The sequence below is a fragment of the Streptomyces sp. NPDC050508 genome (assembly GCF_040655155.1).
Classification (GTDB): Bacteria; Actinomycetota; Actinomycetes; order Streptomycetales; family Streptomycetaceae; genus Streptomyces.
The window spans coordinates 166,962-222,913 of the sequence record NZ_JBFAJJ010000009.1; the positions used below are offsets into that span (position 1 = coordinate 166,962).

Sequence of the window (55,952 nt, forward strand, 5' to 3'; positions counted from 1 at the left end):
CCGCCCGCGGCGCCGGTCGCGTCCACTGAGAGTGGACCGTGCTCCGACACGAGATCCACCACAGTTGCTACGCCGGGGACGAGCTGCATCACGAAGTGATGTATCGCCTTTCTTCCACCGGCGTTGTGCACGGTCGCGACGTGGGGATGGTCGACTCCGGCGAGAGTGGCGGCCTCACGCCGGAAACGCCGGACGATGCGCTGCCGTTCGTCGTCGGAGTCGAGGAGTTCCGGACGAATGAAATTGAGGACGATCAGACGCCTCAGATGCAGGTCGGTGCATTCCCATACCTCGCGCATCGCTCCATGGCCGATCGGCGTGCGTACCTCGCAACGATCGGCGATGCGCTGTCCCCGAGCCATCCGGGGGCCTCCCCCAAGGTGTGTACGTAGCCGGTCCGTCCCGGACCATCACGGTGCGTGCATGGTCGCTGACGATCCTAGGTCAGCACGAGGGGACCTGGGAGCGGGCGAGTAAACCGAAATAGTCTGAAGCTACCGAATCCTTTGCCGACGCCCCGCTCCACGAGGGTTGCGTGCCATCAGGAGCGGTGTACGACTCACGGTGCTACGCCGTATTCAAGGGGACGGGACAGAGTGCTGGGGACTTTCATCGGGCGCGGGAGCAGCGGCGTCTGACGGCGGGCCGGTTATTTCGAACAGGGCGGCCGGTCAGATGCGGAGATCGGACGGCAGCTCGGTGTGAGTGCGCAGGCCAACGCGAGTGGAGCCTGAGGCGAGTAGCTTTGCCCGCCATGGGAGATCTCCGTGTGCGGGCTCATTGCCGGCAGGCGGCCCTTCGCCGTCGCAGATCCGACTTCCTGGCATGCGACTTCTCGACCTTGGCCGCCTCTATTCTCCCGTGGTTGCCGCGGCTGGGACTGGATGACCTGGCAGTCCTGGGGTCAGCGGTTCAGCAGGTCGCTCGGTTCGTAGCGCAGCAGGTACGACCTGACTCCCTGCTCATTCACCCTGTAGACCGTGACAGCTGCTAGGAACTGCTCCTTGATCATCTGAGCTCGCTGCCGTTCCTTCCCGGCCACGTCGCTGATCCACGTCTCCACGTGGTCGGGCAGCTTGAAGGTCAGTCTGTAGGCGTCCGGGGCGTCCCTGGGCGTCAGCATCCACTCCGCTGCCTCCGCCTGCCCGACGCGCCTGATCCTGACGGGGTGGTCCGGCTGGAGGTCCGCGTAGGCGAGGAACTCCTTCTTGTCCTCCGTGGCGAGCGGGAGGACGAAAGGCGCGGCTGGAAATCCGAGCAGGAGCTCCCGTTCGCTCTGCTGGTGCAGGGCAGTCGCGAAGTCCGCCAGCGTTGCGCTGGCAACTGACCGAAAGAATTGTGCGCTGGTCGTCGCCGAGGGAAGCTCGTCGTCCGCGCCCGTGCCAAGTGCCTGCCTCAGCTCGGTGCGCATCCAAGCGACGGGGAACGATGTCACCTGATACTGCGTCTGCGCGTCGTAGAGATCGCTCGCGGCCCCCCGGATAGCGGCGCGCAGCCACTCGAAGGACTCACCCGAGAGGTCGACCAGCGAGATCTGATGGGCGAGGGCATAGTCCTGAGCTTCAGGCGTGAAGCCGTTCGCGGAGAACAGCGCGTACGAGTACTTGAAGCGCCGCCTCGGACGGGACCCCGGGAGCATGACGAAGTTCTCGTTGACGTCGTGTACCACGCCGTGTGCGTTACGAACCACTTCCAAGCGGCAGGGCGTCCGGTAGAACTTGGCTTCGAGGAAGAGGCGAACCGGCAAGGAGAAGGCTGGGGTGAAGGGGAACTCGCCGAGGACGTCGACCTGGTGGTGGGCTCCACGGCCCTTGACGCGCAGCGTGCCGCCATTGGCCACGAGCTCGACCGGGTCCTGAGCCTCGCTCACGAGCAGTCGGTATCCGCTCTCCCGCAGGAGCCAGGCAAGCGACTCCTCCAGGAGATACCCGCGCAGCATCGCCCGTGTCGCCATGTTGCACCCCCGTCCGCCCGCGCCCCTACGGCCCGATGTCATCGCTCATGGCCTGATCGATCATAGGACTAGCCCGCAGGCAAGCCAGCCAGCTGAACCCTGCTCAGCGCCACCGCTGCGGCTTCGGCAACGCTGAACGGCCATGACGAAGACGAGCCACCGTGCCCCCAGGACTTGGCCGGCACCCTGGGCGCCCGCCGAGACAGTCACGGCCTGAGTCCCAGAGCAGCCGCGAAACGGGCGGGTAGGTTCGGGACGCCGGTGTGCGCGATAGCAGGCGACCTCGCCTGGAGGCGGCCCGATATTGCGCCCGGCCGCAGGCTCGGTCGGTGCGCCCTGTCCGCCGAATGCGTGAGCGATGCGTGAGCGGACGGGGCAGCGCCATCTGGACCGGGCATCACGCCGTCGAGCCCGACGGGTCGCTGACCAGGAAAAACCGGACCGACCGTGATCACGGATCACCATCCATCACGATCATGCAGGCTCTTGTAATGCGTAGGTCGTCGGTTCGAATCCGACAGGGGGCTCCACGAAACCCCAGTTTGGACGGCGTCTGAACTGGGGTTTTCCTGTGTCCGGGCGCTGCGAGGACGGAACTCGATGATCTTCGCGCCCTCGTGTGTGGCCGCGGTGTGGCCATCCTGCTCGGCGGCCGTCTCGTCGGTCCGTCCGGCGAGGCTGTCGCGGCCTCGGCGCAGGCGCTGACCTTCATGGAGGGCATGACCTCCGACCGCACCCGCAAAGCGATCACCTCGCTCCGCTCCACCCTCTCCATCTACCAGCGCCGCAAAGTGCCCGGAGCCACCGAACTCGCCCGCCGCGCACGCGAAGCACGGGCCTAAGCTGCCCGCCAACCGGCCGACGAAGGGACACCAGCCGTGGCTCGGCGGACAACCGACGACCAGCCCAAAGCCCTACCGCCCGCCCTCGAATCCATGACCCTGCTGGTCGCCGCCGTCATCGTCCACGACAAGGCCACCAACCGGGTTGTGCTCCTCCAGCGCAGCGAGAACGCCAAGTTCGCCCAGGGCATGTGGGACCTCCCCGTCGGTAAGAGCGAGCCTGGCGAGCCCGTCACCGAGACCGCGGTGCGCGAGCTCTACGAGGAGACCGGGTTGACGGTGAAACCGGAGTCCCTGAAGGTCGCCCACATCATCCACAGCGCTTTCGGCGTCGAAGCCCCCAACGGCTTCCTCACCGTCGTCTTCGCCGCCCGCGAATGGACCGGAGAACCGGAGAACCGCGAACCGCGTAAGCACGCCCAGGTCTGCTGGGTCGACGCGGACGCCATCCCAGAGGAGTTCGTGGACACCACCGCCAGTGCCCTGCACCGCTACCTCGCCGGAGGTCCGCAAGTCTCCCTCGACGGCTGGCAATAGAAACACCGAAGCTTCGCCCGGGAGCGGTATGGCGCCGCGGGAATGGGCGGGGCTGCTGTCGTGCTATCGGTCCAGCGGACTCGGCTGGCCTGCCTGTCCCTACGTGATCGGTACGGTGGCACCGGGACGACGAGAGGGGCGGCGCTGCCGTGGGTGAGGAAGCTGAGATCAGGACGGCCAAGGAGGCCGCCGACCACGAGCTCATCCTGGCGTTCGGGCGGCTGCAGGGGGCGGCGAACCGGCTGGAGTACATCCTCGGCCGGGCGCTGGAGGTGGAGTGCGGCATCAGCCATCTGGTCTTCGAGGTGCTGCTGATTCTCGGACGTGCGGGCGAGCCGGGGCTTTCCATGCGGGCCATCGCCCAGGAGCAGGTTCTGACCACGGGCGGTGCCACCCGGCTGGTGGATCGCATGCAGGCGGCGGGTTTCGTGACGCGCGCGGACTCTCCCGACGACCGGCGCGGAAAGCTGGTGCGGCTGACGCCATTGGGGGAGGAGACGGTCGTACGCGCGTCCCGGGTCCACCTGGAAAACATCAAGCAGTACCTCGTGGACCCGCTGCCCACGGCGGACTGGAAGCGGTTCGCGGAAGACCTTCGCATCCTCAGCCACACGGCCCGGGACCTGCTGCCCCGACTGCCCTGACCTGCGGACCAGCGGTCACGCTGGTGTAATGGCGTGGTCAGCCACACTCATGTGCCCCACCTCACACGAGCCTTGAAATATCTGACGTGTCAGTTACTGTTCTGTCAGGTGAATCGCTCGCAACCCGCGGGCGCACATCTCTGCCGAGGTCTTCGATGAAGCTCGTCTACGTCTTCGACGCCTACTGCGGCTGGTCGCACGGGTTCTCCGGAACACTGAGCGAGGTCGCCGCCCGCCACCCCGAACTGCCGGTCGAGGTCGTCTCCGGCGGCCTGTTCACCGGATCGCGGCAGGTGCCCATCCGCCAGTTCGGCTACGTCCAGGGCGCGAACGCCAAGATCGCCGAGCTGACCGGCGCCGAGTTCGGCGTGGCCTACGAGCAGCTGATCGCCGACGGCTCGTTCGTTATGGACTCCGAGGCCGCCGCCCGCGGTGTCGCCGCCCTGCGCCAGGCCGCACCCGACCGCGCGGCGGAGCTGGCCGCGGCCCTGCAGACCGCCTTCTACGTCGACGGACGCAGCCTGTCCGAAGCGGCCACCTACCGGAAGGTCGCGGAGGAGGCCGGGCTGGACGCCGACGCCGTGGTCGCCGCCTTCGAAGCGCCCGACGCACAGACCGAGGCCCACGCCGACTTCCGCCGCGCGGTCCAGCTCGGCGTTACCGGGTTCCCCACTCTGCTGGCCGTCGACGGAGACTCCGTCACCCCGCTGGCCTACGGCCAAGCCACCGCCGACGAGGTCGACGCACGCTTCGCCGCCCACTGATCTTCCCCTGCCCCCACCCCATCCCTTGCATGTAGGAGCCTCCGCATGAGCACCCTCTCCTTCAAGGTTCTCGACCTCGACTTCCCGGCCGGCAGCAAGAACAAGACCGCCACCCTCGTCACCGGCGAGAACGAGGCCCTGCTGGTCGACGCCGCCTTCACCCGCGCCGACGGCCACCGCCTCGCCGCCGAGATCCTCGACTCCGGCAAGAAGCTGACCACCGTCTTCGTCAGCCACGCCGACCCCGACTTCTACTTCGGCGCCGAAGCCATCGCCGACGCCTTCCCCGAGGCGACCTTCGTGGCCACCCCGATCGTCATCGAGCACATCCAGCACTCCTACGAGGGCAAGCTCAAGGCGTGGGCCGCGCTCGGCCCGAACCTGCCCACCCGGCTGGTCGACCTCACCCCGCTGACCGGTGACCTCACCCTGGAGGGCCACCGCTTCGAGCTCAAGGGCGGCCCGGCCACGCTGCCCGACCGCCACTACCTGTGGCAGGCCGAGCACCGCGCGCTCCTCGGCGGCGTCCTGCTCTTCCAGCAGGAGCACGTCTGGGTCGCCGACACCCCCACCCCGGGCGACCGTGCCGCGTGGATCGGCCTGCTGGACGAGATGGCCGCGCTGCAGCCGGAGTTGGTCGTGCCGGGCCACCGCCTGCCCGGTACGGCGGCGGATGCGTCCGCCATCACCGCCACCCGCGACTACCTTCTCGCTTTTGAGGAGGAGCTCGGCAAGGCGGCCGACGGCGCCACGCTGACCGAGGCGCTGGTCAAGCGCTACCCCGACAACGGCATGCTGATCGCCGCCCAGATCGGTGCGAAGGTCGCCAAGGGTGAGATGAAGTGGGGCTGACCATGGCCGAGTTCGCTACCTCCACCGCCCCCGCCGACGTCGTACGCCGCCAGTACCTCGCCTCCGCGGCGGGGGACCTGGAGGCACTTCGAGCCACCCTCGCCCCCGACGTCGAGTGGACGGAGATGGCCGGCTTCCCCCTCGCCGGCACCTACCGCACCCCCGACGGCGTCACCGCGGGCGTGATGGAGAAGCTCGGCCAGGACTGGGACGGCTGGACCGCCCACGACGACACCTACGTCGTCGACGGTGAGAACGTCGTCGTCCTCGCCCGCTACACCGCGACCAACAAGGCGACCGGGAAGCCGATCGCCGTCCGCGTCGCCCACCACTTCGTCGTACGCGCAGGACGCATCGTCCGCTTCGAGCAGTTCGTCGACACGGCGCTCGTCCGCGACGCCATGACCGTCTGACGCACGCCCCAGCACCCGGGGAGCGGGGGAAGCTCGTGTCCGCTGCCGACAACAAGGCGTTCGTCATCGCGTTCTACGAGCAGGCGTTCAACGACTACCAGCCGGAGCAGGCCGCCGCCGCGCATCTCGGCGACCGGCGGGGATGCGGTGGACCGTGGCGCCGAGGGGTGCTGACCCTTGCTCACGCCCTGGCGGTCGCCGTGTTCGTTTACGTGGTCGGTCGGCATGCGAGTGATCGGTGCGCCCCGAAGCGGGCCCAAGCAGCCACCCCGGCCCCGCATCCGCGAATACTTGGCTAGCCACATGATTGCTGTTACGTTATTCATGTGGCTAGCCACATTTGTTTCTGGAACCTCCCCCACCGAACTGAGGAGACCCCATGTCCCACGAGAACTCTCAAGTGAAGCCCCCGATCAACCAACGCGTGCTGACCCTCGGCATCACCCCTGATGCGCTTTCGCCGGACGATTTCCCGCCGGGGGTTACGACGCTCGAAGAACTGGTCGCCATGAGGAAGCGCAACTGGGCTGCGCTCCGGGCCACAGGCATCGACGGCGAGGAGGGCTATGTCAGCCTGGACCCCGACGAGGCTGAGGCCGAGCTGCGCCGACTGTTCGACGGGCGCTCGTTCGGCGTGGTGCTCATCGGCGGCGGCATCAAGAACGTCCCGGAGTACACCGTCCTGTTCGAACGGATTATCAACGTGCTCATCGACCTCCAGCCCGACATCCGGTTGAGCTTCAGCTCACATCCGACGAACGTGCCCGAGGCGCTGCAACGCTGGCTCAAGAAGTCCTGACAAAGCCGTCTCGCGGAACTGGGCGTTGGACGTGTCGGTGAGTGATGAGGTGGGCGGCGAGGCCGAGGAAGCCTTCGTGGGTGTCGTCGCGTCGTTCCCGGCGGATCCGCAGTCGGCGCAAGCTGTGCAGCCAGGCGATCGTCCGACCACCCGCACAGTGAGCGGCCTCAGTCGCAAGCTCGCAGAGCCGGCAAGCTCGTCACCACCGTCAGTACCTACCCGCTCGACCGAGCGGCCACAGCCCAACCGGTCGGCGACGCCGAGCACGTGTGGGGCAAGCTCGTCCTGACCGTCGGCTGAGCACGCCCGCCCACGGCCTCCCCAGGCGGCGGAGCGGCCGGCTACACCGACTACCCCACCCACACCGGCTGAGGAAGCGAACCATGCCCACCCCCGAACCCCGCATCCCCACGACGGCCGACGCAGGACCGATGAGCTACGCGATCTTCCAACTCGCCCGCGCCCACCGCGCCTACGCTGCCGCCCTGCTGCGCGAGATGGACCTGCATCTCGGACAGGAACTGGTGCTGATGCACCTCTTCGACCGGGACGGCCAGTCCCAGTCCGAGCTGATCGAATGCCTCGGCGTGGACCACTCCACCATCTCCAAGGCGCTACGCCGCATGCAGGACGCCGGCCTGCTCATCCGCGAGCCGGCCGCACACGACCGGCGCGTCATGGTGGTCCACCTCACCGACAAGGGCAAGGCGATGCGCGAGCCCATCACGGCCCTGTGGCGGGCCCTGGAGGAGACCACCGCCCGGAATCTGTCGGAGCAGCAGGCGGAGTCCTTCGTCGAGACCGCCTACGCCATCACCGAGGCGATCAGCAACCGCGCGCTGCCCGAGGAAGAGTCCACGTGACTCCCCGGTGTGCATCCCATGTCCGCGTACGCCACACCACACGTGAAAAGGGGACACGCGGACTGGGGTGCACACCGTCCCGCATGCGGCGCGACCACCTCCAGGCAGGCCATGTCACCCACCCCGTACCGGCTGTTCCGGACGCGGCACGTGGCGGCGAGGCGCGCTACGGATGCGCCACGACGGCCCGCCTCCCTTAGCCCCGCCCGGCGCGCAGGCACCTATGCCTGCAGCCACCGCCCACCAGCCTGATGGAAAGTGAGACATCCATGCCTGCCACCGACTCAACCGCCCTCCCTGTCCTCGTCGTAGGGGCGACCGGCTCCCTGGGGAGCAAGGTCGTCGACGAACTCCTTGCACGCGGCAAGAACGTCCGCGCTCTGGTGAGGCCGACCACCAACGCCGACCGGCTCGAAAGCCGGGGCGTTCAGATCGCCCGCGGCGACATGCTCGACGTCGGCTCGCTCGTGGCCGCCATGAACGGCGCCGACGCCGTCATCACCACCGCCGCCGGCTATACCCGCGGCGGCAAGAACGCCAACGACATCGACACCATCGGCAACGCCAACCTCGCCGAGGCCGCCCACCGCACCGGCATCCGGCGGTTCGTCCTGACCAGCATCCTCACCAGCGACCAGACCCCGGATGTCCCGCACTTCTGGCACAAGAAGCTCGCCGAGGACAAGCTCGAACAGCTCGGCGTCCCGTTCGTCGCCCTGCGCCCGGGGGCCTTCCTCGACCAGGTCGCGACCATGGCGGGCAACCCGCTCGACAAGGGCCGCCTGATCTGGATGTCCAAGGCCACCGTCCCGCTGACCTTCGTCCGTACCTCCGATCTCGCGGCCTACCTGGCAGCCGCGGTCGACGCCGACGCCAAGGCCGGTGAGCGCATCGACATCGGCTGGGACCGTCCGGTCAGCATGCGCGAGGTGGCCGACCTGATGGGCCAGCGGGCCGGAAGGAAGATCAAGGTGTGGGCCGTCCCCTCCGTCGTCGTCCGCGCCGCGGGAGCCGTCGTCGGCCGCTTCAACCCGGTGGTCAAGGACATGGCCGCGATGTTCGGCTGGTTCGACACCGGACGCTACGTCGCCGATCCCCGCCGCCAGGAGCAGCTGTTCGGCCCCGTCCCCACGGCCGAGGACGCCCTCGCCGAGTACACCGACGAGCTGCGCACCACACAGCACCGGTGACAGGCCCGCGTCCCATCCCTCGCTGCCCGGACGGCCTGACCAGGACGCCTCGGTCCTGTCCCTCCGAGTCCCGAGGCAGGAGACACTCATGAACGGATCGACCCTGCAGACGTTCGCCGCCGAGTGTGCGGAGGGACTTCCCGCAGCCCAGCTGGAGCATCCCTTCGGCCCGGACTGGGAGGTCTTCAAGGTGCGCGGCAAGGTGTTCATGCTGATGACCGAAGTCCCCGGACGCCCCGTCGTGATCCTCAAGGCGGACCCCGACGAGGCCCACGCTCTGCGGGAACACAACAGCCACATCACCCCCGGCTACCACATGAACAAGAGGCACTGGATCACGCTGGAGGGCGGGACAGGCGTCGACGACAAGCTCGTCAGGGAACTCGTCACCGACTCCTATCTGCTAGTCGTCTCCCACCTGCCCAAGGCCGAGCAGCCCGTCGACCCGCACACCTACGGCACCAGCACGCGGGCGGCCCGGTGAGCGCGGCCGGTGACCGCCTCCAGGACACCGCCCGCAAGGCGGCCCTCGCCCTCCCCGACGTCAGCCACGGCCGCCCCTTCACCCCTGGACTCGACGTGTACAAGGTCGCGGACAAGGTGTTCCTGATCGTCACCGACGACCCGGACGAACAGATCATCACGCTCAAGTGCGAGCCCGAGCACGCGCGGGCACTGGAACGCGGCTACGCCTCGATCACCCCGGGCCGCTACCTCGACAAGAGGCACTGGATCTCGTTGGGGCCCGGGCGGGACATCACGAAGCGGCTGATCAACGATGTGGTCGAGCACTCCTATGACCTGGTCGTCGACGGGCTGCCAAAGAGCCGGCGCCCGCCGCGAGCCCCTGGCCCGGACACGGCCGCCAGGTGAACGTTGGCCGCGCCCCCTTGGACACTGGCTGGCCTCAGTTCTTAGAGACTGAAGACGAGTTCGCGCCCGATACCTGACGTCGCTTCGTCGTCCTGCTGATCCAGTCCTTCCAGGCCCCCCGCCAGCGGCCCCCTGCCTGACCCATCCCAGGATGACGCCCTCAACCAGGCCATGCGCCGAGCCGGCCCGGCGGGCCTTCCCATGCAAGATCGGCCCAGAGGCGAATGACAGGCAGGTGACGGTCCCCGGCGCACCCAGCGGGCGGAGGCGGCCCCTCGGGCACCCACCGAATCGTCAAAAAGAGACTTTCGTATCCTGAAGATCGCTCTGCGAGTCCGCTCGGCATCGAGCTCGCCCGCATGCGGATGAACCCCTCTGGCGCCCGGACCGTCGTGCAGCGCTTCCTGGCCAAGCAGCGGTAGGTGCGCGAATGGCCTGTCCGTGCGTGGGCGATGCGTGAGCGGACGGCGCGGCAGAGACCGTCCTGGTGTGGCAGAGCACTGGGCGACATGTGTCCTGACCAGGTGGGTTCGAGTCCCGCAGGGTCCACCGCGTGGGTGACTGGGGCTAACCCCTCTGACCTGCTGTGCGGCGCCTGGGTCGGCTTCGTCCGGCTCGGGTGCTGCTTCTGTTTCGGGGTTTTCTACCTGAGCGTGCGGAGTTTGGGCAGCGGAGCCGCGTACGTTCCGCTCTTGCTGGTGGTGAGGCGGCGGTGGGCCAGTGACTCGACGAGTGCGACCGCGCAGCTGACGCCGTCCACGACGGGGACGCCGAGCCGGTCGGTCATGCGGGTGTCGAGTCCGGTCATGCCGGCGCAGCCGAGGCAGATGACCTCGGCGCCGGCGGCCATCGCCTGGCGGGACGCGTCGATGAACGCCTCCTCCGTGGTGGCCGGGTCGAGTTCGAGGTCGAGTACGCCCAGGCCGGTGGCGAAGACTCCGGCGCAGCGGTCGAGGAGTCCGGCGGTGCGCAGGCTGTCCTCGATCTGGCCCTGGGCCCGGGCGAGTGTGGTGACGACGGCGAAGCGGCGGCCCAGGACCAGGGAGTAGAGGGCGGCGGCTTCCGTGATGTCGACGACGGGGACGTCGAGGAGTTCGCGTGCTCCTTCGCGGCCGTGTTCGCCGAAGCCTGCCATGACGACGCCGTCGACCGGCTGGTCGAGGTTCTGGAGGAGGTCCAGGACCGAGGCGGCGCTGAGGAAGCTGTCGAACCATCCTTCTGCGGAGGCGACACCCCAGGTGGGGGTGAGGGGGAGGATGCGGGTGCCGGGCAGGGCGACCGCGCGGGCGCCGGCGGCGATGGTGTCGGTCATGGTGGTGCTGGTGTTGCAGTTGACCACGGCGATCACGGTCATCGTGCCGCCCCCGCTCCCGCTGTGACGCGTGGGCCCGAAGTGCCGTACTCCGTACGGGTGTTGATGCCGATTCCGGCGGTCCGCGCATGCTCTATAGCGAGTGCCGCGTAGGCGAGGTCCTGGACGGCTATGCCGACCGAGTTGAACAGGGTCACCTCCTGCGGATCGGTGCGGCCGGGGGCCGATCCGGTCAGGACCGCGCCGAGTTCGCGGCTGAAGGTCTCGGTCGTCGTGGCGCCTTCCGCGATGGAGAGGACGGCTTCTCCGGACTTGAGGAGTTGGGTGGGGGTGCTGTCCACGACGACGGTCGCGCGGGCCATGCCCGCCGAGTCGATCTCTCGGTGGTCGGGGCGGGGTGGGGCGCCGACCGCGTTGATGTGCTGGCCGGGGCGGAACCACGCGCCGTGGACGACGGGGAGTCGGGCGGGGGTGAGGGTGCAGACGATGTCCGCGGCCTCGACCACGTGTCGCGGGTCGGGTGCCTCGACGACGTCGACGAGGTCGCCGACCGCGTGGTGGAAGGCGCGCAGGGTGGCGGGGGAACGGGACCAGACATGCACGGTGTCGACGGCGCGTACCTCGCGCAGGGCGTGGACGTGTTCGATCGCGAGCCGTCCCGCGCCGACCAGTCCCAGTACGCGGGCGTCGGGGCGGGCGAGTGCGTCGGTGGCCACCGCGCTGGCCGCCGCCGTACGCGTCCGGGTGCCGACCTCGCCGTCCAGTACGGCGAGGCATTCTCCGGTGTGCGCGTCCAGGAGCAGGACCGTGGAGCGCTGGGTGGGTAGACCGGCCGCGCGGTTGTCGGGGGCGTCGGACATGACCTTGACCGCCGACAGGCCGAGCCGGTGGGAGGTCGCGGCCATCGGCAGGAACTGGGTGGTGCCGGTGCCGGGGAAGGCCACGGGGGCGGGCTGTTCGGCCCGGCCCTCGGCGAGGTCGATGAGGGCGGTGCGTACGGCGGCGATGACCTCGGCGCGGCTGACCAGCCCGGTGAGGTCGGCGGAGCCGAGCAGCAGCGTCATCGGTAGTCCGCCATGAAGCTGTCGTCGGCGAGGGAGGCGTAGGAGGGGGCGGAGCTCACCAGGCCGCCTTCCGCCAGGATGCGCATCCAGCGGTCGCTGGCCGTCTCGTCGATCGCCACGGTGTCCCATACGGCGCTGGCCGCCATCTGGCGCTGTGCCTCGCGCAGGATGCCCTGGTCCTTCTCGGGCCAGCGGCGCTTGAGGATGGCGTCGACGGTGTGCGGGTCGACGGTCGGTACGAGTCGCATCGCGGTGTCGATGCCGGCGACGAACCGGCTTATGCGGTCGCGGAGTTCGGCCACGCGCTCGGTGCGGCAGTAGTAGACGCTGTTGGGCATGATGCCGCCGTCGTCGAGGTGCCGGAAGACGATGCGGGCGGCGCCCGACGCCTCCAGTTCGGTCGCGGTGACCAGGTCGGCGATGATGGCGTCGCCGAGTCCGGCGGTGAACAGCTCCACGAGCATCGCCGTAGAAAGGTCGCGGACGAAGCGGATGCCGGCCGGGTCCACGCCCGCCTCGCGCAGCAGGCCGGCGGTGAACTCGTAGGGGGCGCTGCCGCCTGCGCCGGGGGCCAGGACGACCTTGCCGAGCAGGTCCTCCAGGGCGAAGTCGCCGGATCCGGTGGAGTTGCCGTCCCGGACCGCTATGGCCATGGGGAACTGGTGGTTGAGCTGGCACACGACGCTCAGTTCGCGCTCGCTGCCGGCGTACATGGCCGGCACCCACAGGCCGCCGAGCGCGATGTCGGCGTGGCCGGTTTCGAGGTCGTCGAGGACGCCGGTCCACGGGTCGCGGGCGACGGCGGTGACCTCAAGTCCCGTGTCGTGGAAGAGGCCTTCGTGGTCGGCGAGGTATTCGGGCAGGTAGTTCAGGCCGTTGGCGGTGGCGGAGATCGTGAGCTTGTCCATGTTGTTCGTCCTCTCCAGGGGGATGGGGTACGACGGTGCGGGTGCCGCTGGTGCTGGTCAGGCGTGGGTCGGTGTGGGGGCCGTCGTCTCGTTGACCTCTTCGAGCGTGCGGCTGCGGGTCTCGGGGGCGAACCGGGAGGCGATGACGAGTGCCGCGTACATCACCGCGACCATCCCGAAGACGCCCGCGAAGGAGAACCGGTCCCACAGCGCGACGGCGGCGAAGGGCATGACGGCTCCGGCGATGTTGCCGATGCCGTTGACGATGGAGGTGCCGCTGGCCCGGATCGGGGTCGGGTACAGCTCCGGGGACCAGACGGCGAGGGTGGTGTTGGTGAGCATGGTGAAGAACTGGAAGAGCGCGCCGAGGAGGAGGATCGCCGCGGTCTGGTGGGCGAACACCGCGAAGGCGACGGCGGTGAGACAGCCCAGGCTGCCGGCCACGCCGATGACCGACCGCCTGCCGTAGCGGCCCGCGAGCAGTGCCGAGGCGCAGGCGCCCAGCAGTGAGCCGACGTTCATGATCATCGTGTAGAGCAGGCTGTCGGACAGGGTGTAGCCACGCTCGGTCAGCAGCGTCGGCATCAGGAAGTTGAGGGTGACCTGCGCGCCGAACGCCATCCAGGACGCGGCGCCGATGGTGACCGTACGGGACAGGACCGAGGGGCCGAAGACCGCCGCCGGTGACGCCTTGACCTGCCGGGCGGGGATGTCCGCCTCGGTCAGTACGGGCGGGACGGACGCCGGTACGTGCTTCGGGTCGAGCCGGTCGCCGGTCAGCCGGGCCAGGGAGCGGTTGGCGTCGTCGACGCGGCCCTGGGAGAGGAGGAAGCGGGGGGTCTCCGGCAGGCGCCGTCGGTATACCACCACGATCAGGGCGGGCAGGGCGAGCAGGACGAACGTCCAGCGCCACACCAGGTGGTCGCCGCCGAGCGCGGGGGCGAGCGGTCCCAGGAGCAGGAGGAACAGGCCGTAGGAGAGGAAGTTGCCGACGCCGCCGGAGCCGACGTTGAGGATGGCGACGAGCGTTCCGCGGTGGCGGGTGGCGACCATCTCGCACAGCATCGCGATGCCGATGGTGAACTCGCCGCCCAAGCCGATCCCCACGATGAGTCGACTCGCCAGCAGGGTGGGGTAGTTCATCGCGACGGCGCTGAGCAGTCCACCCAGGGTGTAGACGAGGAGATTGACGCTGAGCGAGGTGCGGCGGCCGTGCCGGTCGGCGATCCAGCCGCCCGCGAACCGGCCGATCAGGCCGCCGATCACGGTGAAGCTGTTGATCGCGGTCAGCTCGTTGTTGCCGATGTGCAGGGACGACTTGATGAGGCTGCCCATCGCCCCCACGGAGTTCTGCTCCAGGGTGTCGAAGAACATCCCGGCCAGGATGATCATGAGCACCCAGAACTGGGCCCGGGTGAAGCCGGCTTCGTCGAGGGTCCGCGCGAGGGTGTTGGTGGCGGGGCGCGCCGCGGACGGCGCGGAGACCTGGGACGCACTCATGCGACACCTGCCGGGGATGCCTCGGGTGCCTGGGGCGCGGTCGTGTTCGTGATCTTCAGGGGACTTGGTGCGGTGCGATCCATGAGTGCCTCCGTCAACCAGTGAGTGCTATTGGTATACCAACTACGGTTCGGCGGCTACAGGGCTGCGATGTTAACTCGACGTAAGTGATGGGTCGCTCAGATTCCATGCCTGTAAAAACACCAGGTGGGAGCGGCTGTTGGGCGAGGCTGCGCGACGTGAAGATCGACCACGGGCCTTGATGGCCCGAGTGGAGCCTCGGCTATCTTGTATGCCATGTCACTCACGGACTCCTCCGGCTCCGACAGCCGCTCACTGGTCCACAAGGTCTACGAGTACCTGCGCGACGGCATCATCGAAGGCGAACTGCCGCCGGGCACACGGCTGTTGGAGCGCGAGCTGTCGGAACGCCTCGACGTCTCCCGGATCCCGATCCGCGAGGCCCTGCCCCAGCTCGAAGCCGAGGGGCTGATCACGACGCTGCCCCGGCGCGGATCGATGGTCACGCAGCTGACCCTGCGCGATATCGACGAGTTGTTCAGCGTGCGTACGAGCCTCGAAGTGCTCGCCGCCCGGCTCGCGAGCGGGCAGGCGGCCGAACGCGCCTCCGCGCTGCTCTCACCCGCCTTCGCCCGCGCCGAACTCGCCACGGACGAAGGCCGGCAGCCCGAGATCGCCGCCGCCAACGCCGCCTTCCACGAAGCGATCGTGCGGCTGTCGGGCAGCCGCCTGCTCAACTCGATGATGGCGCCCATCAGCGCCCGCGTCCGCTGGCTGTTCCGGCTGACCTCCGACCGCGACCCGGGCGTCCTCTGCACCGAACACCGCGAGTTGTACGAGGCGATCTGCGCCGGCGACACCGAACTCGCCGCGTCCCTGGCCTTCGTACACGTGGAGCGCGGCCGGCGCCCGTCCCTGGAGTCGCTGGCCGGGGTGCTGCCGGCCGGCGCCGACCCGGCCGAGGAGGACGGGCTGGGATGACGTGTCCGCGTGAGCGTCTCTTCTGCGTGTGCGTCTCTTCTGCGTGAGCGATGCGTGAGCGGACGGCGTGGCATGAGCCGTGCTGACGTGGATCGGGCCCTATGGCGAACCTGCCCTGACCTGGCGGTTTCGGACACCGAGTCAGCGTCCGGAACCATCCAGCAAGATCCTGCCCGGACTTGTAATGCGTAGGTCGTCGGTTCGCATCCGGCAGGGGGCTCCGTGGAAACCCCGGGTCAGGACTCTGACCTGGGGTTTCTTGTTTCGGGCAGGGGACTATCGCCTCCCCTTGGTCGAAGGCTGAAATGTGACGCCCGGGATCACGGGCGGCGGCTGGCGCGTCGAGTACGAGGCGGGTGCCGAACTGCGTGCCCTGACCGGGTCGCCGCCTGGGTCGGGCAGGAAGTGACCGCGTTCGGCACCTGCGTCGGCATCGGAGTCGACGCCGCCTTCCTGCGCGCCCGCAGGCTCAAGCGCGGCACCTTCAGCCCTCAACTGGAGGAGATCACAAGCGTGTTGCAGAACCGGGAGGCTGTGGTCTGCTGTGACGCGCAGGGGTGCATCACCGTGATCAACAGTGCGGCAGGCCGGTTCCTCGGTCTGTCTGCGGAGGGACTTGAAGGGTGCCTCGCCGAGATCGGGCTCGATCCGGCCGGGAGCGACACGGGGACGCCGGGGCAGGAGGTGCGGGACGAGGCTCTGATGGTCGGCGACCGGCTGCTGGTGGTCAACAGCCGGCCGAGCGTGCGCCGTTCGGCGAGGACGACCTGTCGCTTTCGCGGACAGCGGCCCCCTCTGAGTCCGTCATGTCGACGGACACCCCCTGTGCTACTGGGAGGCACTGCCCTCCTGCCCCGGGACGGCCTTTCAGCCCGCGCGGACGAACTCCATATTGATCGAGTACATGAACTGGTCCACGCCCACGCACTCCCAGCCAACGGTTTCGACGGATCGCACGACAAGATCGATCTCCTTGCGGATCTTCTTCATGGGGTTCCTGACCCGGGCCATGCCCCGGGGGTCGATGTCGATGGACGCTTCGAAGGTGTCGTCCCCTTGCGCGTGTGCGCGCCTGGCATCCGCGACGAGCTTCTGCATCCGGATCGCGTGCAGTATTCCCACGTGTGCCTCCCGCTCTGGGCTGCCGTGGGCCCGTTTGCCTTCCCAACTGCCTTACGGGCCCGTGCAATTGATGGTGTGCGTGCTCCGCAAACGTCACCTGCTCGTGCCGCGCGCTCGATGCATGTCCTGCTCGACGCGGTCACCGACGCGGCCTTGACCTCTACCGCCCCTTTGACGAACTACCGGTAGCGGTAGCCGTGGTCGTGGGGCTCGGTGGGTAGGTAGGTGGGTGAGGTCGGCGGAGGGCGGTTCGGCGACGGTGTCTCGGAGGCGCGGGAGCGGGTGGGGGTCGGGTGCACAGTCGGCGTCGGGTGCGAGCTCCTTCCGCTTCCGTTCGCCGGGGAGCCGAGGAGGTTGCCCGTCACCTCGACCGCGGCGCCACAGGTGAGCAGCGCTGCGGCCAGCGCGGTCAGTCCGACGGAGGCGCGCAGTGTGCGGGATGCCGTGGAACGCGGTTCGATGTCCGTCATCAGTCCACGTACTCCTGGGCGACCTGGACGTACTCGAAGCCCTTGACGTCGGTGGCGATCTGCATCTGACCGGTCTTCGACGAGGCGATCAGGGTGTTGAGCAGACCGGTGATCGCTCCGCTCAGTGCCGACTCCGTGTCCGAACCGTCGGCGATGAACAGCGCCTTGGTCGCCACCTTTTCCAGCACGTCGCGCTTCGCGCCGCCGAAGCCGTAGGCGATCACGTGCGGGTGGCGCGGCCAGTCCCGGTTCACCAGCGTGCGGAAGGAGTTCTGCCAGTGCGCGTCGGTCGGACCGCCGTCGGTCAGGAAGAAGATCGTCGGGCGCAGCACGCTGAAGTTCTGCATCCTCAGATCGCTGACATCCTGTTCGATGCACTCCCGCACCCGGTCGAAGGTCTTGCCGTATTCCGTGCGCCCGCCGCAGATCACCTCGGGCATGGCCGGTACCTGCTCCATGTCCGACATCGGGATCACCACGTGTACATCGGTGGAGAAGGCGATCACGCAGACTCGGGCGAACTCCGAGACGCGGGGATTCGTCGCCAGGTTGTAGTGCAGACGGGAGAGGGTCGCGTTGAGCACTCCCTCGTGCTCCTTCATCGACGAGGACGCGTCGATCACCACGTAGGTGGGCAGGCAGAGTGACATGGTGCACCTCTGAGCTAGTGGTTGGCCGCGATGACGAACAGCAGGATCACGGCTATGACGACTACGAGAATCCAGCCGGCGTGCGGGCCGGGCTCGGGCGGTTTGGGGGGCGTCGGCCCGGGTTTCGGCACGGGCTTGTGGGAGCCGGCGGGGGGCTTCGGGGCTGGGCGCTGCGTGGGCAGGGCGGGCAGCGGGGGCAGTGCTGTGCGTGTCGGAGGTGGCGCGGGCCTGAGATAGGGGCCGCTGTTCAGCGCCTGACTCAGCTGGGCGGCCGAAGGACGTCGCTCGCGGTCGGTCGCGAGCAGCATGTCGAGCAGCACCTCGGAGACGGCGGGCTGGTTCTGCCAGGCGGACCCGGCGACGGTGTGGAAGGCGTGCGCGTCACGCCGGCCCGTCAGGCATTTGGCGACGAGCAGTCCGATCCGGTAGCGGTCGGTGTACTCGTCCGCGTCGGTGCCCGGCGGTGTGAGCGGGTCGGCCCAGTTCGGCTGGTGGAGGTCGGCCATCTTCTTGGGCTGACAGCCGTCGACGTCGATGAGGTAGACGGAGCGCTGATCCGGGCTCCAGAAGGCGTTGGAGAACGACCAGTCCGAGTAGACCAGGCCCAGGCTCTCCAGGATCGCGGCGAGCTCCGTCAGTCGGCGACAGGCGGCCAGCCTGCCTGCGAAGCCGGGGGGCGGCAGTCCGACGCCCCGGATCGACTCGTCGGACTTCGCCAGCCAGTCGATCTCCACGAAGCGGCGCTCGCTGAACTCGCCGCGCCGCAGCTCGGATCGGTACTGCTCGGGCGCCTTCGGGATCACGCAGCCGACGGCCGGGTTGCCGGGCGCGTGGATCCGGGCCGCGGGCCAGCACGTGCCGGTGTACAGGAGCGCACGGTCCGCCTCGGGCAGCGTGCCCGGGGCCGAGATCAGCAGGTCGAGCCGGTCGGCGTCCTCCGGGTGCTGGTCCGGCCGGTAGAGCTTGGCCAGCCAGCCCGGATGGTTCTTCAGTGGTCTTACGGCGATGGCCTGGCCGTTGTGTTCGGAGATCGGATCGTCCAGTGGTCCGAGCTCGCCGACGCTCACGGTCCGTGGCAACGCCCAGCCCCGTGGATCGGCCGCCGGGCGGTTGTCGTCGCCGACACTGTCGTCCGCGCCGTCGACGGTAGGGGATTCGGTCATGCCCGGCCGCCGTTCCACAGCACGACCGCGGTGCGGTCGTCGAGGCACTGCGGTGCGTCGAAGCCGACGTCGGCGGTGAACCGCGTGGCCGGCACCGGCGAGCGCCAGGCGTTGGCGAAGTACTCGTTGACGTTGCCCGCCGGGTCCGCCCACGCGTCGCCGATCCCGTCCGTGACCAGGGCGAGGGCGGCGCCGGGAGCCAGCGTGACGTAGTGGTCCCTGGCCAGTTGGGGTGTGTCCGGCAGCCGCCCGGCGACCTCGTTCGAGACCACCGCGGCCGCGCGGTCCTTCGCCTCGCCGGCGGCGAACCGCCACCCCGCGATGTGCGGGTCGAGTGTCCAGGCCGAACTGTCGCCGAGCCACGCGACCCAGGCCTTCGCGATGCCGTTCGCGTCCGGCTCGGCGAGCACCGCGGTGATCAGCACCGTGGCCATGTGCGAGGTGTCGACGCCGCGGCCGGTCGCGTGTGCGGCGATCGATTCCGCGATCCGCCCGTACAGCTCTTTGACATCGAGCCCGCCGAAGCCCACTGTCCCGATCTGCTCGCGCAGCAGGGTGACGGCCTGGCTGGAGGCCGTGGTGGCCCCGGCGTCGGACCAGGCCGCGCTGGACAGGCCGTCGGCCACGGCCACGATCGCGTACCGGCTGTCCCGGCTGCGCCCGATCCGGTACGAGTCCTGGCGCGGCTCGGCGGGTTCGCCGCAGCGGTGGCCGGGCCCGATGACGGAGGCCGCGCGGATGCTGAAGGCACCGACCGTGGCCTCGTCGGCGGCGATCCCGTTCTGCACCGTGCGCTCCGGCAGCAGCCAGGGGTAGCCCTGGGCACGGGAGCCGTCGCCGAAGCGGGGGACGCTCAGGTCGGTCGGCCGCTCGCGCAGGAACGGCCGGGGCCTCGGGGGCTGGGACTGCGGCACCGCCGGTCCGGTGACGTAACGGCAGACCGGAACCGTCGGGCTGGGCTGGGGTTCCGGTGCGAGCCGGGCCGGCGTCGCGGCGGACTCGGACCCCAGCACGGCCGCCGCGCCTACGACGCCCACCGCCGCGAGGGCGAAGACGTCCACCAGCGGGCCGTAGCGCCGATGTGGCGTGCTGACCTCGATGAAGGCCCCGATGACGACGGCAACGAACAGCACCGCCCGCAACCGTCCGTCCATGAGACCGCCCCGCCGGCTGTCGTGTCGGCTGTCGTGCCGGCTCACGGCTGTTCCCCGGAATCGTGGGATTTCGGCCCGGAGGCAAAGTGCTGAGTGCCGTTCTGCACCGCGAATACCTCGCCTGAATTGGTGGCGGAATTGACCTGGATCACGATGTCCGGCCTTTCTGGTATTCGCAGCGAAGCCAGGGCCATGACGTTCTGGGCGAGATCCGGATTCCGGTCGAGCAGTTGGGACAGGGCGTCGGTCCAGTAGCGCACCGCCCCGGCGTCGACCGCTCCCCTCGCGGCGGTCGACTGCCGGGTCAGCGCGGCGGACAGCTCATTGCGTCGGCTGCCGCGAACCTGGGCGAGGACGCCGCCCATCAGCCTCTTCGCCTCCTGCCAGAGATCGGTGCCCATTGCGGAGACCAGAGCGGTGGCGCCGCTCGCGGCCAGCTCGGCGAGTTCCTCGTTCATCGGCGCGTATCAACCCCGGTCGTTGTGACGGATGTACTGGTCGCCCCGGTGCGCGGCGAAGACCGTGCTGTTTCCGGTGGCCCGGACGAGTTGCTCCGCGGTCCCCGGCTCGGGCCGCACGGGCTGCTCGCTGAAGCCGGACTCCCGGCCGGAACCGACCTGCGGTCCGACGGGGCTGCCCGGATACCAGAGCCAGGCCTTCGCGGCGTACTCCTTGACCCGGACGTCGGCCGGGGTGAAGGCGTCGGCGTCGAGACCCTCGTAGCCGTGGCCGACCGTCTCCTCGTAGAAGTGGTGCGAGAGGATCGCCGCCACCGGGGTGCCGCGGGTACCGGCCCGGGTCGCATGCCGCAGCGGGGCCGAGTCGAGCAGCCGGGCCAGCGCCTCGAAGGGGGCGCCGGAGACGGTGCCGTCCGGATCGAGCCGGATCTCCCCCGCGTGCACCGCCGCCCGCACCCGCAGCCGGGTGTCCGCGGAGGTGTTCCGGTTGTGCTTGCGGATCCGCGCGTTCAGCTCCGGGAGCAGCGGGAACAGCAGTCCGGCCTTGGGCAGCGCGGCCGGCGCGACGAGTTGGCAGCCGTCGCCGGTGTCGACGTACAAGAAGTTCCGCGGGTCCAGGTCCGCGGTGCTCAGGGCGTCGAACAGCGCGGAACGCAGAACTCTGCGGATCTCCTGCAGCCGCTGCTCGCCGCGGCCCGCGGAGCCCGCGATGTCGCACGCCAGCAGGGCTCGGTATTCGTACCTCGGATTCACAATTCCTCCGCGATTACGGCACGCGATGACGACAGGCGCAGGTAATTCGAAGATCGATTTTCTGTCGTCCCAGTCATCCCCGGTTATCCGGTGTCGACAAGATGATTGACGAGACCGTAGAGGAGGGGTCCCCGGGTAGAACGGCTACTAATACGGCTTGTGCGGTTTCGGCCGCGCGAGGAAGAGAGGTGTGGCCGATGAGCAACACACGTGTTCGCGGTGTCGCGGCCTACTGGCCGTCGGCCGGGCTGCTCGGCCGGGTCGACGAGGCCGACCGCGGAATTCTCATGGGGCTCGGCCACCGCGTGGTCTACCCGGCCGGTCAGATCACCATCCGCGAGGCCGACAGCTCGGACTTCGCGCTGCTCCTGCTCGGCGGCACAGTGAAGGTCACCGCGCACGCGCAGGACGGCCGCGAGGCGCTGCTGGCCGTGCGGATGGCAGGGGACCTGGTCGGGGAGTTCGCCGGGATCGACGGTCAGCCGCGCAGTGGCACCGTGACCGCCTGTGGCAGGGTGCTGGCCCGCTACATCCTGCGCTCCGAACTGCTGGAGTGCACGAAACAGCACCCCTCCATAGGACTCGCGCTCAGCGCGAGCGTGGTGGCCAAGCTGCGCACGGCGACCGGCCGGATCGTCGACTTCACCGGTTGCGACGTGCTCGGGCGGCTGGCCAGGATCCTGCACCACCTGGCCGTCATCTACGGGCCTCCCGGCCGGAACGCAGCCCAACTCCCGCTGTCACAGCCGGAGATGGCCACCCTGGTCGGCGCGGCGGAGTCGTCGATCCACAAGGCGCTGCGGGCGTTGCGGGAGTCCGGCGCGGTCGTGACCGGCTACCGCAGGATCACGATCCTCGACCTGGAACACCTCGCCCGGATCGCCGTCGCGGCCGGGCCCACCGGATTGCCGGCGATCTCGCCGAACACGTAATAACGCCGGGTTCGCACGACGGGTCGGCACCAGCCTGACCGAGTGCCGGGACCCGGGCGTTGGAGAGGACGGGGGAAACAGATGCCAGAGAACAACGGTGCCGCGGACGATTCGGGATGGATCCGGATCGGCAACGTGTCCGGAACCGCGGTCATAGGCGACAACAACACCGTGTACGGGGGACCGCCGCCGGTTCCGGTCAAGCGCTCGCCGATCTCTCACCTGCCGTCGCCCGCCGCCGAGCCGCTGATCGGACGTGCGCGGGACGTGCGCGTACTGCAAGAGGCGATCGAGACACGGCAGTTGGTGCAGGTCTGGGGCGCGTCCGGGGTCGGCAAGAGCGCGCTGCTGCGCCACCTCGCGTGCGAGCTGCCGCACGGGCCCGAAGGCGTGGCCTATGTCGAAGCCGGCGGACGTACGGCCGACGACATCGCGCAGGCGATATTCGACATCAGCTTCGACGCGCCCCACTACAAGCCCTCGTTGGAGGTGTTGAAGGAGCATCTGAAGACCCTGCGGCTGCGGATCTACCTGGACGACGCGGGACTCGGCGAGAAGGACCTGCGCCGACTCCTCGACATGGCCGGGCAGTCCACGTTCGTCTTCACCTCGCAGCAGCGGTCCGCGGTCGCCGGCGTGCACGCGATCCGGCTCGAAGGGCTGTCGGCCCCGGCGGCGGCGGAACTGGTGGAGGCGCTGCTGCCCCGCGAGCTGCGGCCCGACGAGGCGCCGGTCGTGGCCGCGCTGTGCGACGCGGTGGACGGCAACCCGCTCCGGCTGCGGCGCATCGCCCTGTCGGCCGCGACCGGCAAGGGACTGCCGGGCATCGCCGATCTCCCCGAACTGCTTCCCGCGCTGCTGAACAAGCTCCAGCCGCACGAGCGCGACCTGCTGCACCTGCTCGGCTCGCTGTCCGGCGCCGAGTTGGCCGCCCGGCATCTCCACGACCTGCTCGACCGGCCGGACATCGACACGGTCGCCGGTGGTCTGGTGCGACACGGCCTGCTGCTCGCCTCCGAGACCGGCTACAGCTGTCCGCCGGATGTCGCCGAGTGCGTGCTGAACATGCGGAAGACGGAGTTTCCCGCCGATCAGCTCTGCCGGGCGCTCACCGCGTGGGTCGAGGCGAGGGACACCACCCCGGACGACGTCGCGGCGCACTTCCAGGCCCTGGACGTCGTGGTGCTGCGAGCGGAGCGGAGCGGACACGCGCGGCTCGGCGCGGCGTTGGCCCGTGCCGCCTCGCCGAAGCTGGCGCTGTCCCGGCAGTTCGACGCGTGGGGCAGCCTGCTCGGAGTCGGCTGGGCAGCGGCGAAGAGCGCGGGGGACAAGGAGAGTGAGGAGTTCTTCCTGGGCGAGGCCCGCACCCGACGGAGGGCGCTCGGCCGGGGTGCGATGACGGCGGCCCTGGTGCTGGAGGCGGACGTGCTGTGGCGGGAACTCACCGCCCTGCACGCGCATTCGGCGGTCCATCAGGTCGCCACGGCGGCGTCGGTCTCCGCCCCGCCGGCTGCCACATCGCCGGTGCACGCGTTCACCCCGACGACGCACGGTGCGGTCCACACGCAGGCCGTCACCCACTCGACCGCCGTCACGTCCGCCACGTCCGCCACGTCGGCTCCCGTGCACACAGCCCTGCCCGTCCACGCGGCGAGGCCGGTGGTCGACATGTCCCAGGTGACTGGCGCACACTCAGCGGCACCGGTACCCCAGCAGATCGACCTCTCGGGGGCGCATTCTTCCGTCGCCTCGCCTACGCACGCCGCGAGCACCACGACGACTACGGCGAGCACGGGCCACACGGGAGGTGCCGCCGCCGTCGCGACAGGTGCCAAGAGCGGAATAACGGGACTGGCGCTCGCCTGCACGCTGGGCCTCGCGGCCGTGCTGGGCGTGGGTGCCATGGTCTCCGCGAACGACCAGCCGACCTCGTCTCCAGTCGTCGTGCCGAGCCCCGTCATCACGCCGGACCTGAGCTACGACACCTCGCCCACCGACGACACCTCGCCCACGGTCGATCCCGTGTGCGCGACCGTGATCTCGGCCCTGTCGCCACAGATCACGCAGTTCAATACCGACGTCTCCGCCGCGTCCGACGCGATCGACTCATACAACAGTGAGATGAGCTCCTACAACGCGGGCGAGACGTCCACCCTTCCCGACAACAGTGCGGTGGTCGCCGCCGACAACACGGTCATCAGCGACCTGAACTCCACCGAGTCCACGTTGCAGCAGGCCATATCGGAAGTTCAGGACAGCTCCGTGGAAACAGACCTCAACGCCATGCTGACCGCCGCTCAGCAGACAGCGAGCCAGTATCAGTCGTTCAACTCCGGTGGCGGAGGCAGCGTGCTCGACACATCGAGTCAGGTCGCGGCGATGAACTCGGCCGCAGACAGTCTGCAGATCGACTGCGGCGCCTGACCTTCCCGAAACCGACCAAGAAAGGCCCGCCATGCCCGCGGAACCCACACACGGAGACATCCACACCGGTGACGTCTCCGGCACCTTCGTCGTAGGAGACAACAACCGCGTGACGACCACGACGCCTCTCCCCGAGCAGCCGAAGCCGCAACCACACCAGCAGAGTTCCGCGGAGGACCAGGCGGCCTCCTTCACAGTCCAGGACGGCCCCATGTACGTCACGTACAACGCCGCAGTCGAGCGTGACGCGGAAGACGCGGAAGGCTGAGAACGCCGCGTGCCCCGGCCGACGATCGGCCGGGGCACGTACTCCGCGATCCGCTCAGTCCTTGTCGGCCAGCAACTCCAGGTCCTGAGCACTCAGCGTCGCCGTCTTCAGCAGTTCCCTGATCAGGTTGACGCTGAGTGTCGACCCGACCGGCTCGCCGACCTCGTCGCGCAGCAGTCCGCGCACGCCCCGGCGGTGCAGCCGTTCGCGTACGTCCTCGACCGTGTTCGCGACCGACTTGTGGGTCCAGGACTTGGTCGCGTAAGGGGAGGCGTTGACCAGACGGGCCGTGTCCTCCCAGGCCAGCGGGAGCGGGAAGGCGTCGTGGCCCTCCAGGTAGCGCCGGGCGAGCCCGGTCAGCACCAGCCGCTCCTGCGGGGAGAGTTCGTAGACCGTCTCGGGATCCACGGTCTCCGCACCGCTCGTGGAGCGGGGATGCCGGTCGTCCTCGTCCACGACGCGGACCTCCACCAGGTGGGAACGCCGCTTGGACGAGTTGATCACCAACGGGGTGTACCCGGACGCGATGAGCCGCTTGTGGCCGTTGAGCATCAGCACGCCGTCGGGCAGTTCGATCGGCAGATTGCCGGTGTTTATAAGCCACCATTCGCCGTCCGTGGCCGTGCAGGTGAACACGCCGTGCCGGCGGCTGACGGTCGGGTCGTCGACACCGACCGGCACATGCACGTCCTCGCGGTCGCGCCCGAACAGCAGCGTGTACCGGCGCGGCGGCACGGCGTACCCGCCCTCCGGGCCCAGTACGAAGATCGTCCCCGGCGGCGCCGAGGGCACCCTGTCGGAGGGACTGCCCGGTGGCAGCATCTGGGGTGGGAAGTTTCCGTATGCCATATCACATACCTCCGGCTCGGCTCGCGTCAGTGTATGAGCGCACCGCGAGGACCGGTCCTCCCGCTGATACGTACGCTGGGCAAAGGCGTGTTCGCCGCCAACTCGTGTTGCCTTGCCCCGACTTGCTCGATAGCCTGCCCGCCCGTGAACGCGAGCGGTCGGGGAACTTCTGATGATGGACAGCACGATCGCCGAACCGCTCGGCGCGGACGATCCGCAGGAGATCGGCAGCTTCCACATCATCGGTCTGCTCGGCGTCGGCGGCATGGGCGAGGTCTACCTCGGGGCGTCCGACAAGGGCTACGCAGCCGTCAAGCGCGTCCGGTCACGGCTGGTCTCCAGCGAGCGCTTCGAACGCGAGGTCGGCATCCTCTACCGGGTGCCGGCCGGGGTCGCGCCGCGGGTTTTGGCGAGCGACGGCACCGCGGAACGTCCCTGGTTCGCCACCGAGTACGTGCCCGGACTCACCGTGGACGAGGCGGTCCGGCTGCGCGGCCCGCTGCCCGCCGAGGCGCTGTGGCTGCTGCTGGCGGAGGCGGCCACCCACCTGTCGGCCGTGCACGCGCTGGAGATCGTGCACCGTGACGTCAAGCCCGGCAACGTCATGCTGGTCCGCGACGGCGTGAAACTGATCGACTTCGGCATCGCGCGCGCCGCGGACCAGGCGAGGCTCACCAAGAGCGGTGGCAGCTACGGCACGCAGGGATTCTCGGCACCGGAACAGCAGGCCGGGGACGAGGACGTGGACGCGCCCGCCGACGTCTACGCGCTCGGGGCGCTCGTCCTCTACGCGGCCTCGGGCCGCACGCCCGGTGTCGTCCCCGACGTCGAGCCGCTGCGTGCCGTGGACGCCGACCTCGCCGCCGTCATCGGGTCCTGTCTCGCGACCGGCCCCGGAGCCCGCCCCACCGTAGACGAGGTGGCGGAGGCGGCTCGCGCACACCTGCCTGATCCTTCTCCCACCTGGCCTTCCGAGGTCATGTCACGCATCGCCTCGCGACGTGCCTTCGCCGCGACGCCCGTCGGCAAGCTGGAGACCGTTCCGCCGCCGGACCTGGACGCGGATCCGACGCCCGAGACCGTGCCCCCGTCCGCCGCGTTACCGCGCCGCCCACGCAAACGCCTGCTCCTGCTCGCGACCGCCGCAGTGATCGCACTCGGCGCCGTCGCGGCGTTCGAACTCGGCCCGTCCGGTTCCCGGCACAACGGCGCCGCGCATCCGTCCGGCAGCGCGTCGGTCAGCGTCGAGCCCATGGGCGGGGCGACACGGACGTCCTCCGCGAACCCGAGCCGTTCGGCCTCGCCCACCGCGAAGTCCGGGGGCCCGACCCCGGTGGTCACGGCCGGCACGGACACGACCGTCACGCCGAGCGCGTCCAGCACACGTTCGCCCTCCGGCGCCGTCAAGACCACCACGTCCTCGGCAGCCACCCCCCACGTCACCTCGTCGTCGATCAGCGGTGTCAACGGCGGCGACGACCCGGCACAGGTCAAGGGCTCAGAGGCGGACACCTCCTGGGTCGGCAACGACGCCGCCTGCTCCGCCTGGCTGGACGACAACGGCTCCGGCGAGCTGGCAGGCGTCCTCAACACCTCCCTCGGCCAGAGCTGCGGCGCCGAGCTGTACCGCAACGACGGCATCGCCTACGTGTTCCACGCCTCCGTGGGCGCCGCGAAAACAAGTTTCGTCCCGGATGTCGGTCACACGATGTGGATCTGCGTCTGGAACGCGGACGACCGATCCGACGAGCAGTGCTCCGCCCGCTTCGCGATGAACGGCAACACCCCGGTCAAGCAGTGAAACAAACGGCACGACCCGTGGGCCTCACAGACCATGCAGGGGTTGTGGAACCGCGCGCGACGAGGACTTGACGGTCCAGGTCCCGGTCTTCGCGGCACTGGTCACCGTCGGCCCGTATGTCCTGGCGAGGGGCGCGGTGAGCTTCGCCTCCTTCAGGGAGACGTTGCCGGTCGCCTTCCAGCGGAGGGTCAGCGGGACCGCCGTGGTGTTCACCGTGGCGGTGGCGGCTGTCTTGCCGTCGACCAGGATTCCGTACGACGAGACGAGTGCCGGCGGGGTCGTGGTGGATCAGGTCACCGTGAGCGGGCCGTTGGTGTAGGAGGCCGTATTGACCACGCTCGTGCCGGTGGCGTCGTCGATGGTGAGGCCGGCGGCCAGCGTACGGACGGTGCCGAGGGCGGCGTAGAACGCGTCACCCGGGCACAGGGTGTTGTAGCCGTCGCGGTGGCCGTGGATCGCGGGGAACGTCATCTGTTCGCCCGGGCCCCAGCTCCTGCCGGCGAGGTTCTGGCCGCTGACGGCGGTGGTGAGGGTGACCTTCGAGTCCGGTTCGACGCCGTACTGGCCCAGCTTCCAGGCGGAGAGGCGGGCGACCGAGGTCATCGCCTCCGTCGAGGGTGCGGCATCCGTGTAGGTGCCGAGGACGGAGATGCCGGTGGTCAGCGAGTTGAAGCCGTACGCGTGCGCGCCGACGACCGGGAGACCGACACCGCCCTTGCGGCCCTCGTAGATCGTCCCGCACTTGTCGACGAGGAAGTTGTAGCCGATGTCCTTCCAGCCCAGCGTCGTCACGTCGTACGTGTAGATCGCGTTGATGATCGAGGGCGCCTGGGCGCAGGTGTAGTCGTTGGTCGAGGCCGTGTGGTGGACGACCACCGCCTTGATCTTCCCCGCGATGTACGTCGGCTCCTCCGGGCTCAGTGATTCGTCCGCGCCCCACCCCGAACGGGCGGTGACGGGGGGCTGGGAAGCCGTGGAAGGCGAGGGCGAGGTGGTCGCCGACTCGCTGGGAGCGGTGCTCTCGGAGGCCAGGGCCGAGGGAGACTCGGACGGCGACTCCGACGTGGACTCGGAGTCCGTGGGGGAGGGCTCGGTGGCGACCGGATCCGGCGTCGCGGACTCGGGGGTGGGAGTGACGTCGGTCGGGTCGGATGTCGGGGATTCGGAAACGGTGGGCGTCTCGGTTCCATCGGTCCCGTCCGCGTCCGCGATGAAGGCGGCGGCCTCGATGTCGCTTCCCGTACTGGTAGCCGCACCCGGGCTCGTACTCGTGCCGCCGGACGTGATCATGTGGAGGCGAAGCCCCTGGGGCAGTTTCGAGGCGACCTTCCCCTTGATCCGTGCCTCGACGCCGTCGGAAAGACCGACCCACGCCGGCTCGGTGCCACCCCGGGAGGCGCTCTGCTCTGCCGCACCGCTGTCACTGTCGAGGGTCAGCCAGCCGGACCATTTCCCGGACCCGGCGGCCCGTGTCCGCACCTCGACCGTGCCGGCCAGATCGGCGGAAGGCTTCCGCCAAGTGATCCCCAGCATGCTGAACGGCTCGACGTCTTGCCGGGCGAGCGACGCGGACCCCCCATCGCCGCCCACCGTCAACGCGGCCGACCGCACCTGATCGCGTACCGGTGCGGACTTGCCGGCAGCCTGCGCACTGTCGCCGGATGCCCCGTTGGCTTCCTGCACGACCAACGTCCCGCACACGGCCGCCGCGACGACCGCGCCCGTTCTCCACCAACGACGCATTCTCATACCGGCTTTGATGCCTTCCGCTCTACATCTCTACATCGACCCCAGCCAACTCCTCGCGCAGGTGACCGGCACGTCCGGCCGCACCGCGCGTTCCCGCTCGGTGCGGCCGGACGTGCCGACGCTTGTGCCTACTTCAGGTAGCCGCCCTTGAAACCGCTCTGGTCGGCCCAGATGCGCTCGCGGGCGTCCCAGCTGAAGCCGTTCCACTTGCCCTGCCAGATCGTCTCGGCGTGGGCGTTGTTCGCCGGGTCGGCGGAGATCCACTCCTTGACCGGGCCGTTGGAGAACTCGGCGAAAGGCACGAAGTTCCGGTGCGAGGCCCAGCCGTTGTAGACCTTGACGACCCGGGTGGCGGTCGTGCGGTAGTTGACGCCGATCTTCACCGTCGTGACCTTCACACGCATGATCGTGTCGGAGACGCTGTACCAGGCGCTCCGGTCGTAGTACCGGGCGGACGGGTCGGAGAGCTCCTCGTCGGTGGTCGGGGCCGTCTCGGTCTCCTCCACGTTGAGCGTCGCCTCAAGAACGACGTCCCCGTCCTCGGTCTCCTTCCTCAGCTCGGTCTCGTAGGCCTCTTCATCGATGGTGTCGATGTCGGAGACGTCCGAGATGAAGTCGCCGATCTCCGCACCGCGCTGAGGGTCGTTCAGGAGGGTGACGAACTTTTCCTGGTCGCTGTCGGACAGCTCCGAGTACTGGTCCAGCGTCTCCTGGGCGTCCGTGTCACCCAGCTCCACCTGCTCCACGAGGTAGGCCTCGTAGGCCTCGGGAGTGGTGCCGCTCTCTTCCGCGGACGCCGTCGCGGGCATTGCCGCCATGGTGAGGGCGGCCGCCGTGACGGCAGCCAGTCCGACGAGTCTCTTGCGGGTCATCTTCACGGTATTACGCATATCTACTGCCTCCATTACGTGGATGGGAAACACGAATCGAATTGAGCAGTAGGGAATGCATGCAGCATGCAAGTGGAGGCATTGCCTCAGGCGAGCGAACGCCTCCTCCCCCCTACGCGCGGTTTCCGCCTTTCCCCTTCGGCGTTTGCCGCGCAGATGTGATCTTGCCGTAAAGGCCGACTACATGGAACCCTTACATGCTTTATTTGAGCTTTACCTGAGGTTGCCCTGGGTTTGCTTGGATTTGGTCTGTACTTTGCTCTGCGATATATCCCAAAAACTGCGTTTTGACCGTATCCCGGGAATGGTCCAACTGTCGGATCGTGGAGGCCGGCCCTTCTCGGTGTGGGTCCGAGATGGTCATATGGGGGCCTTGCGGACTCGATCTCCGCCGCCTTACTCTTCGATGCGATCAAGCGGACCCGTCTTCCTCTCGCCGCTGCCGTCGGCACAGCCGACTGCTTCCCCTACGGCCTTCTGACGGATCACGCCCGTGCGTCACGCCCTATGCGTGAGAAGCGCACGTGGACAACGTTTCGTCACATTTCTCTTCGTCGCGTTTCTCTTCGGCACCCGGCCTTTGGCGTGCCGAAATTCTCCACTCACCTTCCTCGCATGCTGAGTCATGCCTGCCTGATTCCGAGGGCGATATGTATAGACGGATATGGATGGCGGCCATCACCACGGTGATGGCCGTGAGCCTCGGCGCGATCCCCGCCCACGCGGCTGGTACCTCGTCGCCGGCCACCGTCGCGGCGGCCACCACCGCAGACGACGTACCGGCCGGGACCGCGGACGACCCGATCGACGCACCGTTGTACGACGCCACCGCCGATGGCAGCACGGTCCGCGTCATCGTCGTCACCGAGAACCGCGACGACCTGTCCGGCGCGGCAAGCGTCGGCGAGACGCTCCAGACCTTCGAGACCCTGCCGATGGTCACCCTTCGGGTCGACAAGGACGGGCTGGACGAACTGGCCGCCCAGGACGGTGTCGTGAGCGTCACCGAGGACGAGTTGTCCGAGCCGAGCCTGGACGAGAGCATCCCGATCATCGGCGCCGACGACGCCCACAAGGCCGGCAGGACCGGCGAGGGCAGCGCCATCGCCGTCATCGACACCGGCGTCGCCACCAACCACCCGTTCCTCAAGGACCGGGTCGTCGCCGAGGCGTGTTTCTCCCCCATCGACACCAGTTACGGCGCCACCAGCCTCTGCGGCAACGCCACCGCCACCCAGGAGGGCACCGGCGCCGCCAACTCCGCGAGTGGAGCCTGCGCCACCCTCGAAGGCTGCGACCACGGCACGCATGTCGCCGGCATCGCCGCCGGTGACGGCACCGGCGTCTCCGGCGCACCCGTCACGGGTGTCGCCCCGGGCGCCGACATCGTCGCGATGCAGGTCTTCTCCAAGTTCGACACCGCGAAGTACTGCGGTTCGGCCGCCGCCACCCCCTGTGTCCGCAGCTTCACCAGCGCCCAGGTCGCCGCCCTGGAGAAGGTGTGGCTGCTCCAGCAGGCCGGCACCCCGATCATCGCCGCCAACCTGAGCCTGGGTTCGGCGAGTTACACCTCCGCCTGCACCAAGGACGCCCGCAAGACAGCGATCGACAAGCTCTACGAGGCCGGCATCGCCACCGTCGTGGCCGCCGGCAACAACGCTCTGACCACCGCCGTCAACGCCCCTGCCTGTGTGCCCAACGCCGTCTCCGTCGGCGCCACCACCGACGACGACGAGATCGCCTCCTTCTCCAACCACGGCCCGCTGCTCGACCTGTTCGCTCCCGGCAACGGCATCATCTCCTCCGTCCCCAGCGGCGGTTACGACTCCAAGAGCGGCACTTCGATGGCGGCCCCGCATGTCGCCGGCGCACTCGCCGTCCTCCGCCAGGCGTACCCCAACGAGGGCATCGCCAGCCTGATATCGCTGCTCGCCACCACCGGTACGGCCATCGCCGACGAGGCAGGCGTCAGCATCCCGCGCATCAACGTCGCCAAGGCCGCCGCGGCGGTCGACGAGAAGCCCGAGGGGGACAAGAAGCCCCGCGCCTTCCAGGCCGACAACGACAAGGACATCGCGATCCCCGACGCCCCGACCGGGTCGACGGGCACCCCTGCCACCTCGCCGATCACCGTTGCCGAGTACCAGGGCAACGCGCCCAAGAACCTCAAGGCGTACGTCAACATCACCCACACCTACCGGGGCGACGTCAAGCTGGAGCTCGTCTCGCCCACCGGCTCGACGTACCTGCTCAAGAGCGCGAGCAGCTCCGACGGCGTGGACGACATCGTCGGAGAGTTCACGGTCGACGCCTCCGCCTCGCCCGCCAACGGCGAGTGGAATCTGCGGATGACCGACACCGACGACGGCGACACCGGCACGCTGACCACCTGGTCGCTGATCTTCCCGACCCCGTTCGAGTCGACGGCCAGCCAGACCATCCCGGACAGCGGCACCCTCAGCACCACCATCGCCGTCTCCGACATCGACGGCAACGCCGCCGGCCCGCTCCAGGTGTACACGAACCTCACCCACACCAAGATCGGTGACCTGCGACTCGTCCTCGCCAGTCCGGACGGCAAGTCCTACACGCTCAAGGCCTACGGCTCCGAGGCGGGCGGCACGCTCCAGACCACCTACGGCGTGGATGCCACCGACGCGGTCGCCAACGGCACCTGGACGCTGAAGGTCACCGACTCCGCCACCGGTTCCACCGGTACCCTCGCGGGCTGGTCGCTCGGGTTCCCCTCGTACGAGAACCAGACTCTGAAGGCCATCCCGGACAAGAACTACACGGAGATCTGGACGAAGACCGCCGGCCTGTCCGGCGTCGGCTCCGCCAAGCTCCAGGTGTACGTGCACGTCGAGCACGAGTACCTGGGCGACCTCAAGATCGACCTGATCGCACCCGACGGCTCCATGCACGCCCTCAAGGCCAACGCCGAGGAACCCGGCGGCACCCTCAAGAAGATCTACACGGTCGACGCGAGCGACCTGCCGGTCAACGGCTGGTGGAAGCTCCGCGTCGACGACGTGGGCACCGGCGACACCGGCACGGTCAACAACTTCGTCGTGAGGTTCTGAACTTCCGCGACGCCGAACGGGCTTGTGTCACCCACCCGCCTCACCTATCGTTTATCGATAACATCGAAAATCGATAACATCGAGAAACGACAGGTGAGGCGGCGCGGCGTGTCCGAAGACCGGAAGATGCTCGAACCCATGGCCACGGTCGTGTCCATCGTCCTGCGCACCCTGTTGGCCCTGCTGACGGCGGGGCTGGTCTTCACCGTCGTCCGAGGCGGTTGGGGTGACGCCGCCGTCTGTGCCACCGACGACTCGGCCTACAGCTCGACCGTCCCCGGCGGCTTCTCCCCCGAGAGCGGTGCGCAGGTCGGCTCAGTCCCCCGCTACTGCGCCGGGAACCCCGACGCACACCTGCGCCTCCTGGACGTACTCGGAACGCTGCCGTCGACGCTGCTGGTGATCAGCGGCCTCTTCCTGCTGCACAGGCTGTTGCAGGGTGCGGCGCGGGACGGCGTCCACACCGTGCGGACGGCATCCCGGTTCCGCCGGCTCGGTTGGTGGGTGCTGCTCGGGAGCCTGGTCGTCGAGATCATCGAGGCCAACGCCAGAGCAGCCCTGCTCGCGGAACTCGCCAAGACCGTGGACTTCACGGCCGGCGCCTGGCTGACCATGTGGTCAACCCCTTACCTGGCCGTACTGACCGGCCTCGGCCTGCTCACCTTCGCCCGGATCACGCTCGCGGGCGCGTCCATGCGCGAGGACCTCGAAGGGGTCGTCTGATGGCCGCCGACGACGACCACGAGGGCCACGAGGGCCACGACATCGAGGTGCACCTCGACAAACTCCTCACCGAGCACGGCATGACCCTCACCGAACTCGCCCACCGCGTCGGCGTGACCAACGTCAACCTGTCCGTCCTCAAGAACGGACGCGCCAAGGCGATCCGGTTCACCACCCTCACCCGCATCTGCGAAGTCCTCCAGTGCCAGCCGGGGGACCTGCTCAGCCACCGCCCCGCACCACCCCCAGCACATCCCCGGAATTCCTGACCCAATGCCTGACCCAATCCCCGACCCACTGCACCTCTCAAGAAGGAGACCCGGATGTTCGGCGTCATGGACACAGACATGAAGATCGCGCTCGTGATCACCGCGGCTGCCCTGATCGCCCTGGCGATCGTGGTGGGGCGGTGGCTGACGCGCCGCTGAGACCACGGGGAAGTAGGGGCCAGAGCTTCCGTCTTGCGAACCGCGCGCACAGGGCCCGCGTCTTCCCTCGCAACTGCCGCCACACGCACAGGGGAACAGGCCGTGACCGACAAGGACGTTGAGCAGACCTACGAGCGCGGTGACGACTCGGGGCCCTGGTGGGCGGACCTCGGGGCGTGGGGCGCCGTCGCGCTGATCGTCTTCGGGGGGCTCGCGGCAGTGTGGGTCTTTTTCCGGCTGCCTGGCTCCCCGGAGGAGCTGGCGACCAGCTACTACCAGGCCGCCAAGGTCGTCTGCATCGGCCTGGTGATCGCGGGAAGCGCCTTGCTGGGCCGCCGTCGCGCCCCGGCCGCGGCCACCGAGGGGACGAACGAGACGAACGAGCCGGAACGCGCTTGATGCCACCGGCCGGTGAGCAACGTCAGGTTGATACGCCGTGGCGGTCCTGCTCGACGGCTTGCCGGAGTTGGGGCCGCTGTACGCGCCGAACGTCAACTCCTACCCGGCCACGGGCGCAGGCTGGAACCTTGAGGTTCGGGTGCCGGGCGCAGATGACGTCTTCCCGTTCCGCCGGTTGCAGAAGTGCCGGTGCGCGGCGATTCGGCCACGGCCGGTACCCCTGTCCGCCCCGTGATTCAGGGGTGAGCGACGTACGTGTCCCGTAACCGTGGGGCGGGGACACGACTCAAACACGCGTGTTCGAAGACGGCTGCGGGCTCGTTGGCCCGGTCATCATCAGTCATCCCCAACCCGGCTTCCAGGCCGCGTTGTTGGCGTTGCGTAACGGTGGCCGTCGTCCGCGCCGGACACCGGTACGCCCTGGTCCCCGTCCCCCTCACCCGATCGAGCACAGGAGATCCCATGAACCCCACCCCCGTCTGCGCCCCTCCCCTCCCCGGACGACCTGAGGCTCTCCATGCAGCCCCGGTGGGCATCGTGGTGGACGCGGATATGTCACGCCCGACACCGAGGTGGGGGGCATGACCGACCCGAACCTCCCATCGGCGCCGCTGTGCGCCTGGGCCGAGAACACCCTGGGCCCGCTCGCCGCCGTACACAACGTCTCGTCCGCACCCTCGACCGCGGCGGCCGTGTGGTACCTGATCCGCAGGTCCGACAACGCCCGCTTCCATCTCAAGTCGGCAGCGTCGCCAGGGGACTTCACCCGGGAGACGTTCGCCTACCGGCATGCCGTGTCCGCCCTCGGTCCGGGTCGCGCGCCGCGGCTGGTGGCCACCTCCGCGCGGCACCTGGCTCTGATCCTGACCACCCTGCCCGGCACGCTCCTGCCGCAACTGCGGCTGACGGAGGCCGAGTTCAAGACGGTCCACTGGCGGGCCGGTGCGCTCGTCTCCCAACTGCACCAGGCCGGACGGCCGACCGCGACCGCGCGCCGTGAGGCGTCCTCGCTGCTGTCCCGTCTCGCCGACGCGTCGGCCCGTCACGTCGATGCGGCCGGTGACCTGCTGTCGGCGGAGGACCAGAAGTTCGTCATGACGCTCGCCGACCGCCTGCATCTCCTCGATCGTCTGCCCCTCGGCTTCGTACACGGAGGCGTCCTCGAATCGAGCCTCCTCTGGTCCGACACGTCATGGCCGGCCCTGCAGGACTTCGAGCGGTCGCGCTTCGCCCCGGCCGTCCTGGACTTCGTCCACCTCGCCTACGGCCTGTGGGCCACCCGGCCGCGCGTACGCACCGCGTTCTTCCACGGCTACGGCCGCCCCCTGGGCCATGACGAACGGCAGGCTCTGCGCTGTCTGACCGGCCTGCGGGCCGTACGGTCACTGGCCGAAGGACGCGCCCGCGGGGACCAGGCAGCCGTCGGCACGGCCCGGTCGGTACTGGACCGGCTGAAGAACGAGGTGGGTGCGTGAGGCCCGAAGGGGCCGTGGTGGGTGCCGGGCGGGTGCCGCCCCCGCCGCCCTGCCGAGCTGCGCTACGGCGGCAAGTACGGCAAGAACCCGTTGGAGGCGGCCTGTTCGCCGACCTCCTCACCCTGTCCGCCGACCGATGACGCACCCGTCGCCCGAACGGCACGAAGGAGCAACCCGGTTGGGACACACACCGCAGGACGCATGGGACGCGCACTACACGGAGGGGGCGGCGCTTCCGCCCCCACGCGCCGGCTCCCGGCGAGGGCGGCAGGGCCCTGGATGTCGGTTGCGGCCTGGGGGAGTTGGCCGTCCACCTGGCATCGACCTCGGGGCCCTCGGGCTGTAACCACGGATGAGTGGTGGGCTCACGCCACCCTGCGTGAGCCCGCGTTCGCTACCCGGGCACCAGGCAGTGCGGTCATGAGCCGACCGGGAGCAGGCCGGCGGCCCGGACCCCCGGGTCAGACTTCGTCCCGCTCGGCACGTCGTATGTCGTCGGGCAGTTCTCTCAACGTCGGGTCCGTGATGCGGGCGGTCAGGGCTCTGGTGAAGCGTTCGGCGTGCAGTACCCGGAACGGTCTGGAGTGGTATGGGCGGGTGGTCGGGTCGACTCTGTCCGTCAGGTTGAGTTGGTTGTGGATGCCGGCGACCGCTTCGTAGGCGTAGGCGAGGTGTTTCTCGCGGGTGTGCCAGTCCGTGGCCGCGAGGGCGGCGGTGAGGGTCGGGACGAGGCGGTGGCCGGCGGTGGTGCGGGCGAAGGCGCTGCCGAGCCATTTGTTGTACGGCGGGTAGCGGCGGTCCATGAGGAGGCAGAGGCGCATCAGGTGGCGGGTGAGGCGGCCGGCGACCATCGCGGAGCCGAGTTCGTCGCCCACTTCGCCGCAGCGGCCCACGAAGGCCTCCTCCTGGGAGATGCGGTTCCACTGGCGGGCCAGGACGTGGAGCCAGACGTCGGGCGGATACCAGCGCAGGGTGTGGCGTGCGGGGCCGAGTTCGTGCAGGCCGTCGTGGAAGACCGCGCCCGCTGTGACCTCGGCGAGGAGTTGGGTGGGGGTGGAGAGCCAGTCGGCGGGGGTTGTGTCGTGTGTGGGGTCGAAGCCCAGGGTCGCGGTGAACCAGGCTGCGGTGTGGGTGACTTCGACTCGGTGGTGGACCGGGCCGGCCGTGCCGCTCATGACGCGGATGTCTCCGTCACCCGTCGGGGCGAAGTTCGTCGGGTAGCCGTGGAAGGTTTTCGGGAGGTGCTCGGCGAGGTGGTGTCTGATGCGGCCGCCGTGGCGGGGGACGTCCCGGGGGCGGAGGAAGAGCTGGAGGCGTGGGCCCCATTCGTGGTCCGCCGAGCGCGGGGTGTCGTAGCCGAGGACCTCGGAGCCGCTGCCGATGCGGGCGGCGGAGTGGGGGAGGTCGGGGGCGGTCTCTTCGAGGAGGGGGCGGACGGCCTCTGTGTAGAAACGGCGGGAGAGTTCGAGGCCCGGTAAGAAATTTGGCATATTCGTGAAGCTCATGCGGGGACCCTGCCCAGTCCGGACATGATCGTGCACGCGAATTTCCGCCGACGCCCCTCAACTCGCCGCTCAACTCGCTCCTCAACTCCCGTTCGGTGCGCCCAACTTGCTCAACGCCCCGTCCGTCAGCCGATACGCCGTCCACTCCTCCTGGGGCCGCGCGCCCAGGGCCTCGTAGAAGTCGATCGCGGGGTGGTTCCAGTTGAGGACGGACCACTCCAGGCGTTCGTAGCCGCGTTCGACGCAGATGCGGGCCAGTTCGGTGAGGAGGGCCTTGCCGTGGCCGGTGCCGCGGGCGGTGGGGCGGACGTACAGGTCTTCCAGGTAGATGCCGTGGACTCCGCGCCAGGTGGAGAAGTTGAGGAACCACAGGGCGAAGCCGACGGGTTCGCCGGTGGTGTCGTCGGTCGCGATGTGGGCGTAGGCGCCGGGGTGTTCGCCGAAGAGGGCCTCGTGGAGTTGCTCCGGGGTCGCCCTCGCCTCCTGGGGTTCCTTCTCGTAGGCGGCGAGTTCGCGGATCAGGGCGTGGATGACGGGGATGTCGGTGGGGATCGCTGTGCGGATCATGCAGGGAGGCTAAGGGAAGGGAAGGCCAGGGGTTGTGCGGGGGATCGCCGTGGACGCGGAGACCGGCACGCCCGCGTGCGAAGTTGTCGTCGGTCGTCGGGTCACCCGCGCTCGAACGGCCTCGGCCGGAGCGGTAGCCGCCGATGTCCACGTCTCCTCTGCTCCTCTGCTCCTCCGCCGGACAGGGCTCTGCGGGAGGTGGAGGTGGAGGTGGAGGTGCGCGGGGTGTCCCCTTCAGGCGCCCTCCACCGCTTCCTGGGCCTCGGCGGCACCCGCGCGCTCGTCCCGCCGCCCGTTCTCCCCGCGCGGCAGCAGCAGTGGGCTCGCCAGGAGCAGGACCCCCGCGAGTGCGATCGCCGTGCGCGGGCCGGTGAGCGCCGCCAGCAGTCCCCACGCGGCCGTCATCGCCGCGATGGCCGCGCTGGTGCTGATCGACCAGGCGGTCAGGGTGCGGGCGACCCGGTCGGGGGCGGTGTGCTGGAGCCGGCCGGTGGCCAGCAGGGGGTTGAAGACGCCGATGCAGGTCACCAGGCCGAGTTGGACGGCGGTGACGAGGAGCATCCCGGGGATTCCGGGGCGGACGAACGCCAGGCCGACCGGCCAGCACGCGCGCAGGACCCCGGAGGTCAGCATCACCCTGTGCTGTCCGAACCGGGCCGCGAGCGGGCGCGCGAGGCGGGATCCGACGAAGCCCCCGGCGCCGGAGGAGGCCGCGAGCGCGAGTGCGTACTGCCAGGGCGCGAATCCGAGGCGGCCCAGCATGAGTACGGCGAGCAACGGCTCGGCGGCCATGATCAGGCCGTTGACCACCATCGCGTTGAAGAGCAGCGGGCGCAGGGTGGGGTGGGCGAGGATGTAGCGCCAGCCGTCGAGCAGGTCGCCCGCTCGCAGCCGCGGCGCACCGCTCCGCTCGGGGCGCGGTTCCGTCCCGCCGATGGCACGGATGCCGAGGGCCGAGAGCAGGTAGCTGACCGCGTCGGCCACGACCGTCGTCACCGGACCGAACAGCCCGATCGCCGCCCCGCCGAGCGGAGGGCCGAGCATGGTCGACGTCCAAGTCGTGGACTCGAAGCGTGCGTTGGCGATCAGCAGGTCCTCGGACGGCACCAGCGACTTCAGGTACGAGCCGCCGGCCGCGTTGAAGGCGATGTTCGCCGCGGCGACGACGACGGAGACGACGAGGAGCTGCGCGAAGGTGAGCAGCCCGAACGCGAACGCGACGGGCACGGTCAGCAGCGCCGCGAACCGGGTCAGGTCCATCGCGATCATCACCGGCCGCTTGCGACGGAACTCCACCCACGGACCCAGCGGTACGGCGACCAGGGCCCCCACCGCCCGCCCCGACGCGGCCAGCACCGCGACCTGGGTCGGACCGGAGTGCAGCACGAGGATCGCCATGAAGGAGAACGCGCCGAACCCGAGCCCGGTGCCGTACGAGCTGACCGCGAACGCCGCCCACAACCACCCGAACCGGCGCCCCAGCGCTCGCCGCCGCCCTGCCATACCCGCCCCACCCTCTCGCCGGAAAAGTGTGACACTTTCCGCGAAACTGACACACTTTTCCGGGACACCCACCCGCCGGCCACCATCATGGACACGACCGCGACCACGATTTCGGCCACCGGCATCAAAGCGAGTGCCGGACGTCGAGATCAAACAACCGACTCGCCGCGAAGTCACAACCCGTGGTTGTGTCTGCTGGTGAACGGCGATTGTCAGTGATGGCCAGTATCGTCGCCGACGTGGATCTCGACGCTGTGCGCACCTTCGTGGCCATCGCGGACGCGGGCCGTTTCCAGGACGCGGCCACGGAGTTGTCGATCACCCAGCAGGCCGTCTCCAAGCGCATCGCCACGCTGGAGCGGTCCGTCGGCGTACGGCTCTTCGCGCGGACCCCGCGCGGGGCGGAACTGACCGTCGACGGGCGGGCGTTCCTGCCCCACGCGCGCGATCTGCTGCGCGCCGAGGCGCGGGCGTTCGCCTCCGTCCGGCCCGGTCATCGCGCGCTGCGCGTCGACGTGATCGGCCGCGGGCTCGCCCCGGCTGCCCTGCTGCGCGACTTCCATCGCGCGCACCCCGAGATCGAACTCGACGTCGTGACCCTCTTCGACGCCGACGCGGCTGTGGAGGCCATCCGCTCCGGCACGGCCGACGCGTCCTTCCGCGCCGTCACCATGACCGGCCGGCCGCTCCCCGACGACACGGGCCCGGCGCGGTCCGTCTCCCTCACCGAGACCGGTCGGCGGCTCCGCGACGACACGATCCCCGCGCGGTCCGTCTCCGCCGCCGAGACCGGACGCCGGCTCCCCGACGACATCGAGGTCAGCCGGGCCTTCGACGAGCCCGTGCAGCTCCTCACCGGCCCGGCCCACGCACTCGCCGCCGCCCGCACGCTCACCCCGGCCGACCTCGTCGGGCACCGGATCTGGATGCCCGGCCTCGTCCCCGGCACCGAGTGGGCCGCCTACTACGACGCGCTCGCCGCCGCGTTCGGGCTCACCATCGAGAGCACCGGCCCCGACTTCGGCGTGGAGCCGCTGCTGGACACCATCGCCGGTTCGCGTTCACTCGCGACCCTCGTGGGCGAGCAGACCCGCCTGGTCTGGCCCGCCGGCCACGACCTGCGCCGCATCGCCCTACGGAATCCGACCCCGGTCTACCCGCACTCCCTGGTCCACCACCGCGACAACCGGCACCCCGCCCTCGCGGCCCTCCGCGACCACCTCCGCACCACCGCGAGACCCGACCACGCCGACGCGGGGACCTGGACACCGGCCTGGGCGTAAAAAACACAGCTAGCCGCGCAGCCGCCGGCCGATCTCCAGCTGATCCGGCACCGGTGGACGCCCGTCCTCCACCGCCCACAGCGCGTTCTGCAGCACCCGGCCCAGCGTCCAGGCGCGTGCCCGGTCCCGGTCCAGCCCGAGTACCTCCGTCATGGCGTCGAACCGCCACCCGACCTCGTCCGCGTCGAAGCGGTTCCACAGGGCCGGGAGGAGCTCGAAGCCGGGGTCGCCCGCGAGCGGCTTGGGGTCGATGGCGAGCCAGGGGGCGCGGTCCGCGGCCAGGACGTTCTCGAAGTGCAGGTCCCAGTGGAGCAGCCGGTCGCCGGGTTCGCCGGCGACCTCGCGCACCGCCGCCGCCCAGTCGGCGAGCAGCCGCCGCTCGGCCGGGTCGCCGACGCGGGGCAGTGCTGCCGGGGTCCGGTGCAGCGCCTGTGCCGCGATGTCACCGAGCCGCCGCAGCCCCGCCGGTGCCTCTACGGCCGTCAGGCGGGCCAGCAGCCGGGCGACGACCAGCGTGGCCTCGCGGGAGTCCGGCAGATCCGCCAACACCCGCCCCGAGTCCAGCCGTTCGAGCAGCAGCGTGCCCGTGTCGGCGTCGGCCTCCAGCAGTCGTACGGCCCCGTCGCCGTCCCAGACCCGCAGCGCGACCGGCTCCCCGGCCGTCTCCTCGTCCACGTCCTGGAGCTTGAGCGCGGCCCGCGTGCCTCCCCCACTCTCGACTCCGCTCGACCGGGAGGTGCCCCCATCCCGCAGCACGGGCAGGACCAGCGCGCACCGGCCGTTCATCGACGGTCCGTCGAGGCGCAGCTCCCACTGATCGAGGAACCGTGCGGCCCGCTCCCGGAGGGCGGTGGCGAAGTCCTCTCCCGCCTCCCCGCCGAAACTCTCGTAACTGGCGATGAGGTCGGCCGGAATGTCGATCACGCCTCCGACGATACTTGCGTGCGTGAATCGGCTCATGCGAATTACCCGGGGCCTCCACAGGGTGTGGACGTACGTCCGCAGCGCCCCCGGCACCTACGTCTGGCTCGGCGTCCTCTTCGTCACCACGGTCGCCATGCATCACATGTCGCCGGAGTTCGAGCAGGAGTTCCTGCGGCAGCGGTCCACCAACATCCACGAGCTGTCGAACAACCCGGTGCGGGTGCTGTTCGCGAGCGCGATGTGGATAGACGGGGGCCGCTGGCTGCCGTACGCCGCGTTGTACACGGTGTTCCACGCGCAGGCCGAGCGCTGGCTCGGTACGGCGCGGTGGCTGATGGTCTGTGTGGCCGCGCATGTGCTGGCGACGCTGATCAGCGAGGGGTCGCTGCTGTGGGCGATCAAGAACGGCATGGCGCCGCATTCGGCGGTCGACACCCTTGATATCGGGGTGAGTTACGCGCTGGCGGGGGTGGTCGGGGTACTTGTGTACCGGATCGCTGCGCCGTGGCGGTACCCGTATCTGCTGGTCGTGCTGGCGGTCTACGGGGTGCCGTTGGCGACCGACCGTACCTTCACCGATCTAGGGCACTTCACGGCCGTGCTGATCGGTCTGGCGTGTTATCCGCTGGTCAGAGGCTGCGGAAAAGCATGGAATCCGAAGGAGACAGTGGCCGCCCTCAGGGGTTAGCGTCCGGTCATGAGCAGCTCGGTGAACGATGTCGTGAACGGCGGCATCTCCTTCTGGTACGCGGACGACGGCCTCCCGGCACGACGGGAGCCCCTCGCCGGTGACGCGTCGGCCGACGTCGTGATCGTCGGCGGCGGCTACACGGGACTGTGGACCGCGTACTACCTGAAGAAGGCGGCCCCCTTCCTCCGGGTCACCGTCCTGGAGCAGAAGTTCTGCGGCTACGGCGCCTCGGGGCGGAACGGTGGCTGGCTCTACAACGGCATCGCGGGCCGCGACCGGTACGCGAAACTCCACGGCCGGGAAGCCGCCGTACGCCTCCAGAAGGCCATGAACGACACCGTCGCCGAGGTCGTCAAGGTCGCGGAGGACGAACGGATCGAGGCCGACATCCATCGCGGTGGCGTCCTCGAAGTCGCTTGTACACCCGCCCAGTTGGCGCGCCTGAAGGACTTCCACGAGCACGAGCTGTCGTACGGCGAGACCGACCGCGAGCTCTACGGCGCCCGTGAGACCGCCGAGCGGATCCGGGTCGCGGACGCGGTCGGTTCGACGTGGACGCCGCACGGAGCCCGCCTGCACCCGGTGAAGCTGGTGAAGGGGCTCGCGGCGGCGGCCGAGGCCCTGGGCGTCGTCATCCACGAGTCGACGCCGGTGACGGAGATCCGTCCCCAGCACGCCGTCACGCCGTACGGCACCGTCCGCGCGCCCTACGTCCTGCGCTGTACCGAGGGCTTCACCGCGAGCCTCAAGGGGCAGCGGCGGACCTGGCTGCCCATGAACTCCTCGATGATCGCGACCGAACCGCTCACCAACGCGCAGTGGGAGTCGGTGGGTTGGGGTGGTCTGGAGACCCTCGGCGACATGGCGCACGCGTACATGTACGCGCAGCGCACCGCCGACGGGCGGATCGCGCTGGGCGGACGCGGGGTGCCGTACCGCTTCGGGTCGAGGACCGACAACGACGGGCGCACGCAGGCGGCGACGATCGAGGCGCTGCGCGAGATCCTCGTCCGCTTCTTCCCCTCGCTCGCCGGACTGCGCGTCGAGCACGCCTGGTCGGGGGTTCTCGGGGTGCCGCGCGACTGGTGCGCGACGGTGACGTTGGACCGGTCGACCGGGCTGGGGTGGGCGGGTGGTTACGTCGGCTCGGGGGTGGCTACGACCAACCTCGCCGCGCGGACCTTGCGCGACCTGGTCCAGCTGGACTCGGGACAGGCGGGCCCCACCGACCTCACCACCCTCCCGTGGGTCGACCACAAGGTGCGCAAGTGGGAGCCGGAGCCGTTCCGTTGGCTGGGTGTGCAGGGCATGTACGCCACCTACCGTGCGGCCGACCGGCGTGAACTGACCGGGCACAGCGCCGAATCGTCGCGGTTGGCACGGTTCGCCGACCGGGTTGCCGGACGCCACTGAGGCACCGGCGGGCGACAACCACCCCCTGAATACTCACGGGTCCTGTGTCACCCCTGTGTGCGAGCATCGCCTCAACAGCCCATGATTCAGGGGGGATTCATGCCCGATATCGATTCCTGTCCACGAGCGAGACACAGACGGCCGACCGCGCTCGCCGTCCTCGTCGCCCTGCTCGCCGCACTCCTCTCACTGACCGGAGCGGGCGCCGCCCAGGCCGACGACGACCCCACCTGCGCGCCGCTCGCGCTCGCGCCCTTCGGCGACCCGGGGGACGCCGTCGGCAAGGCGACCGTCGTGCCCGGCGCGAGCACCTGCTACACCGTCACCGCCGACACGGCGGGCCTGTACCTGCTGTCGCTGAACGACACCAGCAACTCGGCGTACACCCAGCTCCTGGCCGAGGACGGCAGCCAGGTCGACTGCCAGGGCGACGACTACACCACGCACGGCATGTGCACCCTGCCCGCCGCCGGCACCTACACCGTGAAGGTCGTCAACAACGGCTGGAACGACGCCGACACGGCCGTCACCCTGGTCCCGCTCGGCTCGACGCGCGGCTGCGCGGACACCACCGGCACCTCCTGGGACCAGCCGGACGCCGTCCGCACCTCCGTGAGCCCGGTCGAGGTCGACTGCCAGCCGTTCACGGCCACCACCGGCGACCGCATCCGCCTCACCTACGGCTCGAAGGTCTACGGCTCCTCGCTCGCCTGGATCACCGACGCGACCGGCGCCCGGATCTGCCCGCACTTCCCGGAGGACGGCGAGGACAGCTGCGTCCTGCCCGCCGACGGCACGGGCCCCTACCGGGTCGTCTCCCGGGTGTCGTACGGCGAGAACGGCTTCCCCGCCGACTTCGCGGTGAAGACGCGCCGGCTGAACGACCCCCAGGGCTGCACCACCGCTCCCGTCCGGTCCTACGGCCCGCTGGCCGACCAGGACCTGACGACGAACCCCTGCTACACGTTCACGGTCGGCGCGGCGGCCCCGTACACCGTCCACTACGTGAGCGAGACGGGCGACAGCGGCCCCGCGCGCGTGTACGACGCGGCCGGCAAGACCGTGTGCCAGTCCTCCACCGACCCGTGCAAGGTGCCCGGCGCGGGCACGTACACCGCGGTCCTCGACGGCACGTACCCCTTCAACGACACGAAGGACGGCCTGATCGTCCTCGACCGCACCTCCTCCACCGGGTGCGCACCGGTCCAAATGGGCCTGCACAAGGGTGAGTTGAGCACGGCCGGGCAGTACGACTGCCTCACGCTGGACGCCCCGCAGGGCGCCTCGGTCGCCGCGCTCACCCCGCTCATCGCGTCCGGCGTCGACGCCGACGTCGAGGTCCTCGACCGCAACGGCACCGCGCAGTGCGGCGCGTCCGCCCTGTCCGCGGGCACCTGCGCCCTGACCGGTACGGCGCCCTACCGCGCGCTGGTCCACGCCTCCGACGGCGGGACCGGCCCGTACGGGGTCGCCTTCTACCGCACGGACGCGGAGAGCGGCTGCCCGGTGCTGCCCGCCGGCAGCTTCTCCGCCGACGGCGCGAAGGCCACGCTCACCACCGGCGGCGGCGTCTTCTCGCAGTGCCTGAGCATCCCGGCGAACGCCCACACGAACGCGGAGGTCCTCCAACTGGTCGCCACCTCGGGCGCGATCCCCGCGAAGTTCACCGTGCTGGACTCCGACGGCAAGCAGGTCTGCGACCGCCTCCCCACCACCAACGGCTGGACGCTCTGCGCCCTGACCCCGGGCAAGGCCCACACCGTCCTGGTCACCGGCCGCGACCTCGCCGCCTCCTACACCCTGACCCGGCGGGACGTCACCGCGACCGCCGCCTCGGCGGGCTGCACGCCGACACCGGAACAGAAGGTCGGCGGCCCGTCCGTGAAGGGCACGTACGACGCCCCCGGCACCCTGCGCTGCCACCAGATCACCACCGACGCGGCCACGGACGTCGTCCACGTGGACGTGCGGGACGCGCTGGGCACCGCGAACATCGCCGTCATGCGCGGTGACGGCACCGCCGAGTGCTCCTTCCGCAACCGCTCCTGCGCGGTCACCGGATCCACCACCCACCAGGTCCTCGTCCAGACCCCGGCCACCCTGGAGGCCGCCCCCGAGTACCACCTGGACGCCCTGCGCATCGCCACCGCCGCCGGTCCCGCGCCCGAGTGCACGAAGATCCCGTCGGTGGCCTTCGGGTTCGGCCCGCTCACCGGCACCCTCGACGAGTCGCACACCGCTGTGTGCGCGGTGCTGCCCACGGCCGGGCTCGACCGCTTCGACACGGCGATCACGGACACCACCGGCGCGACCGCCACGGCGGTGCCCGCGCTCTACAACAGCGCCTGGAACAACGGCTGTTCGCTGTACATCCCGGGCGGCTACCAGTGCGCGGCCGGCGGTACGTCCTCGGCGTCCAGCCCGTCCCTGCTGGTGCTCGGCCTGCCGGACAAGACGTCGAGCACCTCCTACCGTGCCGCGTTCAGCTGCCGGTCCCCGCTGTGCGGCCCGGACAAGGTGAGCGTCACCGGCGTCAGCCCCACCACCGGGGTCGCGGGCGGCAAGGTCGCGCTGACCGTCACGGGCACCGCGCTCGGCGGCGACGCCACGGTTCAACTCGCGCTCGCCGGCAAGACCTTGACGGCGACGACGGACTCGGTCTCGGCGGACAACCGGACCCTGAAGGCGACCGTCGACCTGACCGGCGCGGCCACCGGCACCTGGACCGTGAGCGTGATCGAGCGCGGCGTCCAGTACCAGTTCGGCACCTTCACCGTCACCCAGCCCGCCCTGACCAACACGGCCGCCCCGAAGATCACCGGCACGGCCAAGGTCGGCGCCAAGGTCACGGCGGGGAACGGGAGTTGGTCCGCGGCCCCGTCCTCGTACAGCTACCAGTGGAAGGCCGACGGCAAGGCGATCTCCGGGGCGACCGCGTCGACGTACACGATCGCCGCGGCACAGCTCGGCAAGAAGCTCACCGTGACCGTCACCGCCGCCAAGAGCGGCTGGACCGGCGGGGCGTCGACCTCGCCGGCGGTGACGGTCGCCAAGGGGGTCGCGCCCAAGGCCACGAAGTCGCCGGTGATCAGCGGGACTTCGAAGGTCGGCAAGACGTTGAAGGCCTCCACCGGTACCTGGAGCCCGACGGCCACGTCGTACGGCTACCAGTGGTACGCCAACGGCAGGGTGATCAGCGGTGCCACCAAGTCCTCGCTGGTCCTGAAGTCGGCGCAGAAGGGCAAGAAGATCACCGTCAAGGTCGTCGCGCACCGCACGGGGCACGGGGACGGATCGGCGGTGAGCAAGGCGACCAAGTCGGTCACCTGACCGGGCACTTGAGCCTGTCGACCGAGTGACGCCCCGGCCGCTTCGGCACCGGGGCGTCGCTCATGTCACCGACTTCGACGTGGAGTCCGGCACCGGCGCCTGCGCCGTCGCCGCGTGCTTCGGCGCCCGCGCCGTCACCATCAGGCCCGCGACCAGTCCCGCCAGCAGCATCACGGCGACGGCCCACCAGATGGCGACCGTGTAGCCGTGCACGATGCCCTTGCTCGTGATCAGGGCCTTCTGCGCCGGGTTGTGGAGATGGGCGGCGATGTACGCCGTACTGCTGGTCGTGGCGATCGTGTTGAGCAGCGCCGTACCGATCGAACCACCCACCTGCTGCGAGGTGTTGACGGTCGCGGACGTCACGCCCGAGTCCTGCGGGGCGACCCCGGCCGTGGCGGTGGCGAAGACCGGCATGAAGATCAGGCCCATGCCGAGGCCCATCAGCAGCAGCCCGGGCAGGAGTTCGGTCGCGTAGTCCGACTCGACGGTCAGCCGGGTGAAGAAGGACATGCCGCCCGCCGCGAGGACCGCGCCCGGCACCATCAGGGTGCGCGGCGGCACGTGGTGCATCAGCCGGGCCGAGATCTGCGTCGAGCCGACGATGATCGCGACCGTGAGGGGCAGGAAGGCCATGCCGGTCTTCACGGGCGAGTAGCCGAGGATGACCTGGAGGTAGTAGGTCAGGAACAGGAACATGCCGAACATGCCGATGACGGCGAGGCCCATGGTGAGGAAGCAGCCGGCCCGGTTGCGCTCCTTGACGATGTGCAGGGGGAGCAGGGGGCTGGGTGCCCGCGTCTGCCACCACACGAAGGACACGAGCAGCACGACACCGGCCGCGAACAGCCCCAGCACCAGCGAGTCCGCCCAGCCGCGCGACTCCGCCTCGCTGAACCCGTAGACGATCGCGACGAGTCCGCCGCAGCCGAGCAGCACACCGGGCACGTCGAGGCGGGCGCCCGCGTGGCCGGGCCGGTCGTGCAGCAGAGCGAACGCGCCGAAGACGGCGATGATCGCGATGGGGATGTTGACGTACAGGCACCAGCGCCAGTTCAGGTACTCGGTGAGCAGCCCGCCCGCGATGAAGCCGATCGCCGAGCCGCTGCCCGCGAGCGCGCCGTAGATCCCGAAGGCCTTTCCGCGTTCCTTGGGGTCGGTGAACGTCGTCGTCAGCAGGGAGAGCGCGGACGGGGCGAGTACGGCGGCGAAGACGCCCTGGAGGGCGCGGGCGCCGAAGAGCATGCCCGAGCCGGTGGCCGCGCCGCCGAGCGCGGAGGCACCGGCGAACCCGATCAGCCCGATGACGAACGTCCGCTTGCGGCCCACCAGGTCGGCGATCCGCCCGCCCAGCAGGAGCAGCCCGCCGAAGGCGAGGGTGTACGCGGTGATGACCCACTGCCGGTTGCCGTCGGTCATGCCCAGGTCGCGCTGCGCGGAGGGAAGCGCGATGTTCACGATCGTCGCGTCGAGGACGACCATCAGCTGCGCGAGAGCGATGATCACCAGGCCCCACCAGCGGCGGGGGTCGGGACTCTCGGCCGTCGTTCCGGTCTCACCTGTTCGGGTGACACTCATCTGGTCAGAAGACCACGAATCGTGATGTATCGCATCCTCGGACCCGCTGTGCCGGGTCATGGTTCCAGCACCACCTTCCCGGTCGTCCGCCGCGTCTCCAGCGCCCGATGCGCCTCTGCCGCCCCGGCCAGCGGAAACCGCTGCACGGCCGGTACGAGTCGCCCCTCGGCCGCCTCCGCGAGCGCGCGCAACTCCAGCGTCCGGACGGGACTCGGCCCGCCGGCCTTCCGCATCATCACGGGCCCGAGCACCTGCTCGGACACCCCTTCGACGGCATACGGCTCCCCGCTCGACCACCCGAAGACGACATGCCGACCAGTCGGCCCGAGCAGCCCGACGGCGTCCCGGGCCACGCCTCCGCCGACCCCGTCGAACACGACGGTCGCGTGCCGCCCGCCGAGCCGGGCCCGCACCTTCCCCGGCCACTCCGGGTCCGTGTAGTCGACGGCGAGATCCGCGCCGTTCGCCCGCACCAGGCCGACCTTCTCCGGGCCGCCCGCGAGACCGATCACCGTGGCACCGGCGTGCTTGGCGTACTGCACGAGCAGCGTGCCGAGACCTCCGGCGGCGGCCGGAACGACGACCACGGAGTCGCTGCCCAACTCGCTGATGAACTGCACGATCCCCATCGCCGTACGCCCCGTCCCGATCATCGCGACGGCCTGCGCGAAGTCCAGGTTCTCGGGGATCTCGTGCACCCGGTCGACATCGACCACGGCCAGCTCCGCGTACCCGCCCGGCGCGAACCCGAGATGCGCGACCGCCCGCTTCCCGAGCCACAGCCCGGCGACCCCCTCCCCGAGCGACTCGACGACACCGGCGACCTCGCGGCCGGGGATGGTGGGGAGGGCCGGGAGTTCGGGCAGCGGACCCCGCTCTCCCTTCCGCAGGGCGGTGTCCAGGAGATGCACTCCGGCCGCGGCGACGGCGACACGGATCTGGCCCGGGCCGGGGGAGGGGTCGTCGACGGGTTCGTAGGTGAGGTTCTCGGCGGGACCGAAGGCGTGGAGTCGTATGGCGCGCATGGCTTCACTCTTCGACCTCAAGTGCGCTTGAGGTCAAGGTGCATGGGGTTTGCGCAGGTCAGGGGGATTGTCAGTGGCGGGGTGCAGGATGGGGGCATGGCGAGGAGAGCGACGGGTGGGACGGGTGGACCGGGCAGGACCGGTGGCCCGGGGGGAGTGAAGGGGGCACGGCGGCCGGAGATGCGGCTGCCGGCTCTGGAGGCGTACGACGGCGGGGAGTTGGAGCCGGACGGGGACTACGACGGGCTGGAGTTCCGGGACGAGGACTTCGTAGGGCAGGACGGCGGGGGCGCCCGCTTCATGGACTGCGCGCTGACGAACTGCGCGCTGGACGAGACGCGACTGCACCACGCCCGCGTACTGGACTCGGTCCTCACCGGTATACGGGGTGTCGGCACCGACCTCGCGGAGTCGACCCTGCGTGACGTCGAGGTGATCGACGCCAGGATGGGCGGGGTGCAGCTGCACGGCGCGGTTCTGGAACGGGTGGTGATTCGGGGCGGCAAGATCGACTACCTGAACCTGCGCAAGGCGAGACTCCGGGACGTCGTCTTCGAGAGCTGCGTCCTGGTCGAACCGGACTTCCTGGACGCCCGCCTGGAGCGCGTCGAGTTCGTGGACTGCGCGCTGAAGGGGGCGGACTTCACGGGGGTGACGTTCACGGACGTGGATCTGCGCGGGGCGGCGGAGCTGGAGATCACACGGGGGATCGACCGGCTGTCGGGGGCGGTGATCAGCATGGGGCAACTGCTGGATCTGGCACCGGTGTTGGCGGTGCAGATGGGGATTCGGGTGGAGGGGTGAGGGGGGGGGACTTCTTGACGCAGGCTGGCAAAAACAGCCCGTCCGGCGTTTGAGGACGAGGCCCCTTCAGGGCCGATGGGGGTCTGGGGGCGTAGCCCCCAGGTACGGCGCCACCAGATTCAGGGCAACCAAGAAGCTCAGCGCACCCTCGGGAACCTCGCCTGCAACGTCCAGATCGCCGGGTTCTCGCCCAGGGCATCGTGCATATCGACCAGGTCGGCGATCAGATCGTGCAGGAAGTCCCGCGCCTCACGCCGCAGTTCGGCGTGCGAGAAGGTCAACGGTTCCTCCTCCCGCCGCATCCAGTCCGCCTCGACGTCCACCCACCCGAAGCGCCGCTCGAACAGCATCCGGTCGGTGGACTCGGTGAAGTCCAGTTCCGCCCGCTGCGGCCGGGACGCCCGCGACCCCGCCGGGTCCTGGTCGATCCGCTCCACGATGTCGCACAGCGCCCACGCGAAGTCGAGCACCGGCACCCAGCCCCAGGCCGTGGACACCTCCCGGTCCGCCTTGGTGTCGGCGAGATACACGTCACCGCAGAACAGGTCGTGCCGCAGCGCGTGGACGTCGGCGCGCCGGTAGTCGGTCTGCGGGGGGTCCGGGAAACGGTTGGAGAGGGCGTAGCCGATGTCGAGCACGTAGGAGATGGTGTCACGGTTCGAGAGGGCTGACGGCAGCCGGAGCCGCTCCCTCACGGGGCCCCGCCTGCCCGCTGCCGCCCTGGTCCCGCCCGTCGCCGCCGGCGTCCCGCGCGGCGGCGGCTGCCTCCAGCAGGGCCCAGCCGTCGACCTCCACGGCCCGAGTTTCTCCCGGCCGCGGCAGCCACCCGCGGGCCGACGCCGCGTCGAGCAGGGCACGGACGGCGCCGGGTTCGTGCAGGTTGAGGGAGGCGCCCCGGACGTACCCGACGTCACCGGAGCCGAAGGGGGCGCCGCCCGGGACGAACCGCCCCGGTGCCGCGACGAAGACGATCCGCAGCGGTCCGCCGGTGCCGGCCGGCTGCGGATTCAGCGTGAGGGTCTGGACACAGCCCACGGACCGGCCACCGTTGCCGCCGTCGCCGTCCGGCACGGAGTCGCGGTGACTGTGGCGCAGGCTCCACATGTATGTGCGCCCGTCGGCGACGAGTCGGCGGGACTTCTTCGAGGAGCGGGGCATGGAACCGAGCGTACGAGGGTCCCCGTATTCAGAGGCGAGGAGTCCCGGACTCGTAGAATCGCGCACGTGTCCCGATCCGCGCGGCTCGTCGCGACTGCCAGGCCCTTCCTGCTCGCCCTCGCCCTCACCCTCGTCGTGACGGCGTGCAGCGGACCGGGCGGGGCACACGCCACCCCCGGCGGCGAAGGCGTGGGCGACCCGTACTTCCCCGAGGCGGGCAACGGCGGCTACGACGTAACGCACTACGCCCTCACCCTCACGTACACCCCCGACACCCACGCCCTGACAGGCACGGCGCAGATCACGGCCCGAGCCACCCGCGACCTCTCCGCCTTCGACCTGGACTTCAAGGGCCTGGAGGTCAAGTCGCTGACTGTCGACGGCAGAAAGACCTCCTGGACCCGTAAGGGCCAGGAACTGAAAGTCCACCCACCCTCCGCCCTCCCCAAGGGCAAGGCGTTCCGCACGACGGTCCGCTACTCCGGCACCCCCGAGACGATCACCGATCCCGACGGCTCGGAGGAGGGCTGGCTGCGCACGGCGGACGGCGCGCTGGCACTGGGCGAACCGACCGGCTCGATGGCCTGGTTCCCCGGCAACGACCACCCCTCCGACAAGGCGACGTACGACATCACGATCACCGTCCCGAAGGGCCTCCAGGCGGTCTCCAACGGTGAGTTGAGAACGGAGACGACGGCAGGGGACGGCCGTACGACATACAGCTGGCGCATGACCCACCCCATGGCGACGTACCTCGCCACGGTCGCGATCGGCCACTACGACATCACGCGCACCACCACGAAGAACGGCCTCCCCGTGTACGTGGCGGTGGACCCGGAGGAAGCGGCAGCGAGCCGCAAGGTACTGGCCCGGCTCCCGGAGATCATGGAGTGGGAGGAGTACAACTTCGGCCCCTACCCCTTCTCCTCCACCGGCGCGATCGTCGACCGGCGGGGCGACGCGGGTTACGCGCTGGAGACGCAGGCCCGTCCGTTCTTCCCCGGCGCCCCCGACACCGCCACCCTCGTCCACGAACTCGCCCACCAGTGGTACGGCGACTCCGTCACCCCGAAGACCTGGCGCGACATGTGGCTCAACGAGGGCTTCGCGACGTACGCGGAGTGGCTCTGGGCCGAGGACCACGACGGCGACACCGCGCAACAGACCTTCGACGCGCTCTACAAGGGCGACTACTACGACGACAAGGCCGACAACGAGGCGATCTGGGCCTTCCCACCGGCCGACCCCACGAGCGCCGCCCACATCTCCGACAGCCCCGTCTACGAACGCGGCGCGATGGTCCTCCAGAAGATCCGCCGGACGGTCGGCGACGCGAGGTTCTACGACATCATCCAGGGCTGGGCAGCCGCACACCGCCACGGCAACGCGACCACGGCGGACTTCACGGCGTACGTGGAGAAGATGGCGCCGGGAAAGAACTTCGACGGAATCTGGAAGAACTGGCTGTACGGGCACGGAAAGCCGCCCCGTCCCTGACTGATCCGTCTCGTGGTGACCTCTACGACAACGAGAGGGAGCTTACGGTGGCGTCCGCGAGTTGCCTGAAGGTGTCGTCCTGGCTGAAGAACCGGTCGGTGGAGCAGGGCCCGCAGCTGGGGGCTCGGCTGCGGGCGGTCTTCGGTGTCGGCCACGCGGTCATCCATTCCCCGCGCTCGTGTCCGGCCCTTCCTCCAACTCGTCGAGCAGCCGGGCGAGTTCAGGCGGCCACAGGGTCTCCGTCGTCCCGCGCAGCTCCTCCCGTGTCCACCATCGCCAGGTGAGGATGCCGTCCTCGGCGTGGGCGGCGGCGAGGTGGGGGCCGGTGGGTTCACGGTGGGGGCCGTGGGTCACGTAGATGGTGTCGTGCTGGCGGACGGGGGTGTCGCCGTGGGTGAAGTCGTGTTCCCAGCTGTGCAGCAGCGGGCCGGGCTCCAGGTCGGTCCAGCCGGTCTCCTCCGTCAACTCCCGCAAGGCGGCCTCGCGCGGGGTCTCGTCCCCCTCGATACCTCCGCCGGGCAGGGACCAGTGGATGCCGATCTCGACGTTGTCGTAGCGGAAGAGGAAGACGGATCCGGCCGGGTCGAGTACGGCGACGCGGGCCGCGCGGCGGGGCTTGCGCAGCTGCTTGCGCAATACGGCGCAGGGGCGGCCGAGTTGGCGGTCTTGCCGGTGGTCGATGACGTCGTAGCCGAGGGTGGTCCAGAAGGCGAGGCCGTCGGGATTGTTGTCAAGGACGGCCAGGCGTACGGCGGTTCGGCCGGCCTCGCGGAAGCGGTCCTCGACGAGAGTCGCCAACTGCCGTCCGTGCCCCTGCTGTTGCTGCGTGACGTCGATCATCAGCAGGCCGATCCAGGGGTCCTCGTCATCCGGGTCGGGATGCGTGCCGAGGGTGATGGCGATCCCGACGAGTCGTCCGGCGCTGCGCGCGAGCAGTACTTCGACGTCCGGGTCGGCGAGTTCGTCGGCCAGCGCGGTCGCCACCTGCTCGGGCCGGATGCCCTCCGGGTCGGGGAAGTCACCGCTCAGGGCGTGGAACGCGTGGTTCGAGGCGTAGAGGGCGGTCAGCTCGGTGAGCAGCTCGCCGGGGAGCGCGCCGGCCTCGGTCGGCGTGAGCGGTTCGAGGAACATGGGGGCACGCTAGCGGCCGGGGGCTCCGCCGAGCTCGAACCAGATCTGTTTGGCGGGAGTGCCGTGCGGGTTGGCGCCGCGTTGTACGGGCTGAGGCACAGCTGAACAGGTACCGGATGCTGATCGACTTCGCGGAGCGCTCGTCATTGAGCGAAGCGGAGTCCCGACAGCTCATCCATCACCTCGCCCGAGAACTCTGAAAGGTCCCGGCATTGTCCGTGCAGTGGCAGAAGTCGTCCTTCTCCGGCATCGAGGGCGGCAACTGCCTCGAACTCGCCCACCACAAAGGCCGAATACTCCTCCGCGAGAGCGAAACCCCCGGTGACGTACTTGATCGAGGCCCTGCACCACATCGCAGGCCCTGCCCCGGTCCCTGGTCCGCTGAGCGGAACGGAGAGCGACAAGCGGCTCCCGGCGCGCCACGCTGCCTGCTGAGCATTCGATGCATTCGCCGCGATGTATTCACGGCGATGCATTCACAGAACGAATGAACAGGAGACCATCAGCATGAAAAGGAATTCCCTCCGGAAAGCGGCTACCGGACTCGCCGCGATCTCTGCGTCGCTCGTCTCCGTCCTGGCCTTCACCTCTCCGGCGAGCGCGGGTGTCCAGAGCCTCAAGCCCCAGTCCGTGACCTACTACCAGTTCAAGAACTTCTACACGGGTAAGTGCCTGGACACCGGAGGTCAGACCAACGGCTCCATAGTCCAGCAGTACACCTGCAACGGAACCGTCAACCAGCAGTGGACACTTCGGGCGACCGACAGCGGTTACTTCCAGATGGTCATCGCCAGCAGCGGTAGATGCATGGAGGTCGTGAATTCGGGCCAGAACAACAACGACATCGTCCAGATAAACGACTGCAACAGCGGATACAACCAGCAGTGGACCGTGCAGACGAGTACCCACACCGGCTGGCCACGGCTCGTTGCCCGGCACAGCGGCAAGTGCCTGCAACCCCTCAATGAGAGCAGCGTCGACCGTACCCAGGAGGTGCAGTACCTCTGCTACACCGCTTGGTCCCAGGAGTGGAACCAGTCCTGATGTGGTGAACCGCTTCGGTTGAACGCGAGTGCGGGGCCCGGCCCATTGGACCTGGCCCTGTACAGGCGTAGCCCGCAACGGCGTCGGATCCCGGCCCCACGCGCCCTACCGAAAAGGAATGTTCAGCCACGGGCTCCCCGCCTCCGACATCAGGATCCGGTGCGCGGCGACCATGTCCTGGTACCAGTCGC

General features: G+C 69.6%; 56 protein-coding genes and 1 pseudogene (2 of these 57 cut by a window edge). 31 read left to right on the forward strand and 26 right to left on the reverse strand.

From position 1 onward, the window contains the following. Positions 1–362, reverse strand: partial view of a hypothetical protein gene (locus tag AB0I69_RS26000; RefSeq protein ID WP_363098078.1) — the 5' end (the start) only. It extends 613 nt beyond the left edge of the window; only the first 362 of its 975 coding nucleotides appear in the window; its start codon is at positions 360–362; its stop codon lies beyond the left edge, outside the window. A 542-nt stretch (positions 363–904) separates the two neighbouring features. Beyond that, positions 905–1,954 (reverse strand): hypothetical protein, encoded by a 1,050-nt coding sequence (locus tag AB0I69_RS26005; RefSeq protein WP_363098079.1) that lies wholly within the window; start codon positions 1,952–1,954, stop codon positions 905–907. A 632-nt stretch (positions 1,955–2,586) separates the two neighbouring features. Between AB0I69_RS26005 and AB0I69_RS26010 the strand changes: the two genes are divergently transcribed. The 12 genes from AB0I69_RS26010 (at position 2,587) to AB0I69_RS26065 (ending at position 9,731) form a co-directional block, all read left to right on the forward strand. After that, entirely contained in the window at positions 2,587–2,796 is a 210-nt protein-coding gene (locus AB0I69_RS26010; protein WP_363098317.1) for a hypothetical protein, read from the forward strand. A 36-nt stretch (positions 2,797–2,832) separates the two neighbouring features. Continuing rightward, the gene (locus tag AB0I69_RS26015) at positions 2,833–3,333 is read left to right on the forward strand and encodes an NUDIX domain-containing protein (protein WP_363098080.1); all 501 of its coding nucleotides are present in this window, start codon (positions 2,833–2,835) and stop codon (positions 3,331–3,333) included. 149 nt (positions 3,334–3,482) lie between these two features. Further along, a complete protein-coding gene (locus tag AB0I69_RS26020) occupies positions 3,483–3,977 on the forward strand; it encodes a MarR family transcriptional regulator (protein ID WP_329347800.1) in 495 nt (164 codons plus the stop codon). Between the two features lie 155 nt (positions 3,978–4,132). Further along, positions 4,133–4,741, forward strand: a complete 609-nt coding sequence (locus AB0I69_RS26025) for a DsbA family protein (RefSeq protein ID WP_363098081.1) — start codon at positions 4,133–4,135, stop codon at positions 4,739–4,741. Between the two features lie 45 nt (positions 4,742–4,786). Beyond that, positions 4,787–5,593 (forward strand): MBL fold metallo-hydrolase, encoded by an 807-nt coding sequence (locus tag AB0I69_RS26030; RefSeq protein ID WP_363098082.1) that lies wholly within the window; start codon positions 4,787–4,789, stop codon positions 5,591–5,593. Positions 5,594–5,595: 2 nt separating this feature from the next. After that, complete coding sequence (locus AB0I69_RS26035) at positions 5,596–6,006, forward strand: nuclear transport factor 2 family protein (RefSeq protein WP_363098083.1); 411 nt, start codon at positions 5,596–5,598, stop codon at positions 6,004–6,006. Positions 6,007–6,041: 35 nt separating this feature from the next. Next, positions 6,042–6,305 (forward strand): hypothetical protein, encoded by a 264-nt coding sequence (locus tag AB0I69_RS26040; RefSeq protein WP_363098084.1) that lies wholly within the window; start codon positions 6,042–6,044, stop codon positions 6,303–6,305. Between the two features lie 80 nt (positions 6,306–6,385). Continuing rightward, positions 6,386–6,805, forward strand: coding sequence for a hypothetical protein (locus AB0I69_RS26045; protein WP_363098085.1), 420 nt, complete (start codon positions 6,386–6,388; stop codon positions 6,803–6,805). Between the two features lie 383 nt (positions 6,806–7,188). Beyond that, a complete protein-coding gene (locus tag AB0I69_RS26050) occupies positions 7,189–7,668 on the forward strand; it encodes a MarR family winged helix-turn-helix transcriptional regulator (RefSeq protein ID WP_363098086.1) in 480 nt (159 codons plus the stop codon). Between the two features lie 269 nt (positions 7,669–7,937). Continuing rightward, complete coding sequence (locus AB0I69_RS26055) at positions 7,938–8,858, forward strand: SDR family oxidoreductase (RefSeq protein WP_363098087.1); 921 nt, start codon at positions 7,938–7,940, stop codon at positions 8,856–8,858. Positions 8,859–8,946: 88 nt separating this feature from the next. Further along, positions 8,947–9,342 carry an MmcQ/YjbR family DNA-binding protein gene (locus AB0I69_RS26060; RefSeq protein WP_363098088.1) on the forward strand — a complete coding sequence of 132 codons (396 nt, stop codon included), beginning with the start codon at positions 8,947–8,949 and terminating at the stop codon, positions 9,340–9,342. After that, on the forward strand, positions 9,339–9,731 hold the full coding sequence (locus tag AB0I69_RS26065) for an MmcQ/YjbR family DNA-binding protein (RefSeq protein ID WP_363098089.1): 393 nt from the start codon (positions 9,339–9,341) through the stop codon (positions 9,729–9,731). The genes AB0I69_RS26060 and AB0I69_RS26065 overlap by 4 nt, the downstream gene beginning before the upstream one ends. Positions 9,732–10,374: 643 nt before the next feature. Here AB0I69_RS26065 and AB0I69_RS26070 read toward each other — a convergent pair. Genes AB0I69_RS26070 through AB0I69_RS26085 form a run of 4 tightly spaced genes read right to left on the reverse strand, consistent with a single transcriptional unit; the run spans position 10,375 to position 14,515 of the window. Further along, on the reverse strand, positions 10,375–11,085 hold the full coding sequence (locus tag AB0I69_RS26070) for an aspartate/glutamate racemase family protein (RefSeq protein ID WP_363098090.1): 711 nt from the start codon (positions 11,083–11,085) through the stop codon (positions 10,375–10,377). After that, positions 11,082–12,107: an ornithine cyclodeaminase family protein gene (locus AB0I69_RS26075; RefSeq protein WP_363098091.1), complete on the reverse strand. Its 1,026-nt coding sequence runs from the start codon at positions 12,105–12,107 to the stop codon at positions 11,082–11,084. Before AB0I69_RS26075 ends, AB0I69_RS26070 begins: the two co-directional genes overlap by 4 nt. Next, positions 12,104–13,015, reverse strand: a complete 912-nt coding sequence (locus AB0I69_RS26080) for an ABC transporter substrate-binding protein (protein WP_363098092.1) — start codon at positions 13,013–13,015, stop codon at positions 12,104–12,106. Before AB0I69_RS26080 ends, AB0I69_RS26075 begins: the two co-directional genes overlap by 4 nt. A 57-nt stretch (positions 13,016–13,072) precedes the next feature. Beyond that, complete coding sequence (locus AB0I69_RS26085) at positions 13,073–14,515, reverse strand: MFS transporter (protein ID WP_363098093.1); 1,443 nt, start codon at positions 14,513–14,515, stop codon at positions 13,073–13,075. Positions 14,516–14,812: 297 nt separating this feature from the next. On the opposite strand from AB0I69_RS26085, the gene AB0I69_RS26090 reads away from it, so the two are divergent. Beyond that, positions 14,813–15,517 carry a GntR family transcriptional regulator gene (locus AB0I69_RS26090; RefSeq protein WP_363098094.1) on the forward strand — a complete coding sequence of 235 codons (705 nt, stop codon included), beginning with the start codon at positions 14,813–14,815 and terminating at the stop codon, positions 15,515–15,517. 867 nt (positions 15,518–16,384) lie between these two features. Here the strand turns inward: AB0I69_RS26090 and AB0I69_RS26095 are convergent. From AB0I69_RS26095 to AB0I69_RS26125, 7 genes are all read right to left on the reverse strand, one after another. Further along, positions 16,385–16,639, reverse strand: a complete 255-nt coding sequence (locus tag AB0I69_RS26095; protein WP_363098095.1) for a hypothetical protein — start codon at positions 16,637–16,639, stop codon at positions 16,385–16,387. Between the two features lie 179 nt (positions 16,640–16,818). Beyond that, the gene (locus AB0I69_RS26100) at positions 16,819–17,109 is read right to left on the reverse strand and encodes a hypothetical protein (protein WP_363098096.1); all 291 of its coding nucleotides are present in this window, start codon (positions 17,107–17,109) and stop codon (positions 16,819–16,821) included. Then, positions 17,109–17,759 carry a VWA domain-containing protein gene (locus AB0I69_RS26105; RefSeq protein ID WP_363098097.1) on the reverse strand — a complete coding sequence of 217 codons (651 nt, stop codon included), beginning with the start codon at positions 17,757–17,759 and terminating at the stop codon, positions 17,109–17,111. Before AB0I69_RS26105 ends, AB0I69_RS26100 begins: the two co-directional genes overlap by 1 nt. A gap of 14 nt (positions 17,760–17,773) precedes the next feature. After that, positions 17,774–18,922 (reverse strand): hypothetical protein, encoded by a 1,149-nt coding sequence (locus AB0I69_RS26110; RefSeq protein ID WP_363098098.1) that lies wholly within the window; start codon positions 18,920–18,922, stop codon positions 17,774–17,776. Next, positions 18,919–20,121 carry a protein phosphatase 2C domain-containing protein gene (locus AB0I69_RS26115; RefSeq protein WP_363098099.1) on the reverse strand — a complete coding sequence of 401 codons (1,203 nt, stop codon included), beginning with the start codon at positions 20,119–20,121 and terminating at the stop codon, positions 18,919–18,921. Before AB0I69_RS26115 ends, AB0I69_RS26110 begins: the two co-directional genes overlap by 4 nt. After that, a complete protein-coding gene (locus tag AB0I69_RS26120) occupies positions 20,118–20,534 on the reverse strand; it encodes a hypothetical protein (protein WP_363098100.1) in 417 nt (138 codons plus the stop codon). Before AB0I69_RS26120 ends, AB0I69_RS26115 begins: the two co-directional genes overlap by 4 nt. 9 nt (positions 20,535–20,543) lie before the next feature. Further along, positions 20,544–21,287, reverse strand: coding sequence for a hypothetical protein (locus AB0I69_RS26125; protein ID WP_363098101.1), 744 nt, complete (start codon positions 21,285–21,287; stop codon positions 20,544–20,546). Between the two features lie 197 nt (positions 21,288–21,484). Here AB0I69_RS26125 and AB0I69_RS26130 point away from each other — a divergent pair, with 197 nt between their 5' ends. The 3 genes from AB0I69_RS26130 to AB0I69_RS26140 all read left to right on the forward strand — a co-directional run bounded on the left by AB0I69_RS26130 (position 21,485) and on the right by AB0I69_RS26140 (position 24,911). Then, positions 21,485–22,219, forward strand: coding sequence for a Crp/Fnr family transcriptional regulator (locus AB0I69_RS26130; RefSeq protein WP_363098102.1), 735 nt, complete (start codon positions 21,485–21,487; stop codon positions 22,217–22,219). A gap of 81 nt (positions 22,220–22,300) precedes the next feature. Further along, entirely contained in the window at positions 22,301–24,643 is a 2,343-nt protein-coding gene (locus tag AB0I69_RS26135; protein WP_363098103.1) for a hypothetical protein, read from the forward strand. A gap of 31 nt (positions 24,644–24,674) precedes the next feature. Beyond that, the gene (locus AB0I69_RS26140) at positions 24,675–24,911 is read left to right on the forward strand and encodes a hypothetical protein (RefSeq protein ID WP_363098104.1); all 237 of its coding nucleotides are present in this window, start codon (positions 24,675–24,677) and stop codon (positions 24,909–24,911) included. A 54-nt stretch (positions 24,912–24,965) separates the two neighbouring features. On the opposite strand, the gene AB0I69_RS26145 is transcribed toward AB0I69_RS26140, so the two are convergent. Continuing rightward, a complete protein-coding gene (locus AB0I69_RS26145; RefSeq protein WP_363098105.1) occupies positions 24,966–25,760 on the reverse strand; it encodes an FHA domain-containing protein in 795 nt (264 codons plus the stop codon). A 172-nt stretch (positions 25,761–25,932) separates the two neighbouring features. On the opposite strand from AB0I69_RS26145, the gene AB0I69_RS26150 reads away from it, so the two are divergent. Then, entirely contained in the window at positions 25,933–27,561 is a 1,629-nt protein-coding gene (locus AB0I69_RS26150) for a protein kinase (RefSeq protein WP_363098106.1), read from the forward strand. 67 nt (positions 27,562–27,628) lie between these two features. Beyond that, a complete protein-coding gene (locus tag AB0I69_RS26155; RefSeq protein WP_363098107.1) occupies positions 27,629–27,880 on the forward strand; it encodes a hypothetical protein in 252 nt (83 codons plus the stop codon). Here AB0I69_RS26155 and AB0I69_RS26160 read toward each other — a convergent pair. After that, positions 27,850–29,310: an N-acetylmuramoyl-L-alanine amidase gene (locus AB0I69_RS26160; protein ID WP_363098108.1), complete on the reverse strand. Its 1,461-nt coding sequence runs from the start codon at positions 29,308–29,310 to the stop codon at positions 27,850–27,852. The two genes, AB0I69_RS26155 and AB0I69_RS26160, sit on opposite strands and share 31 nt — an antisense overlap. Before the next feature lie 128 nt (positions 29,311–29,438). Next, complete coding sequence (locus AB0I69_RS26165) at positions 29,439–30,182, reverse strand: hypothetical protein (protein ID WP_363098109.1); 744 nt, start codon at positions 30,180–30,182, stop codon at positions 29,439–29,441. Between the two features lie 686 nt (positions 30,183–30,868). On the opposite strand from AB0I69_RS26165, the gene AB0I69_RS26170 reads away from it, so the two are divergent. The 5 genes from AB0I69_RS26170 (at position 30,869) to AB0I69_RS26190 (ending at position 36,308) form a co-directional block, all read left to right on the forward strand. Then, the gene (locus tag AB0I69_RS26170) at positions 30,869–33,283 is read left to right on the forward strand and encodes a proprotein convertase P-domain-containing protein (protein WP_363098110.1); all 2,415 of its coding nucleotides are present in this window, start codon (positions 30,869–30,871) and stop codon (positions 33,281–33,283) included. A 108-nt stretch (positions 33,284–33,391) separates the two neighbouring features. Next, entirely contained in the window at positions 33,392–34,006 is a 615-nt protein-coding gene (locus AB0I69_RS26175; RefSeq protein WP_363098111.1) for a hypothetical protein, read from the forward strand. Further along, positions 34,006–34,275 (forward strand): helix-turn-helix transcriptional regulator, encoded by a 270-nt coding sequence (locus tag AB0I69_RS26180; RefSeq protein ID WP_363098112.1) that lies wholly within the window; start codon positions 34,006–34,008, stop codon positions 34,273–34,275. Before AB0I69_RS26175 ends, AB0I69_RS26180 begins: the two co-directional genes overlap by 1 nt. A 261-nt stretch (positions 34,276–34,536) precedes the next feature. Continuing rightward, positions 34,537–34,833, forward strand: a complete 297-nt coding sequence (locus AB0I69_RS26185) for a hypothetical protein (protein ID WP_363098113.1) — start codon at positions 34,537–34,539, stop codon at positions 34,831–34,833. Between the two features lie 581 nt (positions 34,834–35,414). Continuing rightward, on the forward strand, positions 35,415–36,308 hold the full coding sequence (locus tag AB0I69_RS26190; protein ID WP_363098114.1) for a phosphotransferase: 894 nt from the start codon (positions 35,415–35,417) through the stop codon (positions 36,306–36,308). Positions 36,309–36,769: 461 nt separating this feature from the next. Here the strand turns inward: AB0I69_RS26190 and AB0I69_RS26195 are convergent, their stop codons facing one another. From AB0I69_RS26195 to AB0I69_RS26205, 3 genes are all read right to left on the reverse strand, one after another. Continuing rightward, positions 36,770–37,813: a DUF4037 domain-containing protein gene (locus tag AB0I69_RS26195; protein WP_363098115.1), complete on the reverse strand. Its 1,044-nt coding sequence runs from the start codon at positions 37,811–37,813 to the stop codon at positions 36,770–36,772. 81 nt (positions 37,814–37,894) lie between these two features. Further along, a complete protein-coding gene (locus AB0I69_RS26200) occupies positions 37,895–38,380 on the reverse strand; it encodes a GNAT family N-acetyltransferase (protein ID WP_363098116.1) in 486 nt (161 codons plus the stop codon). A gap of 234 nt (positions 38,381–38,614) precedes the next feature. Then, a complete protein-coding gene (locus AB0I69_RS26205) occupies positions 38,615–39,883 on the reverse strand; it encodes an MFS transporter (protein ID WP_363098117.1) in 1,269 nt (422 codons plus the stop codon). A 239-nt stretch (positions 39,884–40,122) separates the two neighbouring features. Between AB0I69_RS26205 and AB0I69_RS26210 the strand changes: the two genes are divergently transcribed. Then, entirely contained in the window at positions 40,123–41,166 is a 1,044-nt protein-coding gene (locus tag AB0I69_RS26210) for a LysR family transcriptional regulator (RefSeq protein ID WP_363098118.1), read from the forward strand. Positions 41,167–41,175: 9 nt separating this feature from the next. Here AB0I69_RS26210 and AB0I69_RS26215 read toward each other — a convergent pair whose 3' ends face one another. Next, positions 41,176–42,090 (reverse strand): aminoglycoside phosphotransferase family protein, encoded by a 915-nt coding sequence (locus tag AB0I69_RS26215; protein WP_363098119.1) that lies wholly within the window; start codon positions 42,088–42,090, stop codon positions 41,176–41,178. Between the two features lie 34 nt (positions 42,091–42,124). On the opposite strand from AB0I69_RS26215, the gene AB0I69_RS26220 reads away from it, so the two are divergent. From AB0I69_RS26220 to AB0I69_RS26230, 3 genes are all read left to right on the forward strand, one after another. Next, positions 42,125–42,778: a rhomboid-like protein gene (locus AB0I69_RS26220; protein WP_363098120.1), complete on the forward strand. Its 654-nt coding sequence runs from the start codon at positions 42,125–42,127 to the stop codon at positions 42,776–42,778. A gap of 9 nt (positions 42,779–42,787) precedes the next feature. Next, positions 42,788–44,194, forward strand: coding sequence for an FAD-binding oxidoreductase (locus AB0I69_RS26225; RefSeq protein ID WP_363098121.1), 1,407 nt, complete (start codon positions 42,788–42,790; stop codon positions 44,192–44,194). A 99-nt stretch (positions 44,195–44,293) separates the two neighbouring features. Next, positions 44,294–47,524, forward strand: coding sequence for a Tat pathway signal protein (locus AB0I69_RS26230; RefSeq protein ID WP_363098122.1), 3,231 nt, complete (start codon positions 44,294–44,296; stop codon positions 47,522–47,524). Between the two features lie 60 nt (positions 47,525–47,584). Here AB0I69_RS26230 and AB0I69_RS26235 read toward each other — a convergent pair whose 3' ends face one another. Then, complete coding sequence (locus tag AB0I69_RS26235) at positions 47,585–49,102, reverse strand: MFS transporter (RefSeq protein WP_363098123.1); 1,518 nt, start codon at positions 49,100–49,102, stop codon at positions 47,585–47,587. A 56-nt stretch (positions 49,103–49,158) separates the two neighbouring features. After that, on the reverse strand, positions 49,159–50,127 hold the full coding sequence (locus tag AB0I69_RS26240) for a zinc-binding dehydrogenase (RefSeq protein WP_363098124.1): 969 nt from the start codon (positions 50,125–50,127) through the stop codon (positions 49,159–49,161). 96 nt (positions 50,128–50,223) lie between these two features. On the opposite strand from AB0I69_RS26240, the gene AB0I69_RS26245 reads away from it, so the two are divergent. Further along, the gene (locus AB0I69_RS26245) at positions 50,224–50,931 is read left to right on the forward strand and encodes a pentapeptide repeat-containing protein (RefSeq protein ID WP_363098125.1); all 708 of its coding nucleotides are present in this window, start codon (positions 50,224–50,226) and stop codon (positions 50,929–50,931) included. Between the two features lie 137 nt (positions 50,932–51,068). Here AB0I69_RS26245 and AB0I69_RS26250 read toward each other — a convergent pair whose 3' ends face one another. Both AB0I69_RS26250 and AB0I69_RS26255 read right to left on the reverse strand, forming a co-directional pair. After that, positions 51,069–51,569, reverse strand: a complete 501-nt coding sequence (locus AB0I69_RS26250; protein ID WP_363098306.1) for a hypothetical protein — start codon at positions 51,567–51,569, stop codon at positions 51,069–51,071. A 106-nt stretch (positions 51,570–51,675) separates the two neighbouring features. After that, positions 51,676–52,089 (reverse strand): annotated as a pseudogene (locus AB0I69_RS26255) (hypothetical protein); the annotation flags it as partial. 66 nt (positions 52,090–52,155) lie between these two features. Here AB0I69_RS26255 and AB0I69_RS26260 point away from each other — a divergent pair. Beyond that, positions 52,156–53,586 (forward strand): M1 family metallopeptidase, encoded by a 1,431-nt coding sequence (locus AB0I69_RS26260; RefSeq protein WP_363098126.1) that lies wholly within the window; start codon positions 52,156–52,158, stop codon positions 53,584–53,586. A gap of 159 nt (positions 53,587–53,745) precedes the next feature. On the opposite strand, the gene AB0I69_RS26265 is transcribed toward AB0I69_RS26260, so the two are convergent. After that, a complete protein-coding gene (locus tag AB0I69_RS26265; protein ID WP_363098127.1) occupies positions 53,746–54,717 on the reverse strand; it encodes a bifunctional GNAT family N-acetyltransferase/NUDIX hydrolase in 972 nt (323 codons plus the stop codon). Between the two features lie 218 nt (positions 54,718–54,935). Between AB0I69_RS26265 and AB0I69_RS26270 the strand changes: the two genes are divergently transcribed. Together AB0I69_RS26270 and AB0I69_RS26275 are read left to right on the forward strand one after the other, a co-directional pair. After that, entirely contained in the window at positions 54,936–55,208 is a 273-nt protein-coding gene (locus AB0I69_RS26270) for a DUF397 domain-containing protein (RefSeq protein WP_363098128.1), read from the forward strand. Between the two features lie 16 nt (positions 55,209–55,224). Further along, the gene (locus tag AB0I69_RS26275) at positions 55,225–55,761 is read left to right on the forward strand and encodes an RICIN domain-containing protein (RefSeq protein WP_363098129.1); all 537 of its coding nucleotides are present in this window, start codon (positions 55,225–55,227) and stop codon (positions 55,759–55,761) included. 105 nt (positions 55,762–55,866) lie between these two features. Here the strand turns inward: AB0I69_RS26275 and AB0I69_RS26280 are convergent, their stop codons facing one another. Beyond that, positions 55,867–55,952: the final stretch of a DUF1266 domain-containing protein gene (locus AB0I69_RS26280; protein WP_363098130.1), read on the reverse strand. 1,165 nt of this gene lie beyond the right edge of the window; the window shows 86 of its 1,251 coding nt (coding positions 1,166–1,251); its start codon lies beyond the right edge, outside the window; its stop codon occupies positions 55,867–55,869.

Excerpts from the sequence above, each read along its gene's own strand:
- AB0I69_RS26070 (WP_363098090.1), bottom strand. The coding sequence starts at position 11,085 with ATGACCGTGATCGCCGTGGTCAACTGCAACACCAGCACCACCATGACC.
- AB0I69_RS26205 (WP_363098117.1), bottom strand. The coding sequence starts at position 39,883 with ATGGCAGGGCGGCGGCGAGCGCTGGGGCGCCGGTTCGGGTGGTTGTGG.
- AB0I69_RS26080 (WP_363098092.1), bottom strand. The coding sequence starts at position 13,015 with ATGGACAAGCTCACGATCTCCGCCACCGCCAACGGCCTGAACTACCTG.
- AB0I69_RS26055 (WP_363098087.1), top strand. The coding sequence starts at position 7,938 with ATGCCTGCCACCGACTCAACCGCCCTCCCTGTCCTCGTCGTAGGGGCG.
- AB0I69_RS26050 (WP_363098086.1), top strand. The coding sequence starts at position 7,189 with ATGCCCACCCCCGAACCCCGCATCCCCACGACGGCCGACGCAGGACCG.
- AB0I69_RS26135 (WP_363098103.1), top strand. The coding sequence starts at position 22,301 with ATGCCAGAGAACAACGGTGCCGCGGACGATTCGGGATGGATCCGGATC.
- AB0I69_RS26245 (WP_363098125.1), top strand. The coding sequence starts at position 50,224 with ATGGCGAGGAGAGCGACGGGTGGGACGGGTGGACCGGGCAGGACCGGT.
- AB0I69_RS26275 (WP_363098129.1), top strand. The coding sequence starts at position 55,225 with ATGAAAAGGAATTCCCTCCGGAAAGCGGCTACCGGACTCGCCGCGATC.
- AB0I69_RS26225 (WP_363098121.1), top strand. The coding sequence starts at position 42,788 with ATGAGCAGCTCGGTGAACGATGTCGTGAACGGCGGCATCTCCTTCTGG.
- AB0I69_RS26035 (WP_363098083.1), top strand. The coding sequence starts at position 5,596 with ATGGCCGAGTTCGCTACCTCCACCGCCCCCGCCGACGTCGTACGCCGC.
- AB0I69_RS26220 (WP_363098120.1), top strand. The coding sequence starts at position 42,125 with ATGCGAATTACCCGGGGCCTCCACAGGGTGTGGACGTACGTCCGCAGC.
- AB0I69_RS26230 (WP_363098122.1), top strand. The coding sequence starts at position 44,294 with ATGCCCGATATCGATTCCTGTCCACGAGCGAGACACAGACGGCCGACC.
- AB0I69_RS26150 (WP_363098106.1), top strand. The coding sequence starts at position 25,933 with ATGATGGACAGCACGATCGCCGAACCGCTCGGCGCGGACGATCCGCAG.
- AB0I69_RS26085 (WP_363098093.1), bottom strand. The coding sequence starts at position 14,515 with ATGAGTGCGTCCCAGGTCTCCGCGCCGTCCGCGGCGCGCCCCGCCACC.
- AB0I69_RS26105 (WP_363098097.1), bottom strand. The coding sequence starts at position 17,759 with ATGTCACTCTGCCTGCCCACCTACGTGGTGATCGACGCGTCCTCGTCG.
- AB0I69_RS26145 (WP_363098105.1), bottom strand. The coding sequence starts at position 25,760 with ATGGCATACGGAAACTTCCCACCCCAGATGCTGCCACCGGGCAGTCCC.
- AB0I69_RS26005 (WP_363098079.1), bottom strand. The coding sequence starts at position 1,954 with ATGGCGACACGGGCGATGCTGCGCGGGTATCTCCTGGAGGAGTCGCTT.
- AB0I69_RS26045 (WP_363098085.1), top strand. The coding sequence starts at position 6,386 with ATGTCCCACGAGAACTCTCAAGTGAAGCCCCCGATCAACCAACGCGTG.
- AB0I69_RS26235 (WP_363098123.1), bottom strand. The coding sequence starts at position 49,102 with ATGAGTGTCACCCGAACAGGTGAGACCGGAACGACGGCCGAGAGTCCC.
- AB0I69_RS26140 (WP_363098104.1), top strand. The coding sequence starts at position 24,675 with ATGCCCGCGGAACCCACACACGGAGACATCCACACCGGTGACGTCTCC.
- AB0I69_RS26110 (WP_363098098.1), bottom strand. The coding sequence starts at position 18,922 with ATGACCGAATCCCCTACCGTCGACGGCGCGGACGACAGTGTCGGCGAC.
- AB0I69_RS26025 (WP_363098081.1), top strand. The coding sequence starts at position 4,133 with ATGAAGCTCGTCTACGTCTTCGACGCCTACTGCGGCTGGTCGCACGGG.
- AB0I69_RS26120 (WP_363098100.1), bottom strand. The coding sequence starts at position 20,534 with ATGAACGAGGAACTCGCCGAGCTGGCCGCGAGCGGCGCCACCGCTCTG.
- AB0I69_RS26165 (WP_363098109.1), bottom strand. The coding sequence starts at position 30,182 with ATGACCCGCAAGAGACTCGTCGGACTGGCTGCCGTCACGGCGGCCGCC.
- AB0I69_RS26030 (WP_363098082.1), top strand. The coding sequence starts at position 4,787 with ATGAGCACCCTCTCCTTCAAGGTTCTCGACCTCGACTTCCCGGCCGGC.
- AB0I69_RS26060 (WP_363098088.1), top strand. The coding sequence starts at position 8,947 with ATGAACGGATCGACCCTGCAGACGTTCGCCGCCGAGTGTGCGGAGGGA.
- AB0I69_RS26160 (WP_363098108.1), bottom strand. The coding sequence starts at position 29,310 with ATGAGAATGCGTCGTTGGTGGAGAACGGGCGCGGTCGTCGCGGCGGCC.
- AB0I69_RS26170 (WP_363098110.1), top strand. The coding sequence starts at position 30,869 with ATGGCGGCCATCACCACGGTGATGGCCGTGAGCCTCGGCGCGATCCCC.
- AB0I69_RS26130 (WP_363098102.1), top strand. The coding sequence starts at position 21,485 with ATGAGCAACACACGTGTTCGCGGTGTCGCGGCCTACTGGCCGTCGGCC.
- AB0I69_RS26240 (WP_363098124.1), bottom strand. The coding sequence starts at position 50,127 with ATGCGCGCCATACGACTCCACGCCTTCGGTCCCGCCGAGAACCTCACC.
- AB0I69_RS26190 (WP_363098114.1), top strand. The coding sequence starts at position 35,415 with ATGACCGACCCGAACCTCCCATCGGCGCCGCTGTGCGCCTGGGCCGAG.
- AB0I69_RS26195 (WP_363098115.1), bottom strand. The coding sequence starts at position 37,813 with ATGAGCTTCACGAATATGCCAAATTTCTTACCGGGCCTCGAACTCTCC.
- AB0I69_RS26090 (WP_363098094.1), top strand. The coding sequence starts at position 14,813 with ATGTCACTCACGGACTCCTCCGGCTCCGACAGCCGCTCACTGGTCCAC.
- AB0I69_RS26265 (WP_363098127.1), bottom strand. The coding sequence starts at position 54,717 with ATGTTCCTCGAACCGCTCACGCCGACCGAGGCCGGCGCGCTCCCCGGC.
- AB0I69_RS26200 (WP_363098116.1), bottom strand. The coding sequence starts at position 38,380 with ATGATCCGCACAGCGATCCCCACCGACATCCCCGTCATCCACGCCCTG.
- AB0I69_RS26075 (WP_363098091.1), bottom strand. The coding sequence starts at position 12,107 with ATGACGCTGCTGCTCGGCTCCGCCGACCTCACCGGGCTGGTCAGCCGC.
- AB0I69_RS26100 (WP_363098096.1), bottom strand. The coding sequence starts at position 17,109 with ATGACGGACATCGAACCGCGTTCCACGGCATCCCGCACACTGCGCGCC.
- AB0I69_RS26180 (WP_363098112.1), top strand. The coding sequence starts at position 34,006 with ATGGCCGCCGACGACGACCACGAGGGCCACGAGGGCCACGACATCGAG.